At 65.8% G+C, this 54,981-nt stretch carries 57 protein-coding genes and 1 tRNA gene (1 of these 58 only partly in view); 34 read left to right on the top strand and 24 right to left on the bottom strand.

All coding sequences use genetic code 11. From position 1 onward, the window contains the following. From GGR40_RS17580 to GGR40_RS17495, 18 genes are all read left to right on the top strand, one after another. On the top strand, positions 1-188 hold the final stretch of the coding sequence (locus tag GGR40_RS17580; protein WP_429277552.1) for a D-alanine--D-alanine ligase. Its footprint begins 772 nt before the window's first position; the window shows 188 of its 960 coding nt (coding positions 773-960); its start codon lies beyond the left edge, outside the window; the stop codon is at positions 186-188. Beyond that, the gene (locus GGR40_RS17575) at positions 185-1,162 is read left to right on the top strand and encodes a cell division protein FtsQ/DivIB (protein ID WP_429277551.1); all 978 of its coding nucleotides are present in this window, start codon (positions 185-187) and stop codon (positions 1,160-1,162) included. The genes GGR40_RS17580 and GGR40_RS17575 overlap by 4 nt, the downstream gene beginning before the upstream one ends. Then, entirely contained in the window at positions 1,162-2,442 is a 1,281-nt protein-coding gene (gene ftsA, locus GGR40_RS17570) for a cell division protein FtsA (protein WP_429277550.1), read from the top strand. Before GGR40_RS17575 ends, ftsA begins: the two co-directional genes overlap by 1 nt. A 217-nt stretch (positions 2,443-2,659) precedes the next feature. Further along, positions 2,660-4,216, top strand: a complete 1,557-nt coding sequence (gene ftsZ / locus GGR40_RS17565; protein ID WP_429277549.1) for a cell division protein FtsZ — start codon at positions 2,660-2,662, stop codon at positions 4,214-4,216. Positions 4,217-4,513: 297 nt separating this feature from the next. Then, on the top strand, positions 4,514-6,523 hold the full coding sequence (locus GGR40_RS17560; protein ID WP_429277548.1) for an SPOR domain-containing protein: 2,010 nt from the start codon (positions 4,514-4,516) through the stop codon (positions 6,521-6,523). A gap of 173 nt (positions 6,524-6,696) precedes the next feature. After that, on the top strand, positions 6,697-7,215 hold the full coding sequence (locus tag GGR40_RS17555; protein WP_429277547.1) for a type III secretion system chaperone family protein: 519 nt from the start codon (positions 6,697-6,699) through the stop codon (positions 7,213-7,215). 121 nt (positions 7,216-7,336) lie between these two features. Next, positions 7,337-8,146, top strand: coding sequence for a pyrroline-5-carboxylate reductase family protein (locus tag GGR40_RS17550; protein WP_429277546.1), 810 nt, complete (start codon positions 7,337-7,339; stop codon positions 8,144-8,146). A 133-nt stretch (positions 8,147-8,279) separates the two neighbouring features. Continuing rightward, positions 8,280-9,005, top strand: a complete 726-nt coding sequence (locus GGR40_RS17545; RefSeq protein ID WP_429277545.1) for a Bax inhibitor-1/YccA family protein — start codon at positions 8,280-8,282, stop codon at positions 9,003-9,005. A gap of 197 nt (positions 9,006-9,202) precedes the next feature. Beyond that, complete coding sequence (locus GGR40_RS17540) at positions 9,203-9,961, top strand: hypothetical protein (RefSeq protein WP_429277544.1); 759 nt, start codon at positions 9,203-9,205, stop codon at positions 9,959-9,961. Between the two features lie 116 nt (positions 9,962-10,077). After that, positions 10,078-10,153: transfer RNA gene (locus GGR40_RS17535), tRNA-Ala, on the top strand. 170 nt (positions 10,154-10,323) lie between these two features. Next, complete coding sequence (obgE, locus tag GGR40_RS17530) at positions 10,324-11,382, top strand: GTPase ObgE (RefSeq protein WP_429277543.1); 1,059 nt, start codon at positions 10,324-10,326, stop codon at positions 11,380-11,382. 221 nt (positions 11,383-11,603) lie between these two features. Continuing rightward, complete coding sequence (gene proB / locus GGR40_RS17525; protein ID WP_429277542.1) at positions 11,604-12,749, top strand: glutamate 5-kinase; 1,146 nt, start codon at positions 11,604-11,606, stop codon at positions 12,747-12,749. Continuing rightward, positions 12,746-13,684, top strand: a complete 939-nt coding sequence (locus GGR40_RS17520; protein ID WP_429277541.1) for an NAD-dependent epimerase/dehydratase family protein — start codon at positions 12,746-12,748, stop codon at positions 13,682-13,684. Before proB ends, GGR40_RS17520 begins: the two co-directional genes overlap by 4 nt. 13 nt (positions 13,685-13,697) lie before the next feature. Further along, the gene (locus GGR40_RS17515; RefSeq protein ID WP_429277540.1) at positions 13,698-14,684 is read left to right on the top strand and encodes a bile acid:sodium symporter family protein; all 987 of its coding nucleotides are present in this window, start codon (positions 13,698-13,700) and stop codon (positions 14,682-14,684) included. Positions 14,685-14,758: 74 nt separating this feature from the next. Beyond that, complete coding sequence (locus tag GGR40_RS17510; protein ID WP_429277539.1) at positions 14,759-15,289, top strand: Csu type fimbrial protein; 531 nt, start codon at positions 14,759-14,761, stop codon at positions 15,287-15,289. Next, a complete protein-coding gene (locus GGR40_RS17505) occupies positions 15,289-15,987 on the top strand; it encodes a fimbrial biogenesis chaperone (RefSeq protein ID WP_429277538.1) in 699 nt (232 codons plus the stop codon). Before GGR40_RS17510 ends, GGR40_RS17505 begins: the two co-directional genes overlap by 1 nt. Positions 15,988-16,005: 18 nt before the next feature. Next, positions 16,006-18,348: a fimbria/pilus outer membrane usher protein gene (locus GGR40_RS17500; RefSeq protein WP_429277537.1), complete on the top strand. Its 2,343-nt coding sequence runs from the start codon at positions 16,006-16,008 to the stop codon at positions 18,346-18,348. Beyond that, entirely contained in the window at positions 18,345-18,842 is a 498-nt protein-coding gene (locus GGR40_RS17495) for a Csu type fimbrial protein (protein WP_429277536.1), read from the top strand. The genes GGR40_RS17500 and GGR40_RS17495 overlap by 4 nt, the downstream gene beginning before the upstream one ends. Positions 18,843-18,875: 33 nt before the next feature. On the opposite strand, the gene GGR40_RS17490 is transcribed toward GGR40_RS17495, so the two are convergent. The 4 genes from GGR40_RS17490 to GGR40_RS17475 form a co-directional block, all read right to left on the bottom strand. Then, complete coding sequence (locus GGR40_RS17490) at positions 18,876-19,649, bottom strand: sulfite exporter TauE/SafE family protein (RefSeq protein WP_429277535.1); 774 nt, start codon at positions 19,647-19,649, stop codon at positions 18,876-18,878. Positions 19,650-19,834: 185 nt separating this feature from the next. Next, on the bottom strand, positions 19,835-20,011 hold the full coding sequence (locus GGR40_RS17485) for a YezD family protein (RefSeq protein ID WP_429277534.1): 177 nt from the start codon (positions 20,009-20,011) through the stop codon (positions 19,835-19,837). Between the two features lie 100 nt (positions 20,012-20,111). After that, on the bottom strand, positions 20,112-20,585 hold the full coding sequence (locus tag GGR40_RS17480; RefSeq protein ID WP_429277533.1) for an RrF2 family transcriptional regulator: 474 nt from the start codon (positions 20,583-20,585) through the stop codon (positions 20,112-20,114). A gap of 98 nt (positions 20,586-20,683) precedes the next feature. Beyond that, entirely contained in the window at positions 20,684-21,439 is a 756-nt protein-coding gene (locus GGR40_RS17475) for an energy transducer TonB (protein WP_429277532.1), read from the bottom strand. A gap of 146 nt (positions 21,440-21,585) precedes the next feature. Here GGR40_RS17475 and GGR40_RS17470 point away from each other — a divergent pair, with 146 nt between their 5' ends. From GGR40_RS17470 to GGR40_RS17460, 3 genes are all read left to right on the top strand, one after another. Then, the gene (locus GGR40_RS17470) at positions 21,586-21,855 is read left to right on the top strand and encodes a GlsB/YeaQ/YmgE family stress response membrane protein (RefSeq protein WP_232496019.1); all 270 of its coding nucleotides are present in this window, start codon (positions 21,586-21,588) and stop codon (positions 21,853-21,855) included. 117 nt (positions 21,856-21,972) lie between these two features. After that, positions 21,973-22,248 carry a hypothetical protein gene (locus GGR40_RS17465; protein ID WP_429277531.1) on the top strand — a complete coding sequence of 92 codons (276 nt, stop codon included), beginning with the start codon at positions 21,973-21,975 and terminating at the stop codon, positions 22,246-22,248. Between the two features lie 265 nt (positions 22,249-22,513). Further along, positions 22,514-23,116, top strand: coding sequence for a superoxide dismutase (locus GGR40_RS17460; RefSeq protein ID WP_429277530.1), 603 nt, complete (start codon positions 22,514-22,516; stop codon positions 23,114-23,116). Positions 23,117-23,203: 87 nt separating this feature from the next. Here the strand turns inward: GGR40_RS17460 and GGR40_RS17455 are convergent, their stop codons facing one another. Beyond that, positions 23,204-23,752 carry a sigma-70 family RNA polymerase sigma factor gene (locus GGR40_RS17455; RefSeq protein ID WP_429277529.1) on the bottom strand — a complete coding sequence of 183 codons (549 nt, stop codon included), beginning with the start codon at positions 23,750-23,752 and terminating at the stop codon, positions 23,204-23,206. Beyond that, positions 23,745-23,933: a NepR family anti-sigma factor gene (locus GGR40_RS17450; RefSeq protein WP_429277528.1), complete on the bottom strand. Its 189-nt coding sequence runs from the start codon at positions 23,931-23,933 to the stop codon at positions 23,745-23,747. Before GGR40_RS17450 ends, GGR40_RS17455 begins: the two co-directional genes overlap by 8 nt. A 301-nt stretch (positions 23,934-24,234) precedes the next feature. On the opposite strand from GGR40_RS17450, the gene GGR40_RS17445 reads away from it, so the two are divergent. Together GGR40_RS17445 and GGR40_RS17440 are read left to right on the top strand one after the other, a co-directional pair. Continuing rightward, positions 24,235-25,926 carry a CHASE domain-containing protein gene (locus tag GGR40_RS17445; protein WP_429277527.1) on the top strand — a complete coding sequence of 564 codons (1,692 nt, stop codon included), beginning with the start codon at positions 24,235-24,237 and terminating at the stop codon, positions 25,924-25,926. 87 nt (positions 25,927-26,013) lie between these two features. Beyond that, positions 26,014-26,379, top strand: a complete 366-nt coding sequence (locus GGR40_RS17440) for a PilZ domain-containing protein (RefSeq protein ID WP_429277526.1) — start codon at positions 26,014-26,016, stop codon at positions 26,377-26,379. A gap of 70 nt (positions 26,380-26,449) precedes the next feature. On the opposite strand, the gene GGR40_RS17435 is transcribed toward GGR40_RS17440, so the two are convergent. Further along, a complete protein-coding gene (locus GGR40_RS17435; protein WP_429277525.1) occupies positions 26,450-27,238 on the bottom strand; it encodes a response regulator in 789 nt (262 codons plus the stop codon). A 444-nt stretch (positions 27,239-27,682) separates the two neighbouring features. Between GGR40_RS17435 and GGR40_RS17430 the strand changes: the two genes are divergently transcribed. Further along, positions 27,683-28,345, top strand: a complete 663-nt coding sequence (locus GGR40_RS17430; protein ID WP_429277524.1) for a sigma-70 family RNA polymerase sigma factor — start codon at positions 27,683-27,685, stop codon at positions 28,343-28,345. Between the two features lie 28 nt (positions 28,346-28,373). After that, positions 28,374-28,778: a response regulator gene (locus GGR40_RS17425; RefSeq protein ID WP_429277523.1), complete on the top strand. Its 405-nt coding sequence runs from the start codon at positions 28,374-28,376 to the stop codon at positions 28,776-28,778. 257 nt (positions 28,779-29,035) lie between these two features. Here the strand turns inward: GGR40_RS17425 and GGR40_RS17420 are convergent, their stop codons facing one another. Together GGR40_RS17420 and GGR40_RS17415 are read right to left on the bottom strand one after the other, a co-directional pair. Further along, positions 29,036-29,500, bottom strand: coding sequence for a pyridoxamine 5'-phosphate oxidase family protein (locus tag GGR40_RS17420; protein ID WP_429277522.1), 465 nt, complete (start codon positions 29,498-29,500; stop codon positions 29,036-29,038). Between the two features lie 62 nt (positions 29,501-29,562). Then, positions 29,563-30,045 carry a hemerythrin domain-containing protein gene (locus tag GGR40_RS17415; RefSeq protein WP_429277521.1) on the bottom strand — a complete coding sequence of 161 codons (483 nt, stop codon included), beginning with the start codon at positions 30,043-30,045 and terminating at the stop codon, positions 29,563-29,565. Between the two features lie 135 nt (positions 30,046-30,180). Between GGR40_RS17415 and GGR40_RS17410 the strand changes: the two genes are divergently transcribed. The 6 genes from GGR40_RS17410 to uvrA all read left to right on the top strand — a co-directional run bounded on the left by GGR40_RS17410 (position 30,181) and on the right by uvrA (position 39,162). Then, positions 30,181-31,170: a DNA topoisomerase IB gene (locus tag GGR40_RS17410; protein WP_429277635.1), complete on the top strand. Its 990-nt coding sequence runs from the start codon at positions 30,181-30,183 to the stop codon at positions 31,168-31,170. Between the two features lie 78 nt (positions 31,171-31,248). After that, entirely contained in the window at positions 31,249-31,740 is a 492-nt protein-coding gene (locus tag GGR40_RS17405) for an asparaginase domain-containing protein (RefSeq protein WP_429277520.1), read from the top strand. A 228-nt stretch (positions 31,741-31,968) separates the two neighbouring features. Continuing rightward, positions 31,969-33,414: a sensor histidine kinase gene (locus tag GGR40_RS17400; protein ID WP_429277519.1), complete on the top strand. Its 1,446-nt coding sequence runs from the start codon at positions 31,969-31,971 to the stop codon at positions 33,412-33,414. Further along, the gene (locus tag GGR40_RS17395; RefSeq protein WP_429277518.1) at positions 33,404-33,877 is read left to right on the top strand and encodes a response regulator; all 474 of its coding nucleotides are present in this window, start codon (positions 33,404-33,406) and stop codon (positions 33,875-33,877) included. Before GGR40_RS17400 ends, GGR40_RS17395 begins: the two co-directional genes overlap by 11 nt. A 40-nt stretch (positions 33,878-33,917) precedes the next feature. Continuing rightward, positions 33,918-35,681: a putative bifunctional diguanylate cyclase/phosphodiesterase gene (locus tag GGR40_RS17390; protein WP_429277517.1), complete on the top strand. Its 1,764-nt coding sequence runs from the start codon at positions 33,918-33,920 to the stop codon at positions 35,679-35,681. A 577-nt stretch (positions 35,682-36,258) separates the two neighbouring features. Next, entirely contained in the window at positions 36,259-39,162 is a 2,904-nt protein-coding gene (uvrA, locus tag GGR40_RS17385) for an excinuclease ABC subunit UvrA (RefSeq protein WP_429277516.1), read from the top strand. A gap of 389 nt (positions 39,163-39,551) precedes the next feature. On the opposite strand, the gene GGR40_RS17380 is transcribed toward uvrA, so the two are convergent. From GGR40_RS17380 to GGR40_RS17360, 5 genes are all read right to left on the bottom strand, one after another. After that, the gene (locus tag GGR40_RS17380) at positions 39,552-40,019 is read right to left on the bottom strand and encodes a septal ring lytic transglycosylase RlpA family protein (protein ID WP_429277515.1); all 468 of its coding nucleotides are present in this window, start codon (positions 40,017-40,019) and stop codon (positions 39,552-39,554) included. Positions 40,020-40,197: 178 nt separating this feature from the next. After that, positions 40,198-41,418, bottom strand: a complete 1,221-nt coding sequence (locus GGR40_RS17375) for an argininosuccinate synthase (protein ID WP_429277514.1) — start codon at positions 41,416-41,418, stop codon at positions 40,198-40,200. A gap of 78 nt (positions 41,419-41,496) precedes the next feature. Then, a complete protein-coding gene (locus GGR40_RS17370; protein WP_429277513.1) occupies positions 41,497-42,744 on the bottom strand; it encodes a class I SAM-dependent methyltransferase in 1,248 nt (415 codons plus the stop codon). Positions 42,745-42,805: 61 nt separating this feature from the next. Then, positions 42,806-43,591: an SDR family oxidoreductase gene (locus GGR40_RS17365; RefSeq protein ID WP_429277512.1), complete on the bottom strand. Its 786-nt coding sequence runs from the start codon at positions 43,589-43,591 to the stop codon at positions 42,806-42,808. A 240-nt stretch (positions 43,592-43,831) separates the two neighbouring features. Continuing rightward, positions 43,832-44,161: a glycine zipper 2TM domain-containing protein gene (locus GGR40_RS17360; protein ID WP_429277511.1), complete on the bottom strand. Its 330-nt coding sequence runs from the start codon at positions 44,159-44,161 to the stop codon at positions 43,832-43,834. A 310-nt stretch (positions 44,162-44,471) separates the two neighbouring features. Between GGR40_RS17360 and GGR40_RS17355 the strand changes: the two genes are divergently transcribed. Next, positions 44,472-44,762 (top strand): hypothetical protein, encoded by a 291-nt coding sequence (locus tag GGR40_RS17355; RefSeq protein WP_429277510.1) that lies wholly within the window; start codon positions 44,472-44,474, stop codon positions 44,760-44,762. 4 nt (positions 44,763-44,766) lie between these two features. On the opposite strand, the gene GGR40_RS17350 is transcribed toward GGR40_RS17355, so the two are convergent. Together GGR40_RS17350 and lipB are read right to left on the bottom strand one after the other, a co-directional pair. Beyond that, entirely contained in the window at positions 44,767-45,090 is a 324-nt protein-coding gene (locus GGR40_RS17350) for a hypothetical protein (RefSeq protein WP_429277509.1), read from the bottom strand. Beyond that, complete coding sequence (gene lipB / locus GGR40_RS17345; RefSeq protein WP_429277508.1) at positions 45,087-45,785, bottom strand: lipoyl(octanoyl) transferase LipB; 699 nt, start codon at positions 45,783-45,785, stop codon at positions 45,087-45,089. Before lipB ends, GGR40_RS17350 begins: the two co-directional genes overlap by 4 nt. A gap of 71 nt (positions 45,786-45,856) precedes the next feature. On the opposite strand from lipB, the gene GGR40_RS17340 reads away from it, so the two are divergent. After that, complete coding sequence (locus GGR40_RS17340) at positions 45,857-46,681, top strand: hypothetical protein (protein WP_429277507.1); 825 nt, start codon at positions 45,857-45,859, stop codon at positions 46,679-46,681. Between the two features lie 82 nt (positions 46,682-46,763). Here GGR40_RS17340 and GGR40_RS17335 read toward each other — a convergent pair whose 3' ends face one another. The 5 genes from GGR40_RS17335 to GGR40_RS17315 all read right to left on the bottom strand — a co-directional run bounded on the left by GGR40_RS17335 (position 46,764) and on the right by GGR40_RS17315 (position 51,266). Next, positions 46,764-47,396: a class I SAM-dependent methyltransferase gene (locus GGR40_RS17335; RefSeq protein ID WP_429277506.1), complete on the bottom strand. Its 633-nt coding sequence runs from the start codon at positions 47,394-47,396 to the stop codon at positions 46,764-46,766. A 117-nt stretch (positions 47,397-47,513) separates the two neighbouring features. Next, positions 47,514-47,858: an arsenate reductase family protein gene (locus tag GGR40_RS17330; protein WP_429277505.1), complete on the bottom strand. Its 345-nt coding sequence runs from the start codon at positions 47,856-47,858 to the stop codon at positions 47,514-47,516. Then, complete coding sequence (locus GGR40_RS17325; protein WP_429277504.1) at positions 47,855-48,406, bottom strand: (2Fe-2S)-binding protein; 552 nt, start codon at positions 48,404-48,406, stop codon at positions 47,855-47,857. The genes GGR40_RS17330 and GGR40_RS17325 overlap by 4 nt, the downstream gene beginning before the upstream one ends. A 35-nt stretch (positions 48,407-48,441) precedes the next feature. Next, on the bottom strand, positions 48,442-50,475 hold the full coding sequence (locus GGR40_RS17320; RefSeq protein WP_429277503.1) for a TonB-dependent receptor: 2,034 nt from the start codon (positions 50,473-50,475) through the stop codon (positions 48,442-48,444). Positions 50,476-50,573: 98 nt separating this feature from the next. Next, a complete protein-coding gene (locus GGR40_RS17315; RefSeq protein WP_429277502.1) occupies positions 50,574-51,266 on the bottom strand; it encodes a fumarylacetoacetate hydrolase family protein in 693 nt (230 codons plus the stop codon). 163 nt (positions 51,267-51,429) lie between these two features. Between GGR40_RS17315 and GGR40_RS17310 the strand changes: the two genes are divergently transcribed. After that, on the top strand, positions 51,430-51,939 hold the full coding sequence (locus GGR40_RS17310; RefSeq protein WP_429277634.1) for a YqgE/AlgH family protein: 510 nt from the start codon (positions 51,430-51,432) through the stop codon (positions 51,937-51,939). Here the strand turns inward: GGR40_RS17310 and GGR40_RS17305 are convergent. From GGR40_RS17305 to GGR40_RS17295, 3 genes are all read right to left on the bottom strand, one after another. Then, entirely contained in the window at positions 51,936-52,481 is a 546-nt protein-coding gene (locus GGR40_RS17305) for a nucleotidyltransferase family protein (RefSeq protein WP_429277501.1), read from the bottom strand. The two genes, GGR40_RS17310 and GGR40_RS17305, sit on opposite strands and share 4 nt — an antisense overlap. Then, a complete protein-coding gene (locus GGR40_RS17300) occupies positions 52,478-53,530 on the bottom strand; it encodes an XdhC family protein (RefSeq protein ID WP_429277500.1) in 1,053 nt (350 codons plus the stop codon). Before GGR40_RS17300 ends, GGR40_RS17305 begins: the two co-directional genes overlap by 4 nt. Positions 53,531-53,603: 73 nt before the next feature. Next, a complete protein-coding gene (locus GGR40_RS17295) occupies positions 53,604-54,257 on the bottom strand; it encodes a murein L,D-transpeptidase catalytic domain-containing protein (RefSeq protein ID WP_429277499.1) in 654 nt (217 codons plus the stop codon). Between the last annotated feature and the right edge of the window lie 724 nt (positions 54,258-54,981).

Here is a 54,981-nt window from a genome sequence, read left to right as displayed (position 1 = left end):
GGGACGACACGCAGGGGATCGAAGGGCTGTTCCTGCTGGAAGTGAACACCCAGCCCGGCATGACCCCGCTCAGCCTCGTTCCCGAACAGGCGCGCGCCTGCGGCATGGATTATCCCGAACTCGTCGAGGCGATCATCGCCGAGGCGCTTGCCGACAAAGACGCTGCCAGCAAAGACGGGACAAAATGAGCCAGACCATCCGGCGCAAGGGCACCACCGCCCGCAAGGCCGCCGCGCAGGCCGGGGCGCAGCGCAAGGTGCGCGTCGCCAAGGCGCGCACCGGCTCGGCGCTCGACCTGGCGATGGCGTGGTTGCCTTTCTCCGAAGCGCAGCTTCACCGGATATTCCTGATCGCGATCCTGGGCGGCGCGGCGGCGCTGCTGTGCGTCGTCGCCAGCTTTGCCGGGCTGCCGGGCCTTGCCGGGCACCAGATGGCGCTGATCGCGGGCCAGACCGGGTTCGAGGTGAAGCGCGTCGAAGTGCGCGGCGTCAAGAACATCAACGAGTTGAAGGTTTACGAAAAGGCGCTGGCCGAACGCGACCGGGCGATGCCGCTGGTCGACATAGAGGCACTGCGGCAGGATCTGCTGGGCCTGTCGTGGGTCAAGGACGCGCGCGTATCGCGCCAGCTGCCGGATTCGCTGGTCATCGACATCGTCGAGCGCGAACCCCATGCCGTGCTGCGCAAGGCCGACCGCTTCGTGCTGATCGACGAGACGGGGCATGAACTGGAGGCCGTCAGCCGCAAGGGCGCCGGCAACAGGCTGATCGTGTCCGGCCCCGGTGCGGGCCAGCAGGTGCTGGCGCTGGGCCACCTGCTGGAGGCCGCCCCTGCGCTTAAGCCGCGCGTGGCGGAGGCGGAGTGGATCGGCAATCGTCGCTGGAACCTGACCTTCCAGTCGGGCCAGGTGCTGGCCCTGCCCGAAGGCGACCGTGAATCCGCAGGGGCGCTGGTCACGTTCGCGCGGCTCGACGGAACGAACCGGCTGCTGGGCGGCAAGGTTACTGCGTTCGACATGCGCGCGAAGGACCGCATCTACCTGCGCGTGCCCGAACAGGACGGTCAGGAACTGGCGCTGAAGGCGGGGTCCGTCCCGCATACGGGCATGTCGGGCGGAGCTACCGCCGGCAGCGCCACCGACGCAGGCGGGGAAGAACAGTAATGGCCAACCAGCGCATCACCCGCGTTTTCGGGGCCGTCAACATCGGCTCCTTCCGCATTTCCGCCATCGTCGCCGGGATCAACGAAGTGGGCGACATGGTCGTGCTCGGCTCCGGCCATCGCGCCAGCCAGGGCATCAAGCGCGGCTTCGTCACGGACATGGCCGCCGCCACCTACGCCGTGCGCGACGCGATCGACCGCGCCGAGAAGATGGCGGACACCGCTGTCCAGAAAGTGTGGATCGGCTGTTCCGGCGCGGGGCTCGCCAGCCGGATCGACCAGTTCGATGCCGAGATCGGCGGTCGCCGGATCGAGCAGGAGGACATCGACCAGCTGCTGATCTCCGCGCGCGACGTGATCCAGCCCGACGGGCGCATGGTGCTGCACGCGCAGCCCGCGCAGTACCGGCTGGACGGCGCGCACGGCGTCATCGATCCCAAGGGCCTCCATGCCGAGCGGCTGGGCGTGGACATCCACATCATGCTGGCCGACGGTGCCCCGATCCGCAACCTGACCGAAGCGGTGCAGTCCGCGCACCTTGAGGTGGAAGCCGTTGTCGGCAGCCCCATCGCGGCGGGCCAGGCGTGCCTTTCGCCGGAAGAGCGCGATCTGGGCGTGGCGCTCGTCGAGTTCGGCGGGGAGGTCACTAACGTCGCGATCTACGAGCAGGGGATGCTCAAGGACATGATGTCGATCCCGATGGGCTCGGCGGACATCACCGACGCCATCGCATCCGCGTTCGGCATCCGCCGGTTCCAGGCGGAGCGGCTGAAGTGCGTGAACGGCTCGGCCATCGCCAGTCCGCACGACCACCGCGAGATGATCCCCGTCAACGCGCCCGGCGAAGAGGGCACCGGCCCCATCGCCCGGCACGCCGACGACAAGAACCGCATCCCGCGCGCGGAACTGATCGGCGTCATCACCGGTCAGCTCGGCATCTTGATGGAAGAGGTGAACAAGGCGCTGAAGACGATGCGCTTCACCGGGCAGCGCGGCAAGCAGGTGGTGTTCACCGGCGGCGGCGCGGAACTGGTGGGTCTTGCCGACTATGCTCAGGCCGCCATCGGCAAGCCCGTGCGCATAGGCCGCGTGGCGCAGCTCGCCGGGCTGGCCGAGGCGCATGTTAAGCCGGGCTTCTCCACGCTGGCCGGGCTGGTGCTATATGCCGCCGCCGATCCGCAGGACATCCGCGCCCTGCGCCGCAGCCACACCAGCACGGTGCGGCTGGGCAAGCTGGGCGTGGTCGGGCGGGTCTATCAGGCGCTGCGCGAATACTTCTGATTCCGTCCGACGCACCATGGTCGGGCGGCCTCGGGAACCGGAAAAAAGCTGCTTAAGGACAAGCCGTGCAAACCGAACGACAAACTCGGCCAAACGGGCAGAATTGGCGGCTTTGGCTGTGGACAAAGGTTTATGATCCTTTGCCTAGACGAATCGAAGCGTGCAATCAGGCAAGTCAACGGATTTTCTTCGCGCAACGTGCCTGCAGGAGAGCGAAATGAGCATTAACATCGGACCGCCGGCCATCGAGGAGCTTCGTCCTCGCATTCTCGTCATCGGTGTCGGCGGTGCGGGCGGCAACGCGATCGCCAACATGATCCAGGCCCAGATCGAGGGTGTGGACTTCGTCGTCGCCAATACCGACGCGCAGGCGCTGAACAACTCGATCGCGGAAACCCGCATCCAGCTTGGCCCCGAGATCACGCAGGGCCTTGGCGCCGGCGCACGCCCGGAAGTGGGCCGTGCCGCGGCAGAGGAAACCCGTGAGGAGCTGGAGCGTCTGCTCGACGGCGTCCACATGGTCTTCATCGCGGCCGGCATGGGCGGCGGCACCGGCACGGGTGCGGCGCCGATCATCGCACAGGCCGCGCGTGAAAAGGGCGTCCTGACCGTGGGCGTCGTCTCCAAGCCGTTCATGTTCGAAGGCACGCGCCGCATGCGCGCCGCCGATTCGGGTATCGAGGAGCTGCAGAAGCACGTCGATACGCTGATCGTCATCCCCAACCAGAACCTGTTCCTGGTGGCGAAGGCGGAAACGACCTTCAAGGAAGCGTTCACGCTGGCCGACGAAGTGCTGCAGCAGGGCGTGCGTTCGATCACCGACCTGATGATCATGCCGGGCCTCATCAACCTCGACTTCGCGGACGTCCGCTCGGTCATGGGTGAAATGGGCAAGGCGATGATGGGCACTGGCGAAGGCGAAGGCCCGAACCGCGCTCTCGAAGCCGCCGAACGCGCCATCGCCAACCCCCTGCTGGACGGCGTGTCGATGCAGGGCGCGAAGGGCGTCATCATCTCGATCATCGGCGGCGACGACATGAAGCTGCTCGAAGTCGATGAAGCCGCCAACCATATCCGCGAACTGGTCGACCCCGATGCGAACATCATCTGGGGTTCGGCGTTCAACCCGGACCTGCAGGGCAAGATCCGCGTCTCCGTGGTTGCCACCGGCATCGAACAGACCACGGAAATGGCCGAGATCGCCTCGCGCCCGCTGAACCTGGGCGCATCGCGCGGTCTGGCGCGCCCGGCGCTGCACAACCCGCCGTCGGCTTCGACCTACCACGCGCCCGCTGCTCCGGCACCGGCTCCGGTGGCGCAGCAGGCCGCTCCGGCACCTGCACCCGCCCCGGCTCCCGCTCCGACGGCATTCCAGGCACCGCCGCAGGCTTACGAGCCTTCGTCGGAACTGGAACTCGGCGCTGAAAGCGAAGCTCCGGCGGCGACGCCCGGATTTGGTGGCGCGCGTTTCCAGAAGGAGCCGCTGGACCTCGGTTTCGAAGCTCAGGCAGAGCCGGCGCCGGCTCCCGTCGCCCGCCCGCGCCCGCAGGACGAACTGCTGCTTGACGGCGGCCAGACCGCTCCTTCTTCCGCTCCGGCTCCGTCGCCCGCACCGGTCGCGCCTCCGCGCAAGCCCGTCGGCGGTGGCAGCACCCTGTTCGAACGGATGACCAGCCTGTCGCGCCCGCGTGCCGACACGCCTTCCGATGAAGACGAGGGTGATGGCGGTTCGATCAGCATCCCGCGCTTCCTTGGACGCCAGAACAACCAGTAAGCCGCAAGGGCGGGGGCGCAGGTTCCCGCCCTTCGCTTTTTGAATGATGGGCAGAGCGCGGGTGATGTATCCGCGTTCGCTTGAGGTTCATCTGCGTCCGTGCAAGGACGCATCAGCGCTCTGTTGGCGCGCATGGTCGTCCTGCCGCCCCGGTCTGGCGTCGACCTATCACTCCGTCGGCACTGTCCGTAGGGGGATGCCATCATCACCGGACGGTGCCATCGGGGGGAAGGTGCCGATCGATCCGGACAATGGCAGCACTTTCGCCGGGAAGTACGATTGCAAGAGGACGTGCGGGTGGATCAGTTGGTTTCGCGGTTGCTGGGCGGCTCCTTGCCGGCGGCGGTGCTGGTGGCGGCGCTGGGAGCGGTTGTGCCGACAGCGCCTGCGTCGGCGCAGGGAGTCTCGCACCCCGTGGTCCAGGCCCTGCCCAGCGAGGACAACAAAAAGCTCAGTTCTGCGCTGCAAAGGCTGGGCCGTGATGGCAAGGATGTTTCGGCGCTGATCGACGCCGGTGATGCCGCGCGTGGCCTGAATGACTATGCCGCCGCCATCGGTTTCTACCGTCGCGCGGCCGAAGCCAGCCCTGGTGACCCGCGCGTGCAGGCCGGGCTGGGCAGCGCTTTCGTCCACAACGGCGACCCCGTCAGCGCCATCCCTCACTTCGACGCCGCCGAGAAATCCGGTACCGCGCCCGGCCTTATTGCCGCCGACCGTGGTCTTGCCTACGATCTCGTGGGCGACAATGCGACGGCGCAGCAGTACTACGCCCTCGCGCTGCCCTCCGCTACGGGTGACAAGGCCGACGAACTGCGGAACCGCCTTGCCGTGAGCCAGGCGATCGGCGGCGACGTCGATGCCGCATACAAGACGCTGCTTCCGCTGCTGAACCGGCAGGACAAGCCGGGTTGGCGTACCCGCGCCTTCACACTGGCGATCGCGGGCGACACCGATCAGGCCGTGAATCTGGCGGGCCGTATCCTGCCGGGCCAGCTGGCGCAGAACGTGGCGCCGTACTTGCGCTACATGCCCCGGCTGACCCGGGCGCAGCAGGCGGCTGCAGCGAACCTTGGCCGCTTCCCGCGTGCTTCGGAGATCGGCCGCGACGATGCGCGGATCGCCGCTTATGCGCCGCCGCGCGCTACGGCTGCCGGTGCAGGTCTGATCCCGAAGGGCGAGCCGCTGGGCGGCACAGGCATGGCGGCGAAGCTGGCCCGGAACGGCAAGACATCCCGCACCCGCGCGGGCAAGCAGGCGAGCGCGCCGCTGCGCGTGGCGAGCATCGCGGCGCAGGATCCGGATCGCGTTGCCCCGCCCGAGCCCAAGCCCGCAATCGAGCGCGAAGGCGGCGAACTGCCCCCCGTCGGGCGCGGCGCGGAACCGGCTTCAGTGGGCACGACTGCGCGGATTGCGGCAACGCCTTCGATGACTGCTGCCAAGACCGCGGCTGCCAAGACTGCCGCTACCAGGACTGCACCTGCTGCGACTACTCCTACCACTTCCGTGTCTGCCGCCCCGTCGCGGCTGGCCCAGGCTACCCCGGCAACGGCTTCGCCACCGGTCTCGGCTCCTGTCACAGCCAAGGCCGATGCGCCCGGCTTCGATCTGGCCCGGATGTCTGCAAGCGCCGGAACGCCCGCTCCTGCGCCAGCGGCGGCTCCGCCGGTCTCTGCGCCCAGTACGCCGCCGCCGGTCCCCGGTCCGAACCAGCTTTCGCTGTCTGAAATCTTCGCGGACATCGGCAGGCCTACTGCCGAAGCGATGCCGACGGCGGGCGCGGTCGACATTCGTCTGATTACGCCCGCCGCTCCGCCAACGCCACCGGCTCCGCGCGTTCAGTTGCCAAAGGTGGAGCAAGAAGCGCCCGCCGCCGAGGCGGAGAAGCCGGACGCCAAGGCCACGCCGAAGACCGCCACTACCAAGGCTGCCGAAGCCAAGGCCAAGCTTCAGGCTGACGCCAAGGCGAAAGCGGAAGCCAAGGCGAAGGCCGATGCCGAAGCGAAGGCCAAGGCGAAGAAGAAGCCCTCTCACCCCAGCCGGATGTGGGTGCAGATCGGCGTCGGGCGCAACAAGGATGCGATCGCCTTCGACTGGCGGCGCTACACCCGCGAAAGTGCCGCGCTGCTCAAGGGGCGCGCGCCGTACGTCAGCGAGATGGGCCGCACCAACCGCATCCTGATCGGCCCCTTCGCGACGCAGAAGGCCGCCAACGCCTTCCTGGCCGATGCGAAGAAGAACGGCTTCAGCGATGCTCTGCCGTGGACCAGCCCGGCCGGGCAGGTGGTGGACCCGCTTTCCGAAAAATGACGGTCGTTCGCAGGGATTTACTGCTGGTGGGATGTTACGGGTATTAACGGATATTCATTCTTATCCACACCCTGTGAACAGGCTTGTGCAGTTATGCGCAGGCGATGCGGCCCGGTGCATTGTGCTCCCCCGCCTGCAGGCCACATCCATGCACTCGTATTCGCGGAGGGCTGATGTCGCAGATTATGAGGACCGTTCAGGACGAAATCGACCGGGACGATGAGGCCGCCCCCGTGGAAATGCTTGCCTCGCTATTCGAGGCGCGCGACTGGCCCTTTGAATACGCCGGCGACGACGAGATATCCGCCGAGATCAAGGGCGCCTGGGCCACGTACCAGTTGCAGGCGATCTGGCGGCCCGAGGATCGCGTGCTCCAGCTGCTGTGCCTGCCCGACATTCGTGTCGCCGAGGGCAAGCGCCATTCGGTGTTCGAGGCGCTGTCCCTGATCAACGAACAGGTCTGGCTGGGCCATTTCGACATGTGGTCTAACGGCGGCGTCGTGCTCTATCGCCATGGGCTGATGCTGGGGCCGGACGGGCTCCTTGGCCCCGGACAGGCGCAATCCGTGGTGGAGGCGGCGGTCGAGGAATGCGATCGTTTCTACCCGGTGTTCCAGTTCATCCTGTGGGGCGACAAGACCCCGCAGGAAGCCCTGACCGCCGCGATGGTGGATGCTGCGGGGGAAGCCTGACAGCGGGACACAGGATCCGGCGTTTCGATCGCTGGCCCCCTGTGCAATCACGCCACTGGCCCTTGTGGCCGCGTGCCCGCTCGCCTAAGTCGCGGCGCGAAAGTGGATCGAGGGAGTGCACATGGACCGGTTTCAGAACATCCTGCTCGTGGGCTGCGGCAACATGGCGGGGGCCATGCTGACGGGCTGGCTGGCCGGCGGCATTCCGGCATCGCGCTTCACCGTGGTCGATCCGCACCGTGAAACGGTCCCCGAAGGTGTGACGCTGCATCGCACGCTCCCCGCCGACGGGCGCTTCGACGCGATCCTGCTGGGTGTGAAGCCGCAGGGATTGGACGATGTAGTGCCCGCGCTGGCGCCGCTGGTGGGGCGTGAAACGGCGCTGTTCTCGATCCTGGCCGGTGTCGAGTTGGACAGCCTGACAGCGCGTTTTCCGCAAGCCGGGTCACTGGTGCGGGTGATGCCAAACCTTGCGGTCGCCGTTGGCAAGTCGCCGATCGCCCTGGATGCGCGCGGGCTGGACGAGACGGGCCGTGCCGCCGTTACCGCGCTGATGGAGCCGCTTGGCACCCCTGAATGGCTGGCCGGCGAGCACCTGTTCGATGCCGTGACGGCGCTGGCGGGCTGCGGCCCGGCATTCGTCTATCGCTTCATCGATTCGCTGGCGGCGGGTGCAGTGGCGCTGGGGCTGGACGCAGGGCAGTCGCAGCGGATGGCGCTGGCGATGGTCGAAGGGGCAGGGCAGCTGGCGGGCGCCTCGGCGTTCTCTCCGGGTGAGCTGGCCGACAAGGTCGCCAGCCCCGGCGGCTCGACGCGCGCAGGCATGAACGTGCTGGATCAGGACGGCGCGCTGGCAGCCGTGATCGCCGCTGCCATGACAGCCTCGCGCGACCGGAATGCGGAAATGGCGGCCGAGGCGCGGAAAAACTGATCCGAAACAGAGCTTCTTATACAATTTGTCACAGTCGGATTTCCCCGGTTTCCCTTGAAACCTAAAGGGGGTGGAGCGATATTACCCCTGTGCGGAGCCGCATCGTGCAGGCTTTCGCTTAAAGGAGTTCAAGATGGCGAATTGGAACGACCCCCAGCCCCGCACGGGCTTTGGTGCGTCTCCTAGCCGGGACGCGGGTGCTGTTTCGTATGACGCGGGTCTGCGTCGGCACATGCTGTCGATCTACAACTACATGGCTTCGGGCGTGCTGCTTTCGGGCGTCATCGCCATGCTGTTCGCGCCTTACGCCGTGGCGATGATGCAGTCGCCCATCAAGTGGGTGGTCATGCTGGCGCCGCTCGGCTTCGTCTTCGCGATCAGCGGCGGCGCGCAGCGGTTCAGCGAAGGCACGCTCAAGCTGCTCTACTGGGCTTTCGCGGCGGTGATGGGCATCTCGCTCTCGACCATCTTCGTGGTCTTCACCGCGACCTCGATCGCCACCACGTTCTTCGCAACGGCGGCGGCTTTCGCCGGTCTCAGCCTCTATGGCTACACCACGAAGAAGGATCTGTCGGGCTTCGGCACGTTCCTCATCATGGGCGTGGTCGGCATCCTGATCGCCTCCCTCGTGAACATCTTCGTGGGTTCGAGCGTGCTGCAGCTGGTAATCTCGATCCTGGGCGTGCTGCTGTTTGCGGGCCTTACCGCCTATGACACGCAGATGCTCAAGAACCAGTACTACCACCTGCGCGGCACGGACTTCGTCGGCAAGGCGGTGATCCTGGGTGCGCTCAGCCTGTATCTCGACTTCATCAATATGTTCCAGTTCCTGCTCAGCTTCCTGGGCCAGCGCGACTGATAACAGGATCGAATGTGCAGGAGTGATCGCAGCCGAAACGGAGGTTTTTGCTTCCCGGCTGATTAATCCACAGTGCAGATTCTGATAGCAACGATGCCCGGTGCGTTTCGTCGCACCGGGCATTTGCTTTATGGAATCGGGGCGTTAGACCCTTGTCGCGCACGCGATGGAGAACGATGGTGTTTCAGGGGATTGAGATGAAGGTGAACGATCAGGGCCGTCGCCGCCTTTCGTTGCTGGCGGGCTCGGCCGTCGCCGTCACGCTCGCCTTGCTGGCAGGGTGTGCCAAGGCTCCGCCTCCGCCGCCCCCGCCCCCGCCCCCGGTCGTAGTGATTCCGCCGATGCCGACGCCGCCGATGGGCGCGCCGCTGCAGATGACGATCCCGACCAAGACCGAGGACGGCACCCGTCACACGGTGAACTATGGAATATCGACGTCGCAGTCGGTGTGGAACTTCCGTTCGGCCTACAACGTGGCGGCGCTGAACTGCGTTGAGGTGGAATTCACCCCGATCCTCGAAGGCTACAAGCGCTTCCTCAAGGTCTATGACAAGTCGCTCGACAAGGCGAGCAAGGAGATCGACCGCAGCTTCCAGAGCCAGCACAAGGGCCGGGCCGCGATCGTCGCGCGCGAAAGCTATCAGACGCAGGTCTACAACTTCTTTTCGTTGCCGCCGGTCGATTCCGGGTTCTGCAAGGCCGCGATGGAAGTCAGCACCGAACTGCAGACGGTGCAGCCGGATCAGTTCGAAAACTGGTCGTACACGGGCCTCGCCAAGCTGGAAGCACCGTTCAAGGCGTTCTTTGACGCTTACGACCAGTACCGCGCCGACCTTGCTGCATGGCAGTCGCGCTATGGCTCGAACGGTCTCATCACCGTGCGTCCCACTGCCGAGCAGACGCTGGCACAGCCGGTGCCGGCACAGCCGCAGGTCAGTCTGCCTCAGGCTCAATAGGAATATCCGGCGCGCCAGAATCTTGGCGCGCCCGTCATTTTCCTCTTCCGCGGCGCCTGCGGGTTCGCTAAGGGGGCGCTCCCGGGCGTGGCAACGCGCTCGGTTGATACTGGAACGGGGCCGTAGCTCAGCTGGGAGAGCGCGTCGTTCGCAATGACGAGGTCAGGGGTTCGATCCCCCTCGGCTCCACCAGTATCGGTACATTCAGGCGTGTCCGGAAGAGCCGGGCATCACCCGGCCCGAGACACGGCCGGGTTTTTTGTTTATCTGCGGCCGACGGCGTTCAGCGGGGTTCATATCCCGACGACCGGAACCGGTCGCGAAAGGGGCGCCCTTAACGGTGCCGAAGGCGATCAGGAACCATGCATTTTCTCGACCAGGCCAAGATCTACGTTCGTGCAGGCGGCGGTGGCCCCGGCGCGGTCAGCTTCCGGCGTGAGAAGTACGTCGAATACGGCGGTCCGAACGGCGGCAACGGCGGCAAGGGTGGCGACATCATCTTCGAGGCGGTGCCCGGGCTGAACACGCTGATCGACTTCCGCTATACCCAGCACTTCAAGGCGCCGCGCGGCGGCCACGGCATGGGCCAGAACCGCAACGGCGCCGCAGGCAAGGATCTGGTCATCAAGGTGCCGATCGGTACGCAGATCATCGCCGACGACGAAGGCCGCGACACGGTGCTGCTGGACCTTACCGAAGCTGGCCAGCGCGTGACGTTCCTTGAAGGCGGGATGGGCGGTCGCGGCAATGCCAGCTACAAGACCAGCACCAACCGCGCGCCGCGTCAGCACCAGCCGGGCATGCCGCCGACGGAGCAGTGGGTGTGGCTGCGCCTTAAGCTGCTGGCCGACGTCGGCCTTGTCGGCATGCCCAACGCGGGCAAGTCTACCTTCATCAATGCGCTGTCGAACGCCAAGGCGAAGGTGGGCGACTATGCCTTCACCACGCTGCGTCCGCAGCTGGGCGTGGTGATGCACAAGCACCGCGAATTCGTGCTGGCGGACATCCCCGGCCTGATCGCGGGCGCGGCGGACGGTGCCGGCATCGGCGACCGTTTCCTCGGCCATATCGAACGCTGCCGCGTGCTGGTGCACCTGATCGACATTTCCAACACCGACCCGGTAGAGGCCATGCGCGTCGTCGAGGAGGAACTGGAAGCCTACAGCGAACTGCTGGCCGACAAGCCTCGGCTGGTGGCGCTCAACAAGGTCGATCTGGTCGACGATGCGCTGGCGCAGGAATACGCAAAGGAACTGCTCAAGGCCGGCGCCGACGAGGTGTTCCCGATCTCCGGTGCGACCGGCAAGGGCATGCCCCGCCTGCTGGACGCGGTGATCGATTACCTGCCTGCCGCCACCGTCACCGAACGTCCCGATGGCGAGCGCGAAGAGGCAGACGACACGCCGTGGTCGCCGATCTGAGGGTGGCAGTGATCTGATCCGGCGCTGTCCGGGGCGATGGTCGGCACCTCGTCGTCGCCTCTTCGTCAATCCCGCCGGCGGGCGGATGACAGACCATCGGACCGTGTCACAAGCCGCTGCGCTGCCAGCGGCTTCGGAACGGCGCGGGGCGACGTGGTTCTCGGGATCACGCCAACTTGCGCTTTTCACAACTCCGGCTTTCCCCTAGAGGCTGGCCACTCATGCCCATTTCCCGACTCTCAGACCTCGCCGATTCCACTCTCGCGCCGCGCCTTGTGATCAAGGTGGGATCGGCGCTGCTCGTGGGGCCGGATGGCGTTCGCCGTGCGTGGATCACCCAGCTCGTGGCCGAAATCGCCGAGGCGCGCAGCCGGGGGCAGGACGTGATCGTGGTGTCGTCCGGCGCGATTGCGCTGGGGGCGGCGACGCTGGGTCTGGAGAAGGGCGGGCGGGGAAGCCTTGCCGATGCGCAGGGTGCTGCCGCCGTCGGCCAGATCGCGCTGTCGGGGCTGTGGGCGGAACTGCTCGGCATGCATGGGATCAACGCCGCGCAGATGCTGCTGACGCTGGAGGATCTGGAAGACCGCCGCCGCTACCTCAACGTCACCGCCACGCTGACCCGTCTGCTCGATGCAGGCGCGGTGCCGGTCATCAACGAGAACGATTCGGTCGCCACGCAGGAAATCCGCTTCGGCGACAACGACCGGCTGGCTGCGCGCGTGGCGCAAGCCGCGCAGGCGAGCGCGGTGGTGCTGCTCTCCGACATCGACGGCCTGTACGACCGCCATCCGAAGCTGCCCGGCGCACGGATGATTCCGGTGGTGGAGGGAGTCACGGCCGAAGTGCGTGCGATGGCCAGCGCCGATTCCAGTTCCGGCATGGGTTCGGGCGGCATGGTGTCGAAGCTGCAGGCTGCGGAAATAGCTGAACTGGCGGGCATCTGCCTGGTCATCGGCAACGGCCAGCATGAACGCCCGCTTGCTCGCATCGTCGGTGAGGGCGTGGGTACGCTGTTCGTGCCGCGCCCTACCAAGGGGGGGCGCAAGGCCGCTGCACGCAAGGCGTGGCTGGGCGGTCGTCTGCGCCTCAAGGGCGAGATCGTGGTCGATGACGGCGCGGCCGCAGCCCTGTCGCGCGGGTCCAGCCTGCTGGCCAAAGGGGTTACGGCGGTGGAGGGCGTATTTTCACGCGGCGATCCGGTCGCGATCCTCGACGGGGCGCGCAGAGTGCTGGCGCATGGCCTGTCGGAATACGATGCCACCGAATGCGCCGCCATCGTCGGCTTGCATTCCAGCCAGCAGGAGGCGGTGCTCGGTTACGCGCCGCGCTCCTCCATCGTTCACCGTGACCAGATGGTGCTGAAATGAGGATCGCTCGTTCCACCCTGCGCCGTCCGGTGATCGCGCTGACGGGGGCCACCGGCTTCGTCGGCCAGGCCGTGCTGGATACCGCGCTGGAGGCCGGCTTTGCCGTGCGGGCGCTGACCCGCCGCACCCAGCCCGAGCGCGAGCATGTCGAATGGATCGGCGGCGAACTGGGCAATCCGGCCTCTCTGGTCGAACTGGTGCGTGGGGCCGAGGCGGTCATCCACGTCGCGGGCGTGGTCAATGCGCCCGATGCCGCCGGGTTCGAGGCGGGCAACGTCACCGGCACGCTCAACCTGATCGAGGCGGCGGTGGCGGAGGGCGTGCGCCGCTTCGTCCATGTCTCCTCGCTCTCCGCGCGTGAGCCGGACCTGTCGGCCTATGGCGCGTCCAAGGCGCGGGCCGAGAAGATCGTCATGGCCAGCCCGCTGGACTGGACGATCGTGCGCCCGCCCGCGATCTATGGCCCGCGCGACAAGGAGATGTTCGAGCTGTTCCGCGTGGCGCGCTGGGGCTTCGTCCCGATGCCGCGCGAGGGCCGCGCCTCAATGATCCACGTCGAGGATCTGGCGCGCCTGCTGGTGGCGCTGGAACCGGCGGGGCTGGCAGTCACCGGCCATATCTTCGAGCCGGACGACGGCAAGCCGCAGGGCTGGGAGCATTTCGAGCTGGGCCTGGCCATCGGCTGGGCGCTTGGCAAGCGCCCGCGAGTGATCGGCCTGTCTCCCGCGATGCTGCACCGGGCTGCGCGCATCGACAACTTTTTGCGCGGGCCTCGTGCGAAAATGACGCTCGACCGGGCCGCCTACATCAGCCATCCGGACTGGGTGGTTTCGGCAGAAGCCGCTCCGCCGGTGTCGCTCTGGCGCCCGCGCGTGGAAACGCGAGAGGGGCTGAAGGCGACGGCGCAATGGTATCGCGAGCACAAGTGGCTCTGAGAAGGTAAGACGCATGAACCGCCTGCTGGCCCGCCTCAACATCGACACGTTCCTCCTGATGCTGGTAGGCACGGTGGGGCTGGCGACGGTGCTGCCGGCGCAAGGCATTTGGGCGACGATCGCGGGCTATGTGGCGAATGCCGGCATCGCGCTGCTGTTCTTCCTGCATGGCGCCAAGCTATCGCGCGAGGCGATCTTCGATGGTGCCAAGGCGTGGAAGCTGCACCTGACGGTGGGCGCCACCAGCTTCGTGCTGTTCCCGATCCTTGGCCTGATCGTGCGGGCGATACCCGGCATCGAACCGTCGCTCGCGACCGGCGTGCTGTTCCTGACGCTGCTGCCGTCCACGGTGCAGTCCTCCATCGCCTTCACCGCCATCGCCGGGGGCAACGTGGCGGCGGCGGTGGTCAGCGCCTCGTTTTCCAACCTGGCGGGCATCTTCATCACGCCGCTACTGACGGCGCTGTTCATCACCGGCCAGAGCCAGGGCTTTTCGACCGATCCCATCATCGACATATCGGTGCAGCTGCTGCTGCCGTTCCTGGCGGGGCACTTCCTGCGGCCCTGGATCGGCGGCTTCGTGACGCGCAACAAGCAGATGCTGGGCTATGTCGATCGCAGTTCGATCCTGCTGGTGGTCTACACCGCATTCGGCGCGGCGGTGCTGGAAGGGCTGTGGCACAAGGTGACGGCAGGCGAACTGCTGCTGATCGCCGGGCTCTCGCTGGGCGTGCTGGCGGTGATCATGGTGATCTCGACCTTCGTGGGCAAGGCGCTGGGCTTTTCGCGCGAAGACCGGATCGTGCTGCTGTTCTGCGGATCGAAGAAGAGCCTGGCCACCGGCGTACCGCTGGCGGGCGTGCTGTTCCCGGCAGCGCAGGTGGGCGCGATCATTCTGCCGCTGATGTTCTTCCACCAGATTCAGCTGATGGTCTGCGCCGTGCTGGCCCGTCGGTTTGCGGCCGAAAACGCAGAAGAAGGCGCGCCGCTTTCCGCGTGATCAACGCCGCTTACGGACAACTGCGGGGGCGGGCATTGGAAGGGTAAGCAAGGCTGTCTTGGTAAACGGTTTGCATGAGCACCGTTCACCACATCCGCGGCCTTCGCGCCCGTCTTCGCCCGTTTGCCGCAGGAGCAGTCCTGACGGCAGGCATCGTCCTTGCCCCGCAGGCCGCATTCGCCGCGACCGTCACCGATACCATCGCCGTCACCGTGACGGTGCAGTCAGCCTGCGTCGTCGCGGCCAACCCGCTCGCGTTCGGCACCTACAACCCGACCTCGGCGGCGAACGTCGATGCGACCACCACCGTCAACGTCACCTGCACACAGGGCACCCCCTATAACGTCGGCCTCAACGCCGGGACCACCAGCGGCGGCACCACCACCGTGCGCAAGCTCAATGCCGCCGGCAAGACCCTGAACTACGCGCTCTATTCGGATTCGAACCGGACCACCAACTGGGGCAACACCGTCAATACCGACACCGTTTCCGGGACCGCCGGGATCGCCGCGACCAGCTACACCGTCTATGGCCGGATTCCGGGCAGCCAGAACACCACTGCAGGCGCCTACACCGATTCCGTGACTGTCACGGTGACGTACTGATGATCGCCCGGCGCGCTTCGGCCCTGCTGGCGATCGCGCTTGTCGCAGTGGGGGGCAGCGTTGCCACCCCGGCACGGGCGGGAGCGATCAGCGTGATGCCGGTGCGCGTCTCCGTTGCCCCGACCGCGCGGTTCTGTTCGTTGACGGTGGGCAATGACTCCGACCGCCCGGTGACCGTGCAGGTGCGCGGCTTTGCCTGGAGCCGCGACGAAGGCGGCGCCGACATCCTGACGCCGGACGAAGGTTTCGTCGTCAATCCGCCGATGGCCACGATAGCCCCGCACGCGACCCGTCTGGTGCGCTGCAGCCTGCCTGCAGGTTCTGCCGGGGGGCGGGAGAAGACCTGGCGCCTGATCGTCGACGAACTTCCCGATCCCGCGCAGGCGACGCCGGGCGTAGTCCAGACCCTGCTGCGCCTGTCGGTCCCGGTGTTCCGGGGCGACGCGAACGTCGCGCCCCAGTTCACCGCATCGCTGGATGGCGATGTACTGCGCATTGCCAACACCGGAACCGGCCATGCCCGCGTCACCCGGCTGACGCTGGAGGGCGATGGTGCCCCGGTCGTGCTGGATCGTACCTTCTACCTTCTGGCGGGCGGTGTCCAGCGCGTGCCCGCCGCAAACCTGCCGCTCGGACTGGCAAAGGTGCGGGTACGGGCAGAGGAGGGCGACTTTGCCATCGCTCTCTCCCGTCCATGACCTGACGACGTTGCCACAATGCCCCCCGCCCGCCGCCTTGCAACAGCCCTTGCGGCTGCGCTTGTCCTTACGTCCGCATTCGGGGCGGGAGCGGCCCGTGCGCAGCAGGCGGACGGGCCGCTCCCGCCGATGCCGGTGGGTGTGGTCGTCAACGGCCAGCCGGTTGCCGAGCCCGGCCTGCTGGTGATGCGGCAGGGGCGCCTGCTGGCCCGCCTTGCGGACATGCAAAGCTGGGGCCTTGCCGCTCATGCGATGCCGGAAGCGGAGACGGTGGACGGCGAAAGCTATGTCGCGCTGGACCGGGTGAAGGGGCTGGTCGCGCGGTTGGATGCCGATGGCGCGACGCTGCTGGTGGATGCCGACGTCAGCCTGTTTCCGCGCTATACGTTCGACGCCGGGCGCCATGTGGTGCCGCTGGCGCAGGCCGTGGCCGCGCAGTTCCTGGACTATGACTTGACGCTGTCGCGCTGGAACGGGGAGACGCGACTTGGCGGCGTGCTCGACGCCGGGTTCTCGGGCGAGTGGGGCGTGGCGGGCACCACGGTGCTGGTCGACGGCAGGCGACGCGGCGCGGTGCGGCTGGACACGGCGGTGCGCCGTGACTTCCCGGATCGTCGGATGCGGCTGGTGCTGGGCGACACCGTGGGTACCGGCGCGCCGTGGAGCCGCCCGGTGCGCTACGGCGGGGTGTTCCTGGGCACGGACTTTTCTCTCGATCCGCAGAGCATCACCTTTCCGCTGCCGGTCATCTCGGGCAGCGCGCTGACGGCATCGACGGTGGAACTGATGGCGCAATCGTCGCGTCAGGCGATGCAGGTGGGGCCGGGATCGTTCGACCTGACGCTGCAGCCGCGCCTGACCGGGGCCGGGCAGGTGACGATGAGCGTGCGCGACCTTGCGGGAAATACCCGGCAGGTGACGCGCAGCTTCTATGCCAGCCCGGCGCTGCTGCGCCGGGGCCTTGCGCAGTTCGCGGTGGAGGCAGGCGCGCTGCGGCGAGGGTTCGGGATCGACAGCTTTTCCTATGGACCGTTGTTCGCCGCCGTCGGTTATCGCCGGGGCATCACCGATTTCCTGACGCTGGAAGGCCGCGTCGAGGTATCGGCCCGCACGCGCATGGCCGGGCTGGGCGCGGCGATGGTGGTGGGCGCATTGGGCGAGGTTTCCATCGCGGGCGCGGTGTCGCAGGGAGAGGCCGGGACCGGCGCGCTGGTGCGCGTGCAGGCCCAGCGCATCACTGCGGCCTATACGCTGACCGCCAGCTACGAACGCGCCGACGCCCGTTTTCGGCAGGTCGGCGAAGGACGGCTGGGCGGCGGCGGGCGCAGCGAACTGGCGGTTGCCGGGGGGCTGCAACTGGGCGCCATCGGCAGCATCAACGCCAGCTATGCGCGGCTGGAACAGGGCATCGGCGCCGCCGCGACAGGGCAGCGGGTGCGCAGCCGCTTCGACCTCGCGTCGGTCTACTACACCGCGAACCTGCGCGGCGCCTATTTGTCGGCAGGCGTCCAGCATACCGCCAGCCGTGGGGCGCGCAGAAACGGCTTTGGTCTGTTCGGTTCGCTGACGATCCCGCTGGGGCCGCGTCGGCAGGTGTCCATGGTGACCGAACCGGGCCGCGTGGCCGCCACCTTCAACCAGAACCTGCCCGATCATGGCGGTTTGGGTTTTCGCGCGCTGGCCGGGCGGGACCGCGGCTCCACCTGGCTGGAGGGCGGCGTCGCCTGGCGCAACGATGCGGCCGACGTGCGGCTCGATGCTGCACGGCGGCAGGGTCAGGAGGGTGTGCAACTCAACGTGCGCGGATCGCTGCTGCGCATCGGCGGCACCCTGCTGGCCGGGCAGCGCATCGACCAGGGATTCGCGCTGGTCGATGTCGACAGCGACGCGCCGGTCACCGTCACGGTCGAGAACCGACCGCGCCCGCGCAAGGCGGGGCGCGGCCGGGGCGTGATCGTCACCGGGCTGCAGCCTTACGCGGAAAACCACATCGGGATCGACGCCGCCGAAGTGCCGATCGCCGATGATCTCGACGCCGCACAGCAGGTCATCGCGCCGGGCTGGCGGCAGGCAGTGCGCGTGCGCTTTGGCGCGGCGGGCGGGGCGGGGCTGAAGTTGCGCGTGCTCGACAGTCACGGTGTTCCGATCCAGACCGGATCGAGCATCGCTTGGGCAGGCGGGATCGGGGTCGTAGGGTACGATGGCGAAGTCTGGCTTGAAGGGTGGAGCGGTGCACGGGCGGGCACGCTGCGGGTCGTGACGGGGCAGGGTCTGTGCAGCGCAGCCATTCCCGCAGCTGCCCGCGACGCCCGGCTTGCCGCCACACCGGTCACCTGCGTGCGCGAGGATGAAAGGACATGACGATGCGGAGCATTCGTGCAGTGGCCGTGCTGGGCGCGCTGATGCTGGGGATCCTGCCTTCGGCCGTGGCAGATGCTGCGGGGTGTACGGTCTGCATCTGCTCCGTCTCGGCCACCAGCATGAACTTTGGCACGTACAACCCCGCCGCATCCGGCGCCACCACGGCTTCAGCCACGATCAACGCCAGCTGCGTATCGGTGACGCTGGCGATGAATGCCACGGTGGAACTGGGGCTGAGCGCGGGCACATCGGGGAACGCCGCTGCACGGCAGATGGCGAACGGGGCGACGCGGCTGAACTACAACATCTATCAGGATGCGGCCTATGCCACGGTCTGGGGCAACGGCAGCAATGGCGGATCGCAGCAGACCATGCAGATCGTCAACCTGCTTAGCTTCAACAGCACGAAGACCGCCTATGGCCGCATCCCGGCAGGGCAGTACGTCAGGACCGGGCCTTATACGGATTCGGTAGTGGTGACGTTCACGTTCTGAAGGCGCTGAAATACCGGCCCTGGAATACTGGCCCTAAAATACCGGCCAGGCCTTCCAGATGCTGAAGGCGCTGGTGGCGATCAGCACCAGCGAGACTGCGAACAGCAGGGTGCGCGGCTTGATGCGCTTGGCGAACAGCGCGCCAAAGGGTGCCGCCACCACGCCGCCGATGATGAGGCCCACGGTGGCGGTGGTGAAGGCCGACAGCCCGATGGTGGAGATGAACGCGATCGAGATCGAGGCCGTCAGCAGGAATTCGCTGGTGTTGACCGTGCCGATGGTCTTGGCCGGTTCGCCACCCTGAACGAGCAGGTTGGATGTCACTACCGGGCCCCAGCCGCCGCCGCCCGCTGCATCCAGAAAGCCGCCCGCCAGCGCCAATGGCGCAGTGAACTTGGGATCGGCGAAGCGCGGCTTGCGCATGCGGATGGCGCGGATCAGCAGGTAGATGCCGATCCCGGTGAGATAGATCATCACGTAAGGGCGGGCCACCGATGCGTCGATGCTGGACAGCAGGTATGCGCCGGACACGCCGCCCACGATCCCGGCCGGAACCAGCCGCAGGAACAGTCCCCAGTCGACGTTGCGGTGCGCGATATGGCTGATGCCTGAAGTGCCGGTGGTGAACAGTTCCACCACGTGTACGCTGGCCGATGCCACTGCCGGAGCCACGCCGACCACGCTGACCAGCAGGGTCTGGGTAATCACCCCGAAGGCCATGCCCAGCGCGCCATCCACGATCTGGGCCGCGAAGCCGATGGCGATGAAGGGGGCGATTTCGGCCAGTGACGGCAGCGCATCGAGCATTCTTACTCCTCCCGTGGCGGGGGTTGGATGGGGTTGCGACCGCAAGTATGGTCGGAAGGCTTAGGCGAAAGCCCGACGAAAAGGAATCGTCGGGCTGGTTCGAACGCGAATATCGCCGCCCGCAGCGTCCGGTCGTCCGGTGTCTGCGCTGCCAAGGCAAGGCGCCGCCGCGTGCGGACGTGCGATCAGTGGTTGAAGCGGCGCCGCTCGGTGACGTCGACCTGCATCAGCTTGCCGTCGTGGACGGTCAGCTGGATCGTGCCGAAGCGCAGATGCTGCAGGGCTTCGATCACGTGCTGGACGCCTTCGTTGAGCAGCGGATGCTCCGAGGCGTTGGTGTCGGCGGGTTTGGTAATACGCATCCGCATCTCCTCTCGCGGCAGGGGGAGCAGCGGTGGTATTCTCTAGCACATGAGTTGACAATAGAAACGTGCGCGAAGCTTTCCTATCACCCCCGATAGTTCATTCCTGTTCGGCGTTCTGCGCGTCGGTCCCGAGAGTTTCGAGACCTTCCGCCGCGGGGACCGGATCGATCCTGTCGGACAGGCGCATCCCGTCCAGCAGGCTGGCCGTGGCATCGCGGACCTGCAGCATCAGTGCGCGGGTGCGGCAGTCCTTTTCCTCGACGCAGTTCTTGCAGGTTTCGTGTGCGAAGCGGCTGGCGCAGGGCACCAGCGCCAGCGAGCCGCGCATGATGCGGATGAGGTCGCCGTACGTGATGTCGATCGGGGGTACGCCCAGCCAGTAACCGCCGTCCTTGCCGCGCTGCGACGCGACGATGCCGAAGCGCGACAGTTCGGACAGGATCACGGTGAGGAACTTGGCCGGGATGTTCTGCGTCTCGGCAATGTCGGTCAGCGGGATCGGGCCCTGGCCGTACTTGTCCGCGAGGTGCTGCATGGCCCGGATCGCATAACGGGTTTTCTGCGAAAGCATCGGTGCAATTCTCGTGAGGACGTCGACGGGGACACTTGGCTCGTTTGACGCGCATCCGTCAAGCGGTGGCGCTGAGGTTTGCGGGGGGTAATGCCCCGTCACGACGGGTCGTCGGTCGCCTCTTCGGGCGGATAGTACCAGCCGTGCGTTTCCACCATGATGGCAGGGACCGGCTTCCCCCGGGCGTTGCGTGAAGGCTTGAAGCGGAACCGCTCGGTGATGAGGCGGCAGGTTGTCGCGTCCAGCGAGGGGCGTCCGCTGGACACCAGGATGCGGCAGTCGCTGACGCGGCCGTCCACGCCTATGCGGTAACGCAATCGCAGTTCGCCGCCCGACTTGGTTTCGCGCAGGTCCGGCGGCAGGTCCGAGAAGTGAAGGCGGCCCCTGATCTGGCGCGGACGGGTGACGGCGTCATCTCCCTCTCCGGCCCCATCGCCATTGCCGCCGCCGCCGTCTCCATCCCCGATGCCGCCTGCCCCCTGACCCGGACCGAGGCGGTCGGTGGCCCCGCTCTGAGCAGCCGAGCCGACGTTCGCCACCGGCGCGGCGATGACGGGCGGCGGCACGATCAGTGGCGGCAGCCGGGCAGGCGGCGCCACGATCTGGGTTGCCTTGTTGCGCAGGTTTGCGGGGGAAGGGCGTCCCTTCGCCGCCGTGGAGTCAGCCTTGGCGGGCACTTCCTTCGGGCGCGGCTTCGGTTCTTCACGCAGAGGCATGATGGCAGCCAGCGCGGTTCGCCTTTCCCGCGGCGTCATTGTAGAGGCCAGCCCGATCACCAGCGCAACCATGCCGCCCGCCACGACGAGCAGTGCGGCGATTGCCGAAAAGATGCGGTCACGCAGGGATGTCTGCACAGGCGGGGCCTCCTGTTCAGTGGAACCCGGCGAAACGGTTTGCGGTTTCAGAGAAAGAAACTGCGACGAGACGTGAAACCCCGTTCGGAACCTTGACGGTCAACACAAGTTATTACCGTCAGACAACGCAAACACGGAGCTCTTCCATGACCCTCCTCCTTATTCTTCTGGTCGGTGGCATCATCGGCTGGCTTGCCTCGATCCTCATGCGTACCGACGCTCAGCAGGGTATCTTCCTGAACATCGTCGTCGGCGTGGTAGGCGCCGTGATCGCAGGCTTCATCGTGACCCCGCTGATCGGCGGCGCCCCCATCACCAGCGGTTCGTTCGACATCCTGTCGCTCTTCGCATCGTTCCTGGGCGCCGTGATCCTGCTGGCGATCGTCAACCTGTTCCGTCGCGGTTCGGTTCGCTAAGAATCGCCCGGATGGGGCCGCTCCGGCGGCTCCAGGGAAGGGGAGGCTGGCGCGGCCTCCCCTTCCTCCCGTTTGCAGCGCCGCAGTATCTCAACAGGGAAAAAGGATTTCCTCGCCATGAAAGCCATCAACACGTCGCGTATCGCCATGGTTGCCGTCGCTGCCGCTTCGCTGGGCCTTGCTGCCTGCAACAGCCCGCAGCAGGAAGCGACCGACAAGGCCGCCGACGCCGTAGAGGCGCAGTCCGACGCGGCAGCCGATGCCATCGACGCGCAGGCCGAAGCCACCACCGGCGCTGCAGAAGATGCGCTGGAAAACAAGGCTGATGCGGTCGAGAAGGCCGGCGAAGCCAAGTCCGACGCTCTCAAGGATGCGGCCGACAAGCAGAACTGATCGAACTCTAACGGCCGGTTTACACGGCCGGAGAGGTTGGTTCGCCGGCGTCTGGCTACCCCCTTGCAGGGCGCAGGGCGACCACGGGAGAGGATGGCGGCAACCCCGCCATCCTTTTTCGTATGAGAAATGCGCAAGAATGCACGCAAACGCTGTTAGGCGCTTGAATTGTTGCGCCGCACATCAGACATAGGCGTCCGAGTTTCACCGCCGCGCTCTTTATGCAAGGGCGCACGAACTCCCGAAAACAGACAAGGACATGACCATGACCATTGCCCTTATGCCGCTGCCCTACGCGCAGGACGCGCTTGAGCCGCACATCTCCAGCAAGACGCTCGAAATCCACCACGGCGCGCACCACAAGACTTACGTGGACAAGCTGAACGCCGCGATCGCCGGCACCGAGAACGAAGGCAAGTCGGTCGAGGACATCGCCAAGGCATCGTCCGGCCCGCTGTTCAACAACTCGGCCCAGACCTGGAACCACGGCTTCTACTGGCACTCGCTGTCGCCGGAAAAGACTGCGCCTAGCGAAAGCCTGGCAGCAGCGATCACGGCTGACTTCGGTTCGATCGATGCGCTGCTCGAAGCGCTCTCGAACGAAGCGGTGAACCACTTCTCGAACGGCTGGGCATGGCTCGTCGTCGAAGGCGGCAAGCTCAAGGTGATCTCCACGCATGACGCCGACAGCGCGCTCGTCAAGGACGTGGTGCCGCTGCTGACCGTCGACGTGTGGGAGCACGCCTACTACATCGACCAGATGAACAAGCGCCCGGCCTACGTGAAGGCGGTTCTGGAAAACATCCTGAACTGGCAGTTCGCATCGGAGAACTTCGATCGCGGCACCGCCTGGACCTACCCGGGCTGAGCCTGACCTGATCCCAGGACGCGAAACCCCCGCTTTCCATAAGGAAGGCGGGGGTTTTCGTTTGCATGTGCCGGGGAAACGAGCCGATCAGCCCGCCTTGCGCGCGCGCACCTCTATCGCGGCGTCCACATCGCCGTCCAGCATCCGCGCCAGGTCTGCGCGGGCGCGGGCGACGCGGCTTTTCATCGTGCCGATGGGACAGCCCGCGATCTCGGCGGCTTCTTCGTAGCTAAACCCTGACGCACCCACCAGCAGCACCGCTTCACGCCGTTCGGGGGCGAGCTTCTGCAAGGCGGCTTCCATGTCGTCGAGGTGCAGGGGGCCTTCCTGATCGGCCTCCATCACCAGCATCTTTTCCACCACGCCTTCGTCCAGATCGGTCTGGCGTTTGGAACGGCGCAGTTCCGACAGATAATGGTTGCGCAGGATCGCGAACGTCCAGGCGCGCATATTGGTGCCCGCCTGATAGCGTTCGCGCGCGGTCCAGGCCTTGATCGCGGCTTCCTGAACCAGATCGTCGGCAAAGTCGGCCCGGCCCGACAGGCCACGCGCGAAGGCGCGAAGGTGAGGGAGGACGGTGAGGAGTTCCTTGCGGAAACCTTCGTCAGCGGCGCTCGGCGCGATCCGTTCAGGCATCGCCGTCGTCGTCCAGCTTCTTCAGGAGATCCTTGAAGCTGTCCGGCAGCGGTTCTTCCACCACGGAGTTGTAGAGCTTCCTCAGCCCTCCGGCCCAGCCGGGTTCGCCATCCCTGCGGACTTCGGGCGGCAGGCCGGGCGTTGTTGCACCCGCTTCACCTCGTCCATTAGGCTGACTCAACACATACTCCCTTTCATAGACAGCACACTTGCGGCGAGACCGGGGATGGGTCAAGCGCCGGTGCGCGGGTTCTGTCCTGCGGTGGCACACCACCGCTTCGGAACTGCGCTTCACGGGCTTCGTCCGGTCTGCAAGCCGAGCGGACGTCGTTTGGATGTGGAACCATCGACGCCTTGCAAGGTTCCCTGATCGTAATCTGGTGGCCCCGGCCGCAATCTATTGGCATAGCGTGAAATGCTGCGGTCAAAAATGACCACATCGCGACGCGAGGAACGGGGTTTCAAGTGCAGGACGTTGGCGCGTGATCGACCAGGCTCTGCTCGACAGGGTGCAGAAGCAGGCATGGTTCCACCGCTATCCACGCGGCTGGCCGTTCCTGCTGTTCATCATTGCCAGCATGACCACTGCCGTGTCGGTCATGGCCATCGAACGGGCTGACAAGCAGACCCGTGCCGTCGAACTGGCGCGCAACCTGACGGAGATTTCATCCGCGTTGCAGCGTCGCGCGACGGAGAACCTGGCGCTTCTGCGTGCCGGCGCCGCCCTGTTCGCGACGCAGGAGACAGTGACGCCCGCACAGTTCTCCGAATTTTCCCGCGACATGCAGGGCGGCGGGAAGCTCTACGGCTCGCTGGGCATGGGCTGGGCGCCGCTGGTGCCGGTTGATCGGCTGGGCGAATTCGAAGTGGCGACGCAGGCTTCGGGCCGGATGGACTACACCGTCAATCCGCGGCCGGAGGATGGGCAGAAGTTCGTGATACCGGTCTTCTATCTGGAGCCGAATTCCGCAGCCAACCGTCGGGCCAACGGGTTCGACATGTATTCCGAAGCCGCGCGGCGCGATGCGATCGACCGCGCCATGGCGCGGCGTGCGCCGACGGCCACCGGCATCGTCCATCTTGCACAGGACGGGCTTGCGGACCGCGGGCCGGGCGATGACGATGCGCAGGCCCGCACCGCATTCCTGATCTTCATGCCGGTCGCGGTGGAGCGGGGCGGCAGGCGCTGGGTCAAGGGCTTCGTATACAGCCCGTTCCACGCGCAGACGTTCCTTGCTTCGGCCAGCGAACTGTATCGCAACGACAGCATCGCAGTGGCGATCTACGACGATCATGTCGCGCCCGACACGCTGATGGCGGAACAGCGCGGCGACATGGGCATGGACGGACCCACAATAGAGCGCCGCATCGACGTGGCGGGGCGCGCGTGGGTGGTGCAGGTGAGCGACCGCAAGGCCAAAACCCTGTCGCCGCTGTCGCGCCTGACGCTGTTCTTCGGCGCGCTCGCCTCGCTTATGGTCATGGCGATCGGGCGGCTGATCACCAAGCGCGCGGCGGAAGACCGGGTGGTGCTGGAATGGCTGACCAGCCAGGCCTCGATCCGCAACTCGCTGACTCGCGAACTGAACCACCGCGTCAAGAACACGCTGGCCAACGTCCTGTCGATCGCCGCGCTGACACGCCGCCGGTCGCGCGGCATCGACGACTTCACCGACAGCCTCACGGCCCGCATTCGTGCGCTGTCGGCCACGCACGATCTGCTTTCGCAGTCCGACTGGGGCCATGCCGCGCTGGGCGACATCGTCCGCTCGGAACTGGCACCTTACATGGAAGGCAACGAAAGCCATGTCACCATGTCCGGCCCGGCGATCAAGCTGGCGCCCAACGATGCCATGTCGCTGGGCCTGGCCATCCACGAACTGGCGACCAACGCGGCCAAGTACGGCGCGTTGAGCACCGTGGACGGGCGCATTCACGTCCGCTGGGCGCTGGTGTCGGCGGACCTTGCCGAGATCCATTGGCGGGAGGAGGGCGGTCCGCCCGTTTCCGAACCGACCAAGCGCGGTTTCGGGCGCGACCTGATCGAGAAGATCGTCGCACACGAACTGAAGTCCGACGTCGATCTGCGCTTCGAACCGGGCGGGGTGGAGTGCCGGCTCAAGGTGCCGGTCAGGGCGTCGAAGGAATTCGTGCTGCGCAACGACCGGCGCTAAGGCCGGAAAGCCTGAAATCGCGTCGATGTTATCGATTGCTTAAGCGGCTGCGGTCTATCGCCACTCTCGAATGAGAGGGGGGCGGCGATGGACGCGCGCAACTGGGACCGTCGGATCGTGGACAAGGAGGTCGCCTGCGACATCGCGGGCGTCCCGGAGGACGTGTTCCTCTATGACCTGTCGATGGGCGGCTGCATGGTCGAGACGGCAGACGAGCGCGATCTGCGTAACGCAGCCATCGCTCTGCGACTCCACCAGTACGAAATAACGCCGGGGCAGGTGGTGTGGCAGGTCGGCGGGTGTCTTGGCATACGCTTCGACGCGCCGATTCACGATGCGCTGGTGCGCCATCTGGGCTTCATGCCGCCTGAGTTGCCGTTCGACGAACAGCTCCCGCGCGACCGGTTCGGGCGCGTTCTGCCCCCGCTGGATGCCGGAGAGCGGCGACGGTGAGCAGCAAGTGGGGCGCCTTGCGACGCCCCTCACACTGTTACTGGACCGACCCGTTACTGGGCCGGACCTGTTACTGAGAGCGCGTCGAGTTGAAGAAAAGCGCCTGGCTGATCGTGGCGCGCACCGTGGTTTCGCGGAAGGGCTTGGTCACCAGATAGGTCGGTTCGGGGCGCTCGCCGGTGAGCAGGCGTTCGGGATAGGCGGTGATGAAGATCACCGGAACTTCGCCGAACTTGAGCAGATCTTCGACCGCGTCGATGCCGGAACTGCCGTCAGCCAGCTGAATGTCCGCCAGAACGAGACCGGCGGGATCGCGTTCGAACATCTCGACTGCCTGCTTGTGCGTGGCGGCGGTGCCGACCACGGTGTGGCCAAGATCGGTCACCAGACCTTCGAGCTGCATCGAGATCAGCGGCTCATCCTCGATGATGAGGACGCGGGTGGTGCCTTCGCTTTCAATCTCGGTCACGGCCTGGGCGACTAGGACGTCCACCTCCTCGACATTGAGGCCGAGGATCGTCGCGGTTTCCTCCCGCGTGAATTCCTCCACCGTGGTCAGCAGCAGCGCCTGCCGGTGCTGCGGAGCAACGGCGGCAAGGCGTTCGCGCGCGGCCTGCTCGTGCCCGCCGGATACGTCGCCCACGGGTTCCTCCACATGGCCGGTCGCCCAGATGCGGGTAAAGGCCTCGTAAAGGGCAGCGCGGCTGTTGGCGATCGCGTCGCGCAGCGAACGGTCGGCAAGCGCCGCCTCCAGCGTCGCGCGGACGTAGGCGTCGCCCGAATGCTGCGAGCCGGTGAGGGCGCGCGCATAGCGGCGCAGGTAAGGCAGCTGGATCGCAATCTGATCAGAGACGGACATTCAAGTTCCTCAGGGCCTGGAGGGGCATGGCTGCCCCTGTTCTGTTGCACGTCGTTGGGCGCCCTATGCGCCTGAAGGCCGGTGTCGTTTGTCTGACTCCGTGCGGCGTATAGGGCAACCGGAAAATTTTTTGCGGCGAGACGCTTTTTCGGGAACCAACGAGGGGCCTCCTCGTTCCCATAGTATCATCACCGGCTCCCCCACCCCCCCGCAAACCGGTGATGATCCGATCCCGGAGGCCCCCGCAGACCAACAGGTCTGCGGGGGCCTCTTTCGTTTTGCCGTACACCCAGTGGAAGATGCCGGATCAATTCGGAAAAATCGCCGGTGCGAAACGGTTTGTCTGAGCAACAAAGGGGTATTCACGAAAAATGTTCCGGTTCAGGAACCAAATTGATCGCAGCGCCGTTAGCTACCCGACTGGTTTCTAAGGAGGGTAACGCAATGTCGACCATCGTACAGACGGGCGTCGAGACAGGCGTGGAAGATGTCCAGCCGGAAAAGGTCGCGCTGAGCGATCGTGATTTCCGTCGCGCGCTGGCAGAGGTAGCGCCGCACCTGCGTGCTTTTGCACGCGGCCTGTGCGGCTGCCGTGACCGCGCCGACGATCTGGCGCAGGAAGCGATGCTGCGGGCATGGGCCGCACGTGAGCGCTATGCCGCCGGCACCAACTTCAAGGCGTGGACCTTCACGATCCTGCGCAACCACTTCTATTCCGAGGCCCGTCGCGCCCGCTTCCATGGCGAGTACGACGAACTGGCGGCAGAGCGGATCCTGCGCGCCGAAGCGAGCCAGGAAAGCGCCATCGAACTGGCGGACGTCCTGCGCGCGCTGACCGCCATCCCCGAAACCTATCGCGAAGCCCTCGTGCTCGTTGCGGCCGGCAACCTCTCTTACGAGGAAATCGCGGAAATCTGCGGAATTGCCCTGGGCACCGTGAAGAGCCGCATCTGCCGCGCCCGCGCGATGCTCTCGAAGATCATCGAATCCGGCCAGCTTCCGGATTTCCGACACAACTTCGTCCTTGGTGGTGAGGCGATCGACGCCTTCTTTGCCGAGCTGGTCAAGATCGCCAACGTCGACGCCGACGGGCGGCTGGCTGCCTGAACGGGAACGCTTCAACTTGGGATCAGCGGTGTCCAGCGCCGGAAAAGTGCTCATCGTCGAAGATGAGTTTCTGGTAGCGCTACAGCTTGAGGATATCCTTGCCGATGGCGGTCATGCCGTCATCGGCACAGTGCCTGACATGGCGTCGCTAGGCTCGCTTGGCGATGTGCCCGACGTGGCGCTCGTTGATCTCAACTTACGTGACGGTTTGACCGGACCGGAGATCGCCCGCGACCTTGCCGGTCGCTACGGCGTGCGGGTGATCTACGTCACCGCAAATCCCGGACAGATCGGAATGCCTGCACCTACGGCGGTGGGCGTGGTCCAGAAACCTTTTACGCGTCAGGCGATCCTGTCGGCGATTTCCTATGCCTTGGCCGGATGCCCCGACAGCGCACGCCCGGCCGAACTGGAACCGCTGCGCCACGCCTGACGCTTTACCGATTGGAGAGGGGCCGCGAGAGCCCGGGCCTGCACAACAGAACAGGGCCTGAGAACAAGGCGAGGGGGTGAGCCAATCATCCTGAAAAGCCTGCACCTTATGGCGCCGCTGCGGACACCGTAGCGGCGCTTGTCATGTGTGGCCGGGATCGGCCTTCGCCGGGATGATCGGATCATTGCTCCAAGCGAAAGGGCGCGGCAGCTTTCGCTACCGCGCCCCCGCTGCTCAGGCTTCGGTCCTAGAGGGTTTCAGACCGCGCCGAGCGCGTGCTCGCCGGCTTCGTCGCTATGGATGGGCTTGCCGGTCAGCAGCTTGAACGCACCCTTGAGGCCGAGGTCGGAAGTCCACACTTCGGCATCGCCGATGTCGAAGCGCAGCATCACCACGGAAGCATCGTCCTTGCCGCCGGGGAACCACGCCTCGACGGCGTTGTTCCAGTGCTTCTCGCGGATCGCCGGGTCGGTTTCCTCGACCAGGGTGCCGTCGATGCAGGCGAAGACCTCGTGGCCGCGCGTCATCACCTGGCCCATGGCCTTGCCGCCGCCGCCGATGCGGTTGTCGCGCTTGGTATAGAACCAGATCGCGTGATGGGCGTCCTTGTCGAGCTGCGCGGTCATCGGTTCGGCGTGTTCGGTCGAGCCTTCAAGCCGGATCATGATGAAGGGGCTGGCGCTGAAAGCCTTCCAGAAGGTCTCGCGGATATCGTGGTCCATGGCTCGTCTCCTTTGTCCGATGTTTGGCTAGGCAACGCGCCGTTGCCGCGATGCGTTCCCTTCTACTCGCGCGCGTCGCCCGGCAGTTCCTCCTCGGCGGCCTCCAGTTCCTTGGGCTTGCGCGTCTCGAATACCTTGGCCAGCGTCGCCTCCTCGGCATCGCTCAGTTCCTCGGCGGCTTCGGGGAACATCTCTTCCTCTTCCTCGTCGATGTGGTGGAGGTAGCGGTGGCGCATCTCCTTGAACTTGGCGATCCAGGCGGACGAGCCCATGTCGATCTCGACCAGTTCGCCCAGGTAATCGTCGATTTCCTTGTGCTCCGACACCGAATGGCGCGCTTCGTCGCGCAGCTCGGGCTTGGCCAGCATCGTCGCGTAGAGCGATTCTTCCTCTGCGGCGGCGTGGGCCTGCAGTTCCTTGCGCAGATCCTCGAACAGGGTCTTGCGTTCGTCGCTGGCACCCTGGGTTTCGCCCAGCTGCTCCAGCAGTTCGCGGTGCTTGTCGTGATCGGCCTTGAGGTCTGCGAAGATCTTCGCGTCTGCCATGGTGGTCTCCTGTGGATTTTGATGTGTCTTTGCCTTGAGGAACGGCGGGGCGGGGTTTCGGTTTCCGGTCCTTGCGCGACAACCCGATCCACCGTCGCGCGTTGAATGGTAGAGAGCTTGCCGGAAACCACGCCCATGCTGATGACGCGCCAGAAGACACTGCAATTCGCCGACGACACCGTTCCCGGCATCACCCGCAGGCAGATACGCGGCAAGTGGGCCTATTTCGCGCCCGACGGTACCCGCATCAAGGACCGCGACGAGATCGACCGGCTCAACGCGATTGCGCTGCCGCCGGCTTATGTGAACTGCTGGTTCTCCGCCGATCCCGCCGTGCACCTCCTGGCGACCGGCTATGATGCGCGCGGGCGCAAGCAGTACCGCTATCACCCCGACTGGCGGCTTGAGCGCGAGACGATGAAGTTCGACCGCTGCACTCTGTTCGGCGAAGCGCTGCCCACGGTGCGCGCGCGGGTGGATGCGGACATCCGTTCGCGCGGGCTGACGCGCGAACGGGCGATCGCCTCGGTGGTGGCGCTGCTGGATACGGGCGCGATCCGGGTGGGGAACGAGTGCTATGCCAAAGCCAACAAGAGCTTCGGCGCCACCACCCTGCGCGTTCGCCACGCCCAGATAGAACGCGGCACGCTGCTGCTGCGCTTCAAGGGCAAGTCGGGCAAGCAGCAGCAAATCGCCTGCGACGATCCGGGCCTGGTGCGCTGCGTGCGCAAGATGCAGGATCTGCCCGGCCAGCACCTGTTCCAGTACCTGGACGACGACGGAACCGCGGTCCCCGTCCACAGCCACGACGTCAACGCCTATCTGGCCGAAACGATGGGGGAGGGCTTCACCGCCAAGCATTTCCGCACCTGGGCCGCAAGCACGATGGGTTACACCATGCTGGTCGGCAATCCCGGCCTGTCGCTGCGCGCAATGCTGGACGAGGTGTCGCAGTGCCTGGGCAATACGCCTGCGATTGCGCGCAAGTCCTACGTCCACCCGCTGGTCATCGCAGCGGCCAAGGGCGAGGTGCCGGTGCCCGAAAACATGCCGCGCAAGACCCGCTGGCTCAGCCGCGAAGAAAGGGGCTTGCTGGCGTTTCTGGAGGAAACGGAGCTGCCTTGATCCGAGCGCGTCGATCCTCTTGCCTGTCGCGACCACAGCCATGTTGGAAACATGCGCGTCTCGCAGTAAAGGACGTGCATGACCCAGGCACCCATTCTTGTCGTCACCACCGGCGGCACCATCGACAAGCAGTATTTCGACGCGCTCAGCGAATTCCAGATCAGCGACAGCATGATGGGCAAGCTGCTGCAGACAGCCCGCGTGGCGCATCCGGTGCGCGTGGTGGAACTGCTGCGCAAGGACAGCCTTGAACTGACGGACGAGGACCGTGCCCTGATCGCCCGGACCGTGGCGGAGGCGCCCGAAAGCCATGTCGTCATCACGCATGGTACGGACACGATGACCGACACCGCCGCCGCGCTTGCCCATATCGAGGGCAAGACAATCGTGATGTGCGGCGCCATGCAGCCGGCGCGCTTTGCGGAGACCGACGCGCCGTTCAACCTGGGCATGGCGTTCGGGTGCTGCCAGTCCGCCGCGCCCGGCATCTGGATCACCATGAGCGGCACCGTGTTCAACGCGCTTCAGGTGCGCAAGGACCGCGAGGCGGGCAGGTTCGTAGCCGGCTGAGCTACCGTTTCACCCCATAATTAACCACTGCAATCGTTGCGAAAGGCCGGGTCTAGGGACAGCCCCCTAACACCGGCTTCGCAACCCGATAACCGGACCTTCTGTACCCCTTGTCGGGTACGAAGGACCGGCACGCGGCCTTCGGCGCTCCATCCGGAAGGCCGCAGTCGCGACGAAGCGCTGCCCCCGCCTTCCTGCAGGACAGGACAGGCAATGCTGGCGACGCCGATGACGACTACGGACATCCACGCGCCGCTGGTTCATGCCCCGATCGCCGCCCTGATCGTCGATGCCGCAGGGGTGGTCTCGTTCGGCAATGCGGCCGCCGCCACCCTGCTGGCCGAACCCGATGCAGGGGCACTGCGCAACAGCCTGTTCTTCGTCTGGTTCTGCGAGGACGATGCCGAGACGCTGCGGCAGATGTTCGACGTGTTCTTCAAGGTGCCCATGGAGACGCGCGGATCGTGGTCGCGCCAGATGGTGCTTAACGGTGCCGACGGATCGTGCCCCACGGTGACAATGACGCTGGCGCCGGTGGCGGGAGAGGGGGGCGAACGCGCGGTCGTCTACTTGCGCAACATGACGCGGGAGATCACTGCGGAACGTCGATTTTCCCAGATGTTCGAAACCCTGCCGCTGGGCGTGGTGGTGGTGGACGGCAAGGGGCGTATTGCGCAGGCCAACGCCATGCTGTCCAGCCAGTTCGGGTGGAAGGTGGAGCAACTGATCGGCCAGCCGCTCGACATGCTGTTGCCGCAACGGTACCGTGCCGAACACGGGGCGCATATCGCTGCCTACGCCGCCGCGCCGGTCGCCCGCGTGATGGGCACCGACCGTGACCTCAACGGACTGCATCGCCACGGGCGCGAGTTCCCGGTGGAGATCGCGCTGACCCGGTTCGAAAGCAGCGCCCAGCCGCTCTACATGGCGATCGTCAGCGACATATCGCACCGCAAGCGCTCCGAACGCGCGCTGCAGCAGACCAATGCGCAGCTTGAGGAGTTCACCTACGTCGCCAGCCACGATCTGCGTTCTCCGCTGCGCGGGATCGCCGATCTGGTGACCTGGATTCAGGAGGATCTTGAAGGCACCGACCTGCCTGACGACGTGGTCCACAACTTCGAGCGGATCACCCAGCGGATCGAGCGGTCCGAGCAGATGATCGACGACCTGCTCAGTTACGCCCGCGCCGGCGTGCGCGATTCGCGTATGCAGCGCATAGACCCGCACGAACTGGTGGAAGAGGCGCTGGAACTGACCGCCATTCCCGAAGGGTTCGAGGTGGACGTGGACGTGCAGGGCGGGGACATCGTCGCCCCGCGCGCGCCGCTGTCCACTTCGCTGCGCAACCTGCTGTCCAACGCCGTCAAGCATCATGGCGGCACGCAGGGCCATGTTCGCATTTCCATGCGGGAGGAGGGGCGTTTCGCCATCTTCACCGTCGAAGACGACGGGCAGGGCATCTCGCCCGAGAACGAGGATCGCATCTTCAAGCTGTTCCACCGCGCATCGCCCAAGACCGACGGCGATGGCGTCGGTCTGGCTTTCACCCGGCGCATGATCAACGCCCACGGGGGCATGGTGACCGTCCAGGGCCGGGGTTCTCTGGGCGGCGCCAGCTTCGAAGTCCACTGGCCCCGCATCCTTCTGCGAGAGAACGAAGATGATGATTGATCTGGTCGCACAGACATCCGCCCAAAGAACGCCTGCAGTGCCGCTTTCCGACGTGACCGTCCTGCTGGTCGACGACGACGACGTGGCCCGCGAAGGGGTGCTGCGATCGTTCCGCAAGCACGAGGTACCCTGCCGCACCGTGACAGCGGGCGATGGGGGAGAGGCGCTGGCAATCCTGCATGGATCGCACCCGGACAAGCACATCGAAAGCCCGGTTATCGTTCTTCTCGATCTCAACATGCCGGGCATGGACGGTTTCCAGTTCCTCGACGCGCTGCGCGCCGACCCGGACCTGCGGCGCACGGTGGTCTTCGTACTTTCCACTTCGGCGCGCGATCAGGACCGGTCGCGTGCCTACGACGGGCATGTCGCGGGCTACATGGTCAAGTCCGCCGTCGGCCCGCAGTTTGCCCGCCTCGCCGATTTCATAGGCAAATACGCCCGCACGCAGGAGCTGCCGTAAGCTCTCCTGCCCGCCAATAAAGCAAGGACGCCTTCCTCCCATGGACAACCTGCACAACGGCACCCAGGACATTCACGCGCTGATCGTGGACGATGACGACGTCGATCGCGAAAAGCTGCTGCGCCTGCTGCGCCGCTCGCCGCGCAACATCACCGTGGAGCAGGCGTCCTCGCAGGCCGAGGCACTGGGCATGATCCGCGAACCCCAGGCGCACTACGACATCGTGTTCCTGGATTTCGGCCTCAAGGACGGTGACGGGCGCGACCTGCTGCCCGAGATCCGCGCCGAAATCGACCCCGACGTGCCGATCATCGCCGTCACCGGCCATGTGGACGAACAGATCGCGGCGGATTCGATCAAGTCGGGCATGACCGAGTTCCTGTCCAAGCGTTCCCTGTCCCCCGAACGCGTCGCCGCGTCGGTGGAGGAGGGGATGGCCTGGCGCAAGTACCGGCAGGACATGCGCCGCGCCGAAGAGGAACTGACGCACCGCTCGCTCCACGATCCGCTGACCGACCTGCCCAACCGCACCCTGTTTGCAGACCGCCTTTCCCAGGCCTGCGCGCGGGCGCGGCGCAGCGGCGACCCCTTCGCGGTGGTGATGATCGACCTCGACCGGTTCAAGGACATCAACGACAGCCTGGGCCATGCGGCGGGCGATGCGGTGCTCGTTACCATCGGGCGGCGGATGCGCGAACACTTGCGCGAAGTGGACACCACAGCGCGGCTAGGCGGGGACGAGTTTGCAGTGCTGCTGCAGAACGTGGACAGCGACGAATCCGCACTGGCCGTCGCGGTCAAGCTGACCGAATTGATCGAACAGCCCATCGTCCATGACGGGCGGCTGCTCTATGTCGGCGCGTCGATGGGCGTCGCGCTGTGCCCGCAGCTGGGCTATTCGCCGGACGGGCTGATGGAGGCCGCCGACGAGGCCATGTACGAGGCCAAGCGCGGAACCGACAAGGCCGTAATCGCGCGCGGCGAACAGCGCCGTCCTACGCGGACCGACGAGCGCACGCTGCTGCACGACATAGAGGATGCGATGGGCGCGCGGGCCTTCAATTGGCACTGGCAGCCCAAGGTCGACATGGCATCGGGGCAGGTGCTGGGGTTCGAGGCGCTGGTGCGCTGGACCCATCCCGACAACGGCCCGGTCCCCGCCGATGCTCTCATCGAGACGGTCGAACAGTCGCACCTGCTGGAAGATTTCACCTACCTGACGCTCGACACCGTGCTGGAGCAGTATTCGCGGCTGGAGCGCGGGCTGGACGGTGCGGGCATCTCCATCAACGTCTCGGCGCGCATGCTGGAGCGACCGGGCTTCGTCGGCCATGTCGTCGAATCCATCCGCAAGCACGGGGTCGATCCCGCGCACGTCGTGCTGGAGCTGACCGAGACCGCGCTGATCGCGCATCCCTCGCAGGCCAAGCGCGTGATCGAGCAACTGCACGACAACGGCGTCTCGCTTTCCATTGACGATTTCGGCGCGGGGTTCACCTCGTTCGGGTACTTGCGCGAGTTCGCCGTGCGAGAGATCAAGATCGACCGCTCCTACATCTCGCGCTTCACCGAGAGCCGGTTCGACCAGTCGCTGGTGACCTCGCTTGTGGTGCTGTGCGACTGCCTTGGCATCCCGCTGGTGGCCGAGGGCGTGGAAGACCCCGAAACGCAGGCGATGCTGGTGGCGATGGGCTGCACTTGCGGACAGGGCTACGGTATCTGCCGCCCGATGCCCTACGAGGACGTAAGCGGCTGGATGGCGGGCTGGAACGCGGAGCAGGGGGAGCGGCGGCTGCGGGCTTGAGGGCCGGAATACAAAGTTCAGGTGCTGCAGAACCGTTGGCGTTCCACGGGGATAGCGTGATCGTTCGTCAGAACCCCGATTGGGTGCAGAGGCGCTCAAGCTGCTGCACTTTGGGGTGATCGGCTCCGTACTGTCGTCGGAAGATCGGCCGGTTGGCACAAGCCCGCCTCTGGAATTCGCGGGTACCGGGACGAACGGCTTTGTTCCCGGACTGCTTCTCACGAATCCTTTTCGCCTGCCCTTCCGCCACGGAACGGGCGAATATGCCGTCGGCTGTCTGGCCTGGCGTGATGACCGGGGCGATGTCCTGAGCCGCAGTCGGCAAGGGCGACAGGAGCATCAGGGCAAGAAGGACACGGCGAGGCATGGGGTTCTCCTGGCTTTGGGCGGCACCGTACCACCTCGACGGACCATTCCAATGACATCACCTTCAGCCGTGTCAGCCATCTGGTAGATGGTGGATGTCCAAGGCCTCCCTTGCTTCCGCCGCAAGGCTCCCCACATAGGCCAGAACCTTGCGCCCGATGGCTTCAAGCCCTCTTGAAGCGTGCGAACAAATCTGGAACATACCGCCTCCATGAGTCTCTCCCACATCACCGTGCGCGGCGCGCGCGAGCACAACCTCAAGGGCTTCGACATCGCGCTTCCGCGGGAGAAGCTGATCGTCATCACCGGCTTGTCCGGTTCGGGCAAGTCCAGCCTCGCCTTCGACACGATCTACGCCGAAGGGCAGCGCCGCTACGTGGAATCGCTGAGCGCCTATGCGCGCCAGTTTCTGGAGATGATGCAGAAGCCGAACGTCGAACATATCGACGGGCTCAGCCCCGCCATCTCGATCGAGCAGAAGACCACCAGCCGCAACCCGCGCTCCACCGTGGCGACGGTGACGGAAATCTGGGACTACATGCGTCTGCTGTGGGCGCGCGTGGGCGTGCCCTATTCCCCTGCCACCGGCCTTCCGATCGAGGCGCAGACCGTGTCTAACATGGTCGATCGGGTGATGGCGCTGCCCGAAGGGACGCGCCTCTACCTGCTGGCGCCGGTCGTGCGCGGTCGCAAGGGCGAGTACCGCAAGGAGCTGGCCGAGTGGCAGAAGGCGGGCTACACCCGCGTGCGCATCGACGGCGAATTCTACCCGATCGAGGACGCGCCCACACTCGACAAGAAGTTCAAGCACGACATCGAAGTCGTGGTAGACCGCATCGCTGTGAAGGACGGCATCCAGACCCGTCTGGCAGACAGCTTCGAACAGGCGCTCAAGCTGGCCGAGGGGCTTGCCTACGCGGACATGGCGGACGGCAACGTCCCCGGTCGCGAGGAAGAGGAGCAGGGCAGGAACCTCAAGGGTGCCGGCCTTCCCGCCAATCGCATCGTCTTCTCGGAAAAGTTCGCCTGCCCCGTCAGCGGCTTCACCATCGAGGAGATCGAGCCGCGCCTGTTTTCGTTCAACGCCCCGCAGGGTGCGTGCCCGGCCTGCGACGGTCTGGGTGAAAAGCTGCTGTTCGACCCGCAGCTAGTCGTTCCCAACGAACATCTGACGCTCAAGCAGGGCGCCATCGTGCCCTGGGCCAAGTCGAATCCGCCCAGCCCCTATTACATGCAGGTGCTTTCCAGCCTGGCCGCCCATTTCGGCTTCGCCCTGACCACCCCGTGGGACGAACTGCCCGGCGAGATCAAGCTGGTGATCCTCTACGGCACCGGCGGCAAGGCCGTGCCGCTCACCTTCAAGGACGGGCGCAAGGAATACACCGTCAACAAGGCGTTCGAGGGGGTCATAGGCAACCTCAACCGCCGCATGCTCCAGACCGACAGCGCCTTCATGCGCGAGGAGCTGAGCAAGTATCAGACCGCGCAGCCGTGCGAGACCTGCGACGGGAAGCGTCTCAAGCCAGAGGCGCTCTCGGTCAAGGTCGGCGGCAGCGACATCGCGGATGCCGCGCGCCTGTCGGTAGCGGACGGGTTCAAGTGGTTCGGGGAACTGGAAGGCAGGCTGACCAACCAGCAGCGCCAGATCGCGCAGGCCATCCTCAAGGAAATCAATGAGCGGCTGGGCTTCCTCAACAACGTCGGGCTGGATTACCTCAACCTCGACCGCACCAGTGGCACGCTTTCGGGCGGCGAAAGCCAGCGCATCCGGCTGGCCAGCCAGATCGGGTCGGGCCTTTCCGGCGTGCTCTATGTGCTGGACGAACCCAGCATCGGCCTGCACCAGCGCGACAACGACATGCTGCTGGAGACCCTCAAGCGCCTGCGCGATCTCGGCAATACCGTCATCGTGGTTGAACATGACGAAGACGCCATCCGCACCGCCGATTATCTGGTGGACCTCGGGCCCGGCGCGGGCGTGCATGGCGGCGAAGTCGTGGCCGAAGGCACGCTCAAGCAGGTGCTCAAGAGCAAAAACAGCCTGACCGCGCAGTACCTCAACGGCACCCGCCGGATCGAGGTGCCGACGACGCGCCGCAAGGGCAACGGCCACTTCGTAACCGTGGAGAACGCGCGCGCCAACAACCTGACCGGCGTGACCGCGAAGTTCCCGCTGGGCACGTTCTGCTGCGTGACCGGCGTGTCCGGCTCGGGCAAGTCGTCGCTGACCATCGACACGCTGCAGGCAGGCGCCAGCCGCCAGCTGAATGGCGCGCGTGTGATCGCCGGCGCGCACGACAGGATCACCGGGCTCGAAAAATGCGACAAGGTGATCGAGATCGACCAGTCGCCGATCGGTCGCACCCCGCGTTCAAACCCGGCCACCTACACCGGTGCCTTCACCCAGATCCGCGACTGGTTCGCCGGCCTGCCGGAATCGCAGGCCCGCGGCTACAAGCCGGGCCGTTTCAGCTTCAACGTCAAGGGCGGGCGCTGCGAAGCGTGCCAGGGCGACGGCCTCATCAAGATCGAGATGCACTTCCTGCCCGATGTCTACGTGACGTGCGAGGAATGCCACGGCAAGCGCTACAACCGCGAAACGCTGGAGGTGAAGTTCAAGGGGCTGTCCATCGCCGACGTGCTCGACATGACGATCGAGGACGCGGAAGAGTTCTTCAAGGCCGTGCCGCCCATCCGCGACAGAATGCACATGCTGAACGAAGTGGGCCTTGGCTACGTCAAGGTCGGCCAGCAGGCGACGACGCTTTCGGGTGGCGAGGCCCAGCGCGTGAAACTGGCCAAGGAGCTCGCCCGCCGCTCCACCGGGCAGACGCTCTACATCCTCGACGAACCCACCACCGGGCTGCATTTCGAGGACGTGCGCAAACTGCTGGAAGTGCTGCACCGACTGGTCGATCAGGGCAATTCGGTGGTTGTTATCGAACACAACCTCGACGTCATCAAAACCGCCGACTGGATCATCGACATGGGGCCGGAGGGCGGCGTTCGCGGCGGCCAGATCGTGGCGGAAGGCACGCCCGAGGAAGTGGTGCAGGCACCAGGCAGCTTTACAGGTCAGTACCTGAAGCCACTGCTGAGCAGCTGGGCCAAGTAAACAGCGCATTTCCTGCCGAGCGGGCGGGTTAGGCGGATCGGTAGGAGGTAAGGAGAAACGCGAGGGCGCCACCCTCGCGCTTCCGCGACTGGCCCTCGTTAGGATGCTACGGGGGCAAGGGATTTAAGCAGTTCGTCGACGGCGGCGCACGGATCGACAAAACTGCGCAGGGTCCGGGAACGCAACCGGCCTGCCGCTGTTATCGTGAATGAAGGCCGGCGCGGCGCTTCCCCCACCCCCTCCCTGCCGCGCCGGCCGACCTTCTCTCAAGCTCAGATTTTGGCGCGGGCATCGCTGGATGAGCGAATGTTCGTGGTTCAGGCTGATGTTCTGTTCAGGCTGATGTTCTGTTCAGGCTGATCTTGGCGAGCCCCCAGAACAATCCAGTCTCAGTCGCCGAGGACGGCCAGTTCCACCTTGCCGCTGCCCATGCGGGTGATGCCGAGTTCATCGGCGGCAGCGTCGGACAGGTCGATCACGCGGTTGCCGTGGAAGGGGCCGCGATCGTTGATGGTGACGACGACCGATTCGCCGTTGCGCGGGTTCGTCACCTGCACCTGCGTACCGAACGGCAGGGTGCGGTGCGCGGCGGTCATGGCGTCGGGCGCATAGCGCTCGCCGCTGGCAGTGCGGGCGCCCTTGAGGTGGCGGCCATAGAAGCTGGCGACGCCGCCGGCGATCGGGGTGACGTCGATATCGCTGGCGGCATCGACGGCGGAAGTGATGCCAGCGGGAACTTCTGCGGCGGCGACGGCGTTGACGCCAGCAACTGCAGGAACAAGTGCAGCGGGAAGAACCGGAGCTTCAGCTTGTGCAGGGCCTGCAAAGGGCAGGACCACAGCGGCGCAAAGCGCCATCAGGCTGGCAGAACGGCTGATCCCACGTACTTGCAAAACTTACCCCGCTTCGTCGTTGACGATGCCGGGAGTCCTAACTTCGCGAGTTCCCCAAGGCCATAGACTCAAAAGCGGCCCGTCGCGCTTTGGCAACGGGCCGCCGGACTCTGTTAACGCTGTGGAAAGATCAGCGTCTTGTTCAGCGAGTGTCGCGCTGTGCCAGCAGGCGCAGGCGAAGGGCGTTGAGCTTGATGAAGCCCGCTGCATCCTTCTGATCGTAGGCGCCGGCATCGTCCTCGAACGTCACGTGGCGTTCGGAATACAGCGAATCGGCGCTCTTGCGACCAACGACCGATGCCGAACCCTTGTAGAGCTTGAGGCGGACGGTACCGTTTACGCGATCCTGCGAGTGGTCAATCGCGGCCTGCAGCATTTCGCGCTCAGGCGCGAACCAGAAGCCGTTGTAGATCAGTTCCGCGTACTTCGGCATCAGCTCGTCCTTGAGGTGAGCGGCACCGCGATCCAGCGTGATCTGCTCGATCCCGCGGTGAGCGCGGGCGTAGATCTCGCCACCCGGGGTCTCGTACATGCCGCGCGACTTCATGCCGACGAAGCGGTTTTCCACCAGGTCGAGGCGGCCGATACCATGCTTGCGGCCAAGGTCGTTGAGTGCCGTGAGCAGGGCAGCGGGGCTCATCGCCACGCCGTTGAGGGCCACGCCGTCACCCTTCTCGAAGTCGACGGTGATGTATTCGGGCGCGTCCGGCGCGTCTTCCGGGTTGACGGTGCGCGAATAGACGTAATCCGGCGTCTCGTCCCACGGGTTCTCCAGCACCTTGCCCTCGGACGAGGTGTGCAGGAGGTTGGCGTCGGTGGAGAAGGGGCTTTCGCCGCGCTTGTCCTTGGGGACGGGGATCTGGTGCTGTTCGGCCCAGGCGATCAGCGCGGTGCGGCTGGTCAGATCCCATTCGCGCCAGGGTGCGATGACCTTGATGTTCGGGTCGAGCGCATAGGCCGACAGTTCGAAGCGGACCTGGTCGTTGCCCTTGCCGGTGGCGCCGTGGGCGACCGCATCGGCACCCGTTTCATGCGCGATCTCGATCAGGCGCTTGGAAATCAGCGGGCGGGCGATCGACGTGCCCAGCAGATAGTCGCCCTCGTAGCGGGCATTGGCGCGCATCATCGGGAAGACGAAATCGCGCACGAATTCCTCGCGCAGGTCGTCGATGTAGATGTTCTCGTCCGGCAGGCCCATCAGCTTGGCCTTGGCGCGTGCGGGTTCCAGTTCCTCGCCCTGGCCGAGGTCGGCGGTGAAGGTCACCACTTCGCAGTTGTAGGTGACCTGGAGCCACTTGAGGATGACGCTGGTGTCAAGGCCGCCGGAATAGGCGAGGACGACCTTCTTGATGCTGTCGGACATGGGCACGGCTTTCGCGAGAGAGGCGTTGGAAGTTCGGGCGCGCGGCTAGCAGGTGCGCCCGAATTTCGCAACTTGGTATCAGGCGTCCAGCAGCGCGCGCTCCCCATCCGCGATGTAGTCGCGGGTGAGGGGCAGCGCGTGGCGGCTGCGGGTATACTGAATCTGGTAGTTGCACATGCCGCCGCTTTCGAAGGCGGCGGTGGCGCCCGACAGGTAGAAGATCCACATGCGATAGAAGCGCTCGTCATACAGGGCGACGATGGCGTCCATGTTGGCGACGCAGCGCTTGTACCATTCGCGCAGGGTCTTGGCGTAGTGGAGGCGCAGGTTCTCCACGTCGGTCGCGATCAGGCGGACCTTTTCGCTGGCTTCCACCGTCTCGCTAAGCGCGGGGATGTAGCCGCCGGGGAAGATGTATTTGCGGGTGAAGGCGTCGGTGGAGCCCGGCCCGCCCATGCGCCCGATGGTGTGGAGGAGCATCACACCCTCGTCATCGAGCAGAGTGGCGCAGTCGCGGAAGAAGCGGTCGAACTGGGCCTGGCCGACATGCTCGAACATACCGACCGAGACGATGCGTTCGAACTTGTCGCCACGCGCGGCAAGGTCGCGGTAGTCGATCAGTTCGAAGTCGATGCGTCCTGCCACGCCCGCTTCCACCGCGCGTTCGCGGGCAAGGGCGAGCTGTTCCTCGCTCAGGGTGATGCCCTTGACCGACACGTCGAAATGCTTGGCAAGATAGATCGCCATGCCGCCCCAGCCGCAGCCGATGTCGAGTACCTTCTGCCCCGGTTCGATCGCCAGCTTGGCGGCAATGTGGGCGAGCTTTGCAGTCTGCGCCTGCTCGAGGGTGATGTCGTCACTGGGCCAGTAGGCACAGGAATACTGCATGTGCTCGGTATCGAGGAACAGGTTATAAAGGTCGTTGCCGACGTCGTAGTGGTGCGCGATGTTCTTCTTCGCGCTGGCGGCGCGGTTGATGCCGTCGATGAGGGTGACGGCTTTGCCGACCGCATTCTTGAGGCGGCTCTGTTCCTTCAGTTCGCCGCCTTTGTCCCACCGGGCATTGGCGCGCAGCAGGTAGACGAGGTCCATGATGTCGCCCTGCTCGACTTCGAGCTGGCGGTCCATGAACGCTTCGGCCGCACCCAAGCGCGGATCGCGCAGGATGCGCCGTTCGGCACCCTTGTCGGTGAGCCGGATGCGGACTTCGGGAAAGCCTTGTGTGGGGGTTCCAAAACGACGGACGGAGCCGTCGGGGCGGGCCAGCTCAAGCACGCCCTGACGGACGCCGCGCTCAAGGAAGCGGTCGAGAATACCGAATGCCATCAAGGGTTCTTGCGGGGGTAATCACCCGCATGCAAGGGGGGTTATGTTGAAAAATGCACAATCATCCCTCCCGCGCCAGAAACAGGACGTCGCGCGGTTGGGGTATCAGGTGCTGGCCTGAATCGACGTACAGCGTTTCGCCGCTTTCCAGCCAGCCATGCGCGAGGAACAGGGCGGCGTCCGCAACGTCATGCGCGGTCGCACGGCGACGCAGCAGGTTCATGCGGTGCGATATGTCCGCCTCAGCCTCGGTCTGGTCGTGGCTGGCGAGGATAGCGCCGGGAGCGATGCCGTAGACCCTGTCGCGCGGGTCGGTGCGGGCCATCGACAGCATCGGCACAGTTGAGGCCAGTGCGTGCTTGCTCATGGTGTAGGAGAAGAAATCGGGGTTGGGGTTACGCAGTTTCTGGTCGGTGACATGGATCAGCCGCCGCCCGCCTGCAGCCCTGGCCTGGGCCAGGAACGCCTGCCCCAGCCGGGCGGGCGTGGCCGCGTTGACGCGCATTGCCGAGGTGAACGTCGCCGGATCGAGGTTCTGCGCGGTGTCGAGATCGAACACGCCCGCGCAGTTGACGAGCACGCGCCAGTCGGAAAGCCGGTTGGCCAGCGCTTTGACCATCGCCGGGCCTTCGTCCCAGTCATCGAGGTTGCAGGATACGGTTTCCGCGCTGGGCAGTTCGGCGGCAAGCGCCTCTGCCTGATCGCGCGACTGGCCGTAGTGGATCACGACATGCCAGCCTGCCGCCCCGAAGGCGCGGGCGATGGCGGCGCCGATGCGCTTGGCGCCGCCGGTGACGAGCATGGCGGGCCGGGTCGCGGGGGTATCGGCAGAAGGCGCGACGGTCATCCTGCGGACGGTGCGATGTTGCAATCCGGCATGAAATGACGTCGCTGTCGGGCAGGCAATCTTGCGGAGACTTTCATCCGGGACTGCGCCAGAGGCAGGATCGCAAGGGTAAATCGCTGAAACATGGGCGCATTGGAGCATAAGCGGGTCATGTAGGAAAGCCTTGATCCGTTGCTCCTTAAACGCGAAAGACGCGCCGCCACAGGGACGACGCGCCTTTCGCAAGGGGTTGGCTGAAGATCAGCGGCAGCGCGAACGCGAACCGCCGCGGTCGATCTCACGGCCCAGCACCGCGCCGCCTGCTGCGCCCAGCAGGGTGCCGACAGTACGGTCGCCGCGGGTATCGATAGCGCGACCGGCAAGGGCGCCCGCCACACCGCCGACGAGAAGGCCGGTGGTGCCGTTGTTCTTCTTGCAGCGATAGCGACCGTCATTGCCGCGCCAGTAGCGGACGCCGTCGTGGGTACGGTGGTAGCGGCGGTGATCGCGAGCTTCGGCAGGCGCCGTGAACGCGACGGTGGCGGGAAGGGTGAGCGCCATCATAGTGGCGGCGAGAATGGCTTTGCGCATAATGTGTGCCCTCATCAGGTGCGTTGGAATGATCCGGTAACAACGCTGATCGTTCATTGATCCACAACGTGAGATGAACGAACGTCTTTCCGTAAGAATGCGTGACGAACCGCACACAGCCAACGACGAACCGAGCAAAATGTTTCCGTGAGACATGTTCAGTGAGGTAAAAAGATGCTGCTGTCGGTCGATGCTGAACGGGCGGGCGGCGCTTAGGGTGTTCGAATCTTTGGGATAGTCGATTCGGCCGATCGCCTGTAAGGCTGGATATGTTCAATAATGAACATTTCGGTTTGGCGCGCCGGGCGGTATGATGGCACAACGGATAGACGAAAGGGTCGCCGCGCTCGAACGGGCCGCGCTGGCGGCAGAAGGCAGCGTTTTTGCCATCCAGGATGTTCTGGCGCGCAGCCTTGCACAAATGCCGGAAACCGAATGCCGTCGGATGATCGCCGACCTGATGGCGCACTCGCATCAGCTCGATCCGGCGCTGGGGATGGAACGAATCGATAGTTATCGAGAGGGCCTTCGCGCGATTTTGGACGAAGTCGAGCACGCCCGGCGACACATGCCCGCATCCCCGCCGCAAAGCAGAGCCTGACGGCTCAAGGCTGGGCAGGTGGTGCGGGCGCTTCGATCACCGGGATTTCTTCTTCGGGAACGGCCTCTTCCACCGGGGCGATCGATGCGGATGCCGCAGGGTCGGCCAGGCGCGGCGCGCGAAGGGCCGCGTCGGGGGCTGAGAGGGACGCCTGCGATTGCACCGTGTCGTAAGGCAGCATGTCGTCGCTGATCGAGCGCGGCAGCAGTTCGCCGCCGGCAGCGGCCTTGGGCTGGTCGTCGGCCTTCTTGTTGCAGCCGGCCAGCGCGAGCGCGGCAAGCGCAATCGGCAGGGCGAATCGCATGGAATGACGCGTTGCTTTCATCATGCCGTCTCCTCAGGCGCTGCGCTGACCGGGGCTGGGGGCGGGCAGGGGCTTTCCAGCGCGGCAAGAAATGCCGGCGCGCGGGCGATCAGCGCGGTGTCGAATGTCGCAAGATCAACCTGCCTGCCCAGACGCTGCAGGCTGGTGACGCCGAATTCCTCTATTCCGCAAGGCACGATGCCGGTGAAGTGCGACAGATCGGGCTGCACGTTGACTGAAAAGCCGTGCATCGTCACCCACTTGCGGATGCGCACGCCGATGGCGCCGATCTTGGCCTCTCGCCCATCCACATCCTGCGTCCAGATGCCGATCCGCCCGTCCGAGCGGAAGCCTTCCACACCGAAATCGCGCAGGGTCTCGATCACCCAGCCTTCCAGCCCGTGGACGAAGCCGCGCGCATCGCGGGCCCGCTTGCGCAGATCGAGCAGGACATAGCCGATGCGCTGGCCGGGGCCGTGGTAGGTATAGCGCCCGCCGCGGCCCGCTTCGACCACCTCGAAGCGCGGGTCGAGCAGTTCGTCGGTCGCGGCGCTGGTTCCGGCGGTGTAGACCGGTGGATGTTCCAGCAGCCAGATCAGTTCGCGCGCTTCTCCGGCTGCGATTGCGGCGTTGCGGGCGGTCATTTCCTCCAGCGCCTCGCGGTAAGGCACGGGGCTGGCGGAGATGCGAAGTTCGATGTCACCGGGAAGCGAAGTCATGGCGCGTTGCGTGGCGTCATTCCCTGCGGGTTTCAAGTGCAAACGCGTTCGTCGGCGTCTATGGCACGATCATGGAACCCTTGAACAAGTTCGACAGCAGCCGGGCATGGACCCAGGCAGCCCAGGCCGTGTCCGCCAACCGCGAGGTCGTGCTGGCCTTGGCGGGAGTGTTCTTCCTCCTGCCGCAGCTGGTGTTCGCGATCTTCTTTCCGCCGCCGGAAACCGCCGCCAGCATGAACCAGACGCAGGCGATGGAAGCGGTGAAGGCGTATTACATGTCCATCGTTCCGATCATGGTGCCGATGGCGCTGTTCCAGGCACTGGGCTCCATATCGCTGCTGTGCCTGCTCGACTCCGACCGCCGACCGACGGTGGGGGAAGCGATCCGCGCCGGGGTGAAGGGCGTCGTGCCCTACCTGCTGGCGCAGATCCTCAGCGGGATGGGCATCGCTGCCGTTGCCCTGGTGGTGGCGGGCGTGCTGGGCGCAGCGGCGGGCATGGTCGGCGGCGTGATCGGGCTGACCGTCGTGTTGCTGTTCGCGGTCGTCGTGGGCGTGCGGCTGTCGGTGACGGCGCCGGTGATCGCGGTGGAACACCAGTTCAATCCCGTCGCCGCGCTGGTGCGCTCGTGGAAGCTGACAAGGGGCAACACGGCAAGGCTGCTGGGCTTCTACGCGCTGCTGGTGATCGCCATGCTGGTGCTGCTGATTTTCGCCAATGTGCTGACGATGCCGGTGGCGCTGCTGGCTCCGGTGGAAGTCGCCCGGTTCGTGGCGGCGGCGGTGGAATCGCTGCTGGCATCGATCATGGCGCTCTATTTCGTGGCGGTACTGGCGCAGGTCCACCGCCAGCTGGCAGGCCCTTCTGCGCAAGTGCAGGCGGACCTGTTCGGCTAAGGCCGGCGCGCCTTTCGCGCAAAAGGAAACCCGGAAAGTGGCCATCCACTTCCGGGTTCCTTTTGCCTGCGGTCAGGTCGGCTCAGTCTTCGTCCTTCCAGCCCCACCACATGAAGCAGGGGGGGACGTTGATCGGCTCGATCGCATCGTCGATGCGCTTGAAGTGGCGGGCCATGTAGCTGCGCGCCTTGGGGCGGAACTGGTAGACCAGAAAAGCGCCGCCCTTGCGAATCACGCGGTAGGTGGCGGCGGCGATGGCCGGGGCCACGCCTTCGGGCAGCGTTGAGAAAGGCAGGCCAGACAGTACGTAGTCCGCCTTTTCATGGCCATGCGCGCGCACGATTTCCTCGACGTCGGCAGCCGAACCGTTCACCGCCACGAAGCGGCTGTCGGTGATGGTCCGGCGCAGGTAGTCGATGAACATCGGGTTGGTGTCGATGACGATCAGCATGCCGTCGCGCGGCAGGCGATCCAGCACCGGCTGGCAGAACGTGCCGACGCCGGGGCCGTACTCGACGAACAGCTTCGTGTTCGGCCAGTCGACCTTGGACAGCATGCGGTTGATCGTGAACCGCGAGGACGGAACGATCGAGCCGACCATCACCGGATTGCGGATGAATCCTTCGAGGAAGACCCCCCACGGTCCCATCCGCTGCTTGATCTTCTGCCCGATCCGCTGAGTCAGGGGCCGTCGGGCAAGCTCGGTGCTGGTCATGCTGAGGAAAGCTCTCGCAATTATGTCATGTCACGGAAGCGCCATGCGGTGGCAGATTGTTCCGGCCAATGCAAGGCGATGGGCCGTGCCCTGCGGCAGGCCGATGGGGAAAGCGGCTCAGAGAATCTGGTGAACCGTTTCCTGCGGGCGACAAAGGCGAACGCCCTTTTCCGTCTCTACGAGCGGGCGTTCGATGAGGATCGGGTCTGCCGTCATCGCTGCCAGAACCGTGGCATCGTCGGCCTGCGGCAGGCCGCGTTCTTCTGCATCGGTGCCGCGGATGCGCAGGCCCTGCTGCGGCGTGATCCCGGCATCGCGATAAAGCTGCGCCAGCTTGTCGGCACTCGGCGGGGTTTTGAGGTACTCGATGACTTGGACCTCCACGCCGGGCGTTTCTTCCAGGATCGCCAGCGTCTTGCGCGATGTGCCGCACTTGGGATTGTGCCAGATGGTGGCCTTCATGGGGTCTTTCCTTGCTTGGTGTCAGGTCCGTGCGGGGAGAGCGCCGGAATGCGTGGGGTGCCGCCGGGCGGGGGCGCGGCGTCGATCTTTTCCTCGCGCCGGGCGACTGCGGCGGCGCGCTGGACCGCGCGTACGAGCCGGGGCTGGACCCCGCAGCGGCAAAGGTTCGGGATAGCCGCCTTGATCTCCGCCTCCGACGGGCTGGCGTTTCGCGCCAGCAGGGCGGCGGCATTCATGACGATGCCGGGCGTGCAGAACCCGCACTGGATCGCCTGTTCAGCCACCATCGCCTGCTGCACCGGATGCGAGCGATCGCGCGACAGCCACTCTACCGTGACCACGAAGCGTCCCTCGCACTCGGCCAGAGTGATGAGACAGGACCGCAACGCCGCGCCGTCGACCAGCACGGTGCAGGCATGGCAATCGCCCGCGCCGCAGCCGTACTTGGTGCCGGTAAGGTTGGCCGCGTCGCGCAGCGCCCACAGCAGGGGCGTGCGCGGGTCCATCTCGAACTGGACGGGGCGGTCGTTTACGGTGAAGCGGGTCATGGCGTGTGATAAAGAGCCATGACTTGCCCGGCAGTTCAGCGCAAGCCCAGCTTCACGCCCGCCCACAAGGTGCGCGGCTGGCCAAGGTCCATCGAACCGCCCGCGTTGCGCGTCACGATGGTTTCGTCGGTCAGGTTCTCCGCCCGCAGCACCAGCGAGGCGAAGCGGGTGATCGGCACCTGGGCGTAGAGGTCCAGCGTGGTTGCCGCCTTCAGGCTGTCGACCTCGAGGTCGTCCTCGAACTGCGCGCCGGTGCGCCGCACCGTGGCGGCCAGGCGCCAGCCGTCCGCAGGCTTCCACGCCACGGTGCCGCTGGCCGCCAGCTTTGGCACCTGCGCCGGCCGCATCCCGTCAAGCGCGCCCTGCGCCGCCGTTGCGCGGACCTTGGCGTCGGTCCAGGAAAGCGAGCCGGAGAGATCGACATTGCCGAACGCGAGATCGGCGCTGGCCTCAAGCCCGCGCGCGTGAATCCGGTCCACGTTCTGCCGCTCCCGCGTGGTGGCGGACAGGGTAACGTTGGCGATCGCGTCCTTCAGGTAATTGTCGAACGCCGTCAGCGACAGCTTCAGCGCCTGCGTCGGGTGGAAGTCCACGCCCGCTTCGTAGCCGCGCAGGCGTTCGGGTTTCAGCCCGGCATTGGCCTGCGTGGTGATGGGGAAGACCACGAAGGGGCGGTACAGCTCGTTCAGCGTCGGCAGGCGCAGGCCGGTATAGGCGGCGGCGCGCAGCGAGACGGCGGGCGCCGCGTTCCACACGATCCCGGCGCGCCCGTTGCCGCTCCATCCCTCGCGGTCGGAATAGGCCGTGTCGGTGGTGGCAACGCCGGCGGGGTTGATCTCGCGGTAGTAACCGTCGGTGATGGTCCAGCGGTCGAGCCTGCCGCCTGCGGTCAGCACGATCTGCCCGATGGTCCAGTCATCCTCGATATAGAGGCCAAGGTCCGATTGCCGCCCGCCCGCCCGGCGGAACGCGGTGGCCTGCCCGGTGACGGCGCTGTAGGGTGATTCCACAAGGTTGCCCCGAGACAGCTTCACGTCGGCGCCGATGCGCAGGACGTGGTCGTCGCCTACGGGCGGGCGCAGTTCGGCTTTGCCGCCCACGGCCAGCGTCGGCGTCTTCGCCTGATCGAGCGTCTTTTTGAAACTGGTCGAACTGATGACGACGTTGGAGAAGTCCTGCGCTTGCACAAAGCCCAGAACGTCGAACTGCCAGTCCCCCCGCCCGACGAAGCGCAGCGAGCCCTGCTGACCGGATGAGGTGGAATCCGCGCCCTTGAAGCGCAGCGTGCGATGGTCGTCATAGACGAGGCCGGATGCCTGCACTTCCACCGTGTCGCTCAGCGGCGCCACCGCGCGCAGCGACCCCGACCAGCTTTCGTACCGGGCACGGGCAGAAGCGGCGACGCGCTGGTCCTTCGGCGTGGTCCAGAAGCCCTGGCCGCGATCCCACTGGACGCCTGCGACGACGAAGCCCTGGCCCAGACGCGGGGCTATGGTGAGGGCGGTTTGCGTTTCGCCCCGATTGTCGACGAGGGCCTGCGCGGCGATGGGGCCGACCTCGTCCGGGCCGGCACTCTCCATCTCGATGGTGCCCGATACCGCGCCCGATCCGAAGGCACCCATGCCGCCGCCGCGCGTGACGCGTACTGAGCCGAGACGGTCTGGCGACAGGGCGCTGAACGGGATGTAGCCGAAGAACGGGTTCGCCACCGGCACCCCGTCAAGCAGCACCTGCGCGCGGCTGGAGGCATTTCCGCCCAGTGCGCGCAGGGTGACGCCCTGGTTGGAAGGGTTGGACGCGCGGCTGTCCGACCGGCGGAACTGCTGGAACCCGGCGACGGAGGAGAGCACGTCCTCGATCCTGCCGGACGCGCTGGAAACGAGCTTGTCGCGGGCGATGGTCTGAACGTCGTAGGCAGGCGTCGCCGGCCCTTCGGACAGGCCGCGCCCCGTGACCACGATCGGCCCGCGTGGCTCATCTGCCTCTTCGGCCCGTGCCGGGGCGGCGGCGAGGGCCAGCAGCGGCATCGTGACGAGGGCGTGAGTGCGAAGGCGTCTTTTGGCAGTCATCTTTTTTCCGGCTTTCAGGCATCGTCATAGATGCCGCTATCGCTCAAAGGTGGTAGCGGCGCGCAGGTTGCGCTGCGCCCCGCCACAAGGAAGCAGCGTTACTCCGCCGCGCTTATCGTCAGGTGCAGCGGTTCCAGCCCTTCGATGGAGCCTTCCAGCAGGTCGCCCGGCACGACAGGGCCGACGCCGGCAGGCGTTCCGGTATAGATCAGGTCGCCCGGCTGCAGATGATACATGCACGACAGGTCCGCGATCAGTTCGGGGATCGACCAGATCATGTCCGAAAGCACGCCTTCCTGCTTCACCGCGCCGTTCCGCGCCAGAGCGATGCGCTGGCCTTCGACTGCGAATTGGGCGGCGGGAGTGATGGCTGCGATGACGGCGCCGTTCTCGAAGTCCTTGCCGGTGTCCCATGGATAGCCCTTGCCCTTGGCGGCGTTCTGCAGGTCGCGTCGGGTCAGGTCGAGGCCGCAGGCATAGCCGAACACCGCGTCCAGTGCCGCTTCGGGCACGACGCGAAAGGCCGGGGTGCCGATGGCAACCACCAATTCCATCTCGTAATGGCAGTTGTCGGTGCCGGGCGGATAGGGAATGTCAGCGCCTGACAGGCAGATGGCGGACGGCGCCTTGGTAAACCAGATTGGCGCCTCGCGGTCCACCGCATTGCCCAGTTCCAGCGCATGGGCGGCATAGTTGCGGCCCACGCAGAACACGCGGCGCACAGGGTATGCGGCATCGCTGCCGACCACGGGGACGGCAGGGGCGGCAGGCAGGTCGAACAGCAGGGCCATGAGCGGGAGATCTCCTATGTCGAAAGGCGCATAGGCCGCCCCGCCGTCCGGGGGAAGCGCTCTTGTCCCGTTCGCCTCTTGTGATGCGCGCGCAGAGGCATAGATTGGCAATGTGACCAAGGAACAGTATCTTGCGGGCCGTCTCCTGCTTGCCATGCCGGGCATGTTCGACCCGCGTTTCGAGCGGTCGGTCAACGTGATCTGCGTGCACGACGACGATGGCGCGCTAGGCGTCGGCATCGGCCATGTGCGCGAAGGCGTGCGCTTTCACGATGTTCTGGAAGAGCTTGGGCTGGATCCCGGCGTCTCGCCCAATCGGGAAATCATGCATGGCGGGCCGGTGGAGCCGGGGCGCGGGTTCATCCTTCATTCCACCGATTGGGGCGGCAGCGACACGATCGAGGTGGCGCCGCTTTGCGCGCTGTCCGCGTCGATGGACGTGCTGCGCGCCATCGCGGCAGGGCGGGGGCCGTTGCAGTGGGTGATGGCGCTGGGTTATGCGGGCTGGGGGCCGGGCCAGTTGGAGGGCGAGATGCGCCACCACGGCTGGTACGCTGCCGAGGGATACCGCGAGGTGCTGTTCCAGACTGCGCCGGAAGGCCGCTGGTCGGCCACCTGGCGGGCCGAAGGAATCGACCCCGCCCTGCTCTCCAACGAAACGGGGCGGGCTTAGGCGCGCGTTAGATCGTCAGGGCGGTCCACGTCGAAATGGATCGCCGGATCGTCCACATCGACCATCACCACGTCATCACGCCTGCGCAGCAGCCGTCCGGCGCCTTCGTCCCCCGATAGCGCGCCGATGGCCGGAAAGGCGGCGGCGGAAAGCAGGACCGGGTGGCCGGGTTTGCCCGCATGGCGCGGCATCGCGGCGTATGCCGGTCCGATCGCGGCAGCCAGACGGGCGGCAGTGTCATGGGGAATGCGCGGCATGTCGCCCAGAAATATGAATACGCCCGCCGCATCACCGGCATTAGCGATGCCTGCCTTCAGCGTTTCCGACAGGGCATCGCTTTCCAGCCGGACGACCTGCACCTGCGGCCATGCGCCGGTATCGAGGTCGGGCCGCGTCACCAGGATTACCCGCTCCACCGGCGCGGCGCAGGCCGCCCGCAAGGCATGATGCAGCAGCGGTTGGCCATCGAGAAGGGCGCACATCTTGTCGCTGCCGAAGCGCGTGGCGCGCCCTGCGGCAAGGACGATGGCGACGCGGTTCACGCCCGTTCGCGCGCCGGGTTAAGCGCCTGCATGATTTGCGCAAGGATGCCGGTGGCCACTTCCCAGGGCGACTTGCCGAGGCCGGGGACGCCCGGCGAAAGCTGCAGCCGCGCCAGTTCCTCCGCTGTGGCGCCCGCTGCTTCCAGCGCGCCGATCCGCTGGCCTGCGCGCGATCTGGCGCCGATCATGCCCACATAGCCCGCCCCTGCGCGCAGGGCGGCAAGGCAGCCGCCAAGGTCATGGTGATCCTCATGCGTGGCGCCAAGATACGCGGTCCAGCGATCGACGCCCAGCTGGGCCAGCGCTTGCGCCGGTTCCTCTCGCAAGTATCGGCTGACGGGGAAGGGCGGCGGGGTGTGCGGCCCGCCGGGGCGCAGCAGGATCGTCTCGAACTGCGCCATAGTACCCAGCCGGGCAGCCGCAAGCGCGCCGGGATCGCCTCCGGACACGATCAACCGGCGGGGCGGGTCGTAACGGCGGGCAATGCGAAACGGATTTTCGACACTATCCAGCAGCGGACCGTCCACCGCACGAACCCGCTGCACCGTTCCGTCGCTTTCCCAGATGCATGACCGGCGCGCCGCCGCATGGTCCAGCAAGGCGTGGACGGCGTCGGATTCGGGCGCGATCCGTTCCACCAGCACATGCAGCGCCCCGCCGCAGCGCAGGCGCAGATCGATCCACGGGCTGCCCATGCCGTAATGCAACCGGCGCGGCTGGCCGTCGGCCAGTACCTGCGCGGCATGATTGGCAACGTCGCCTTCGATGCAGTCGCCGGAGAAATATCCGGTGGCAGCAACAGTCCCGTCCGCTGCGGCGGTGAACAGCATCTGGGCCCCCGGACCCCGCGGGGCGCTGCCCGCCACCTTGTAGAGTGTTGCCAGAGCGGCCGGTCGGCCTGCGGCGACAGCTGCGCGCAGGGCCGGGCGCACATCGTCGATCCAGCCGAATTCCGGCCAGTCGGCGTTCTCGATCTCTCCGGAAAGCAAAGGCGCCGACGCGGGGGCATCCGGACCGGTCAGGCTGGTGTCCATGCCCTGCCGTACCATCGCGGGGCCAGCCTGTCTAACTGCCGCAGGGATGCATGAACCGCAACGCTGCGATGAGCGCTGCCGTAGGAACTCAGCCTTCGCCGATCCGGTCGGCAAACAGCAGGCGCCCGCCCGACAAGTGCCAGAGCGCATCGTTGAAGTCGGTGTCGCTCATCGCGAAGCACCCTTCGGAGCGGCCCAGTTTGCCCCACTTGTCGATCATGGAACTGCCGACATACCACGCGGGATGCATGACGATCGCGCGCGGCAATGCCATTGAGTTGTCGTTGTCCAAGCCGACCAGCCGAATCGAGGTGCCGTACTTGCCCTTGTACCACTCGGCGGTAAGGTAGGCCCCGCGCGAGGTCGCCTCCGATCCCGGCACATTGGAAAAATGCTGCAGCCAGCCGCTGTGCGCCGGGTCGGACCCGCGCCCGTGCGCCACCAGAAACGAACGGATGGTCCCGTTCTCCAGATTGGCGAAGTGCAGGCGCGGCTTCCAGGAGGGCTGCGCGAAGTCGACGATGCCGACCACGTCCGTGCGCCACAGCTGATTGCGCACGCGCGCCGCCTGTTTTGCGGCCACATCGAACACGCGCCGTTCGTAGAGCGACAACCCGGTAGGCGTGGCGGAAACCGACGACAGTGCCGATGGAAAAGCCCCGGCCAGCGGCGCCACGGTTTCTCCCGGCGCGATGGTGTCCGGCACGATCCCGTCCGAAGCGAAAGCCCGCGTGGGAAGCACCAGGCCGATTCCGGCAGCGATGCCGCCCCTGAGAATTGTCCTTCGATTATGCGACCGATCCATGGTTACCTTAGTACCACAGGTGGCCGCGCCGATCCACCGCCTCGTCGCGCGATCAACGCAGCGCCGGAGCGTTCCGACGCAAAATTTGTTTCATGCGTCACGGGTTAGAAGATGCGCGAGATGTCCGGCAGCGGCGTTCATTTTGCTCAAGGCTTCTCGCAAGCCGATGTTCGGCGTTCGCCCCAGGCCGTACATTGCGTGAGGCAGCGAAAAACTTACGGTTTTGGCTTCCACCACGCCAGCGTTACAAAAAACGCTCCTGCAAAAAATGCAGAGAATGCCACCCAACCCGCTATGAATGGCAAGTCCGGGGCGCAGTAGTCAAAGCAAAAGGTGTTCGGTGCTCTCGCTGGCGAGGTGCCTCCGAGAACACTTACAAAGTGATCCCAATACTCCCCTCCCATTACCGCCGCAGTAATATAAAGCCGAACGATCCATGCTTGGATAAGCCCAGCGCCGAGGGCAACGCCAAATAAGATCAGTGCTACTAGAAGCCTTTTATCTCGCCTCAACCGATAACTCCTCGGATGTACCTTGGTTGAGAATACGTCTAACACCGTCCGCACTCCACCGAGGCTGTGTGAGAACGCGTTGTTTGTTTTTGATTAGCAGGCGCACGTAGGCTCCTTGGGTTCAGCCTCTCATCGCCACGATCATCTTC

Origin of the sequence: Novosphingobium gossypii (assembly GCF_050433305.1) — a bacterium.
In the GTDB taxonomy this organism is placed as follows: domain Bacteria; phylum Pseudomonadota; class Alphaproteobacteria; order Sphingomonadales; family Sphingomonadaceae; genus Novosphingobium; species Novosphingobium gossypii.
This window is presented reverse-complemented; position numbering and strand designations above follow the sequence as displayed.

What these genes read in the sequence shown, in the direction of transcription:
- GGR40_RS17430 (WP_429277524.1), top strand. Translation starts at nt 27,683, where the DNA reads ATGTCGACCATCGTACAGACGGGCGTCGAGACAGGCGTGGAAGATGTC.
- GGR40_RS17390 (WP_429277517.1), top strand. Translation starts at nt 33,918, where the DNA reads ATGGACAACCTGCACAACGGCACCCAGGACATTCACGCGCTGATCGTG.
- GGR40_RS17575 (WP_429277551.1), top strand. Translation starts at nt 185, where the DNA reads ATGAGCCAGACCATCCGGCGCAAGGGCACCACCGCCCGCAAGGCCGCC.
- GGR40_RS17410 (WP_429277635.1), top strand. Translation starts at nt 30,181, where the DNA reads ATGCTGATGACGCGCCAGAAGACACTGCAATTCGCCGACGACACCGTT.
- GGR40_RS17340 (WP_429277507.1), top strand. Translation starts at nt 45,857, where the DNA reads ATGGAACCCTTGAACAAGTTCGACAGCAGCCGGGCATGGACCCAGGCA.
- GGR40_RS17420 (WP_429277522.1), bottom strand. Translation starts at nt 29,500, where the DNA reads ATGGACCACGATATCCGCGAGACCTTCTGGAAGGCTTTCAGCGCCAGC.
- GGR40_RS17415 (WP_429277521.1), bottom strand. Translation starts at nt 30,045, where the DNA reads ATGGCAGACGCGAAGATCTTCGCAGACCTCAAGGCCGATCACGACAAG.
- GGR40_RS17460 (WP_429277530.1), top strand. Translation starts at nt 22,514, where the DNA reads ATGACCATTGCCCTTATGCCGCTGCCCTACGCGCAGGACGCGCTTGAG.
- GGR40_RS17500 (WP_429277537.1), top strand. Translation starts at nt 16,006, where the DNA reads ATGCCCCCCGCCCGCCGCCTTGCAACAGCCCTTGCGGCTGCGCTTGTC.
- GGR40_RS17335 (WP_429277506.1), bottom strand. Translation starts at nt 47,396, where the DNA reads ATGACCAGCACCGAGCTTGCCCGACGGCCCCTGACTCAGCGGATCGGG.
- GGR40_RS17545 (WP_429277545.1), top strand. Translation starts at nt 8,280, where the DNA reads ATGGCGAATTGGAACGACCCCCAGCCCCGCACGGGCTTTGGTGCGTCT.
- GGR40_RS17330 (WP_429277505.1), bottom strand. Translation starts at nt 47,858, where the DNA reads ATGAAGGCCACCATCTGGCACAATCCCAAGTGCGGCACATCGCGCAAG.
- GGR40_RS17550 (WP_429277546.1), top strand. Translation starts at nt 7,337, where the DNA reads ATGGACCGGTTTCAGAACATCCTGCTCGTGGGCTGCGGCAACATGGCG.
- GGR40_RS17440 (WP_429277526.1), top strand. Translation starts at nt 26,014, where the DNA reads ATGGACGCGCGCAACTGGGACCGTCGGATCGTGGACAAGGAGGTCGCC.
- GGR40_RS17360 (WP_429277511.1), bottom strand. Translation starts at nt 44,161, where the DNA reads ATGCGCAAAGCCATTCTCGCCGCCACTATGATGGCGCTCACCCTTCCC.
- ftsA (WP_429277550.1), top strand. Translation starts at nt 1,162, where the DNA reads ATGGCCAACCAGCGCATCACCCGCGTTTTCGGGGCCGTCAACATCGGC.
- GGR40_RS17455 (WP_429277529.1), bottom strand. Translation starts at nt 23,752, where the DNA reads ATGCCTGAACGGATCGCGCCGAGCGCCGCTGACGAAGGTTTCCGCAAG.
- GGR40_RS17325 (WP_429277504.1), bottom strand. Translation starts at nt 48,406, where the DNA reads ATGACCCGCTTCACCGTAAACGACCGCCCCGTCCAGTTCGAGATGGAC.
- obgE (WP_429277543.1), top strand. Translation starts at nt 10,324, where the DNA reads ATGCATTTTCTCGACCAGGCCAAGATCTACGTTCGTGCAGGCGGCGGT.
- GGR40_RS17380 (WP_429277515.1), bottom strand. Translation starts at nt 40,019, where the DNA reads ATGGCGCTTTGCGCCGCTGTGGTCCTGCCCTTTGCAGGCCCTGCACAA.
- GGR40_RS17495 (WP_429277536.1), top strand. Translation starts at nt 18,345, where the DNA reads ATGACGATGCGGAGCATTCGTGCAGTGGCCGTGCTGGGCGCGCTGATG.
- GGR40_RS17505 (WP_429277538.1), top strand. Translation starts at nt 15,289, where the DNA reads ATGATCGCCCGGCGCGCTTCGGCCCTGCTGGCGATCGCGCTTGTCGCA.
- GGR40_RS17375 (WP_429277514.1), bottom strand. Translation starts at nt 41,418, where the DNA reads ATGTCCGACAGCATCAAGAAGGTCGTCCTCGCCTATTCCGGCGGCCTT.
- GGR40_RS17405 (WP_429277520.1), top strand. Translation starts at nt 31,249, where the DNA reads ATGACCCAGGCACCCATTCTTGTCGTCACCACCGGCGGCACCATCGAC.
- GGR40_RS17370 (WP_429277513.1), bottom strand. Translation starts at nt 42,744, where the DNA reads ATGGCATTCGGTATTCTCGACCGCTTCCTTGAGCGCGGCGTCCGTCAG.
- GGR40_RS17540 (WP_429277544.1), top strand. Translation starts at nt 9,203, where the DNA reads ATGAAGGTGAACGATCAGGGCCGTCGCCGCCTTTCGTTGCTGGCGGGC.
- GGR40_RS17515 (WP_429277540.1), top strand. Translation starts at nt 13,698, where the DNA reads ATGAACCGCCTGCTGGCCCGCCTCAACATCGACACGTTCCTCCTGATG.
- GGR40_RS17310 (WP_429277634.1), top strand. Translation starts at nt 51,430, where the DNA reads ATGTTCGACCCGCGTTTCGAGCGGTCGGTCAACGTGATCTGCGTGCAC.
- GGR40_RS17350 (WP_429277509.1), bottom strand. Translation starts at nt 45,090, where the DNA reads ATGATGAAAGCAACGCGTCATTCCATGCGATTCGCCCTGCCGATTGCG.
- GGR40_RS17480 (WP_429277533.1), bottom strand. Translation starts at nt 20,585, where the DNA reads ATGCTTTCGCAGAAAACCCGTTATGCGATCCGGGCCATGCAGCACCTC.
- GGR40_RS17435 (WP_429277525.1), bottom strand. Translation starts at nt 27,238, where the DNA reads ATGTCCGTCTCTGATCAGATTGCGATCCAGCTGCCTTACCTGCGCCGC.
- GGR40_RS17485 (WP_429277534.1), bottom strand. Translation starts at nt 20,011, where the DNA reads ATGCGTATTACCAAACCCGCCGACACCAACGCCTCGGAGCATCCGCTG.
- GGR40_RS17510 (WP_429277539.1), top strand. Translation starts at nt 14,759, where the DNA reads ATGAGCACCGTTCACCACATCCGCGGCCTTCGCGCCCGTCTTCGCCCG.
- GGR40_RS17520 (WP_429277541.1), top strand. Translation starts at nt 12,746, where the DNA reads ATGAGGATCGCTCGTTCCACCCTGCGCCGTCCGGTGATCGCGCTGACG.
- GGR40_RS17490 (WP_429277535.1), bottom strand. Translation starts at nt 19,649, where the DNA reads ATGCTCGATGCGCTGCCGTCACTGGCCGAAATCGCCCCCTTCATCGCC.
- GGR40_RS17300 (WP_429277500.1), bottom strand. Translation starts at nt 53,530, where the DNA reads ATGGTACGGCAGGGCATGGACACCAGCCTGACCGGTCCGGATGCCCCC.
- GGR40_RS17320 (WP_429277503.1), bottom strand. Translation starts at nt 50,475, where the DNA reads ATGACTGCCAAAAGACGCCTTCGCACTCACGCCCTCGTCACGATGCCG.
- uvrA (WP_429277516.1), top strand. Translation starts at nt 36,259, where the DNA reads ATGAGTCTCTCCCACATCACCGTGCGCGGCGCGCGCGAGCACAACCTC.
- GGR40_RS17355 (WP_429277510.1), top strand. Translation starts at nt 44,472, where the DNA reads ATGATGGCACAACGGATAGACGAAAGGGTCGCCGCGCTCGAACGGGCC.
- proB (WP_429277542.1), top strand. Translation starts at nt 11,604, where the DNA reads ATGCCCATTTCCCGACTCTCAGACCTCGCCGATTCCACTCTCGCGCCG.
- GGR40_RS17365 (WP_429277512.1), bottom strand. Translation starts at nt 43,591, where the DNA reads ATGACCGTCGCGCCTTCTGCCGATACCCCCGCGACCCGGCCCGCCATG.
- GGR40_RS17465 (WP_429277531.1), top strand. Translation starts at nt 21,973, where the DNA reads ATGAAAGCCATCAACACGTCGCGTATCGCCATGGTTGCCGTCGCTGCC.
- GGR40_RS17395 (WP_429277518.1), top strand. Translation starts at nt 33,404, where the DNA reads ATGATGATTGATCTGGTCGCACAGACATCCGCCCAAAGAACGCCTGCA.
- lipB (WP_429277508.1), bottom strand. Translation starts at nt 45,785, where the DNA reads ATGACTTCGCTTCCCGGTGACATCGAACTTCGCATCTCCGCCAGCCCC.
- ftsZ (WP_429277549.1), top strand. Translation starts at nt 2,660, where the DNA reads ATGAGCATTAACATCGGACCGCCGGCCATCGAGGAGCTTCGTCCTCGC.
- GGR40_RS17555 (WP_429277547.1), top strand. Translation starts at nt 6,697, where the DNA reads ATGTCGCAGATTATGAGGACCGTTCAGGACGAAATCGACCGGGACGAT.
- GGR40_RS17400 (WP_429277519.1), top strand. Translation starts at nt 31,969, where the DNA reads ATGACGACTACGGACATCCACGCGCCGCTGGTTCATGCCCCGATCGCC.
- GGR40_RS17315 (WP_429277502.1), bottom strand. Translation starts at nt 51,266, where the DNA reads ATGGCCCTGCTGTTCGACCTGCCTGCCGCCCCTGCCGTCCCCGTGGTC.
- GGR40_RS17470 (WP_232496019.1), top strand. Translation starts at nt 21,586, where the DNA reads ATGACCCTCCTCCTTATTCTTCTGGTCGGTGGCATCATCGGCTGGCTT.